This window comes from Burkholderia sp. Ax-1719, assembly GCF_011753055.1.
GTDB lineage: Bacteria > Pseudomonadota > Gammaproteobacteria > Burkholderiales > Burkholderiaceae > Paraburkholderia.
On the sequence record NZ_VWWJ01000004.1, the window covers coordinates 288,358 to 346,028 of the forward strand.

Annotated in this window: 49 protein-coding genes and 1 pseudogene (2 of these 50 only partly in view); 27 read left to right on the top strand and 23 right to left on the bottom strand. The window is 59.7% G+C overall.

Translation table 11 applies throughout. The features are described from left to right. The 6 genes from F3J17_RS10815 to F3J17_RS10840 form a co-directional block, all read right to left on the bottom strand. A protein-coding gene (locus F3J17_RS10815; RefSeq protein WP_167057302.1) for a zinc ribbon domain-containing protein crosses the window boundary here: on the bottom strand, positions 1-1,294 show its 5' portion. The gene continues 488 nt to the left of window position 1, outside the view; 1,294 of the gene's 1,782 nt are visible here — the first part of the coding sequence; the start codon lies at positions 1,292-1,294; its stop codon lies beyond the left edge, outside the window. 18 nt (positions 1,295-1,312) lie between these two features. After that, positions 1,313-2,944 carry a hypothetical protein gene (locus tag F3J17_RS10820; protein WP_205194724.1) on the bottom strand — a complete coding sequence of 544 codons (1,632 nt, stop codon included), beginning with the start codon at positions 2,942-2,944 and terminating at the stop codon, positions 1,313-1,315. Positions 2,945-3,048: 104 nt separating this feature from the next. Next, positions 3,049-4,215 (bottom strand): zinc ribbon domain-containing protein, encoded by a 1,167-nt coding sequence (locus tag F3J17_RS10825; RefSeq protein ID WP_167057308.1) that lies wholly within the window; start codon positions 4,213-4,215, stop codon positions 3,049-3,051. After that, positions 4,215-5,354, bottom strand: a complete 1,140-nt coding sequence (locus tag F3J17_RS10830) for a zinc ribbon domain-containing protein (protein WP_167057310.1) — start codon at positions 5,352-5,354, stop codon at positions 4,215-4,217. Before F3J17_RS10830 ends, F3J17_RS10825 begins: the two co-directional genes overlap by 1 nt. Before the next feature lie 467 nt (positions 5,355-5,821). Next, complete coding sequence (locus F3J17_RS10835) at positions 5,822-6,475, bottom strand: hypothetical protein (RefSeq protein ID WP_167057313.1); 654 nt, start codon at positions 6,473-6,475, stop codon at positions 5,822-5,824. Further along, complete coding sequence (locus F3J17_RS10840; protein WP_167057316.1) at positions 6,475-6,903, bottom strand: hypothetical protein; 429 nt, start codon at positions 6,901-6,903, stop codon at positions 6,475-6,477. The genes F3J17_RS10835 and F3J17_RS10840 overlap by 1 nt, the downstream gene beginning before the upstream one ends. Positions 6,904-7,366: 463 nt before the next feature. Between F3J17_RS10840 and F3J17_RS10845 the strand changes: the two genes are divergently transcribed. The 3 genes from F3J17_RS10845 to F3J17_RS10855 all read left to right on the top strand — a co-directional run bounded on the left by F3J17_RS10845 (position 7,367) and on the right by F3J17_RS10855 (position 10,974). Further along, a complete protein-coding gene (locus F3J17_RS10845) occupies positions 7,367-8,569 on the top strand; it encodes a caspase family protein (protein ID WP_167057318.1) in 1,203 nt (400 codons plus the stop codon). A 144-nt stretch (positions 8,570-8,713) separates the two neighbouring features. Then, entirely contained in the window at positions 8,714-9,532 is an 819-nt protein-coding gene (locus F3J17_RS10850; RefSeq protein ID WP_167057321.1) for a hypothetical protein, read from the top strand. A gap of 158 nt (positions 9,533-9,690) precedes the next feature. After that, positions 9,691-10,974 carry a hypothetical protein gene (locus tag F3J17_RS10855; RefSeq protein ID WP_167057323.1) on the top strand — a complete coding sequence of 428 codons (1,284 nt, stop codon included), beginning with the start codon at positions 9,691-9,693 and terminating at the stop codon, positions 10,972-10,974. 765 nt (positions 10,975-11,739) lie between these two features. Here the strand turns inward: F3J17_RS10855 and F3J17_RS10865 are convergent. Then, positions 11,740-12,474, bottom strand: a complete 735-nt coding sequence (locus tag F3J17_RS10865; RefSeq protein ID WP_167057326.1) for a hypothetical protein — start codon at positions 12,472-12,474, stop codon at positions 11,740-11,742. A gap of 772 nt (positions 12,475-13,246) precedes the next feature. On the opposite strand from F3J17_RS10865, the gene F3J17_RS10870 reads away from it, so the two are divergent. From F3J17_RS10870 to F3J17_RS10905, 8 genes are all read left to right on the top strand, one after another. Further along, positions 13,247-13,954 carry a putative type VI secretion system effector gene (locus tag F3J17_RS10870; protein ID WP_167057329.1) on the top strand — a complete coding sequence of 236 codons (708 nt, stop codon included), beginning with the start codon at positions 13,247-13,249 and terminating at the stop codon, positions 13,952-13,954. Positions 13,955-14,028: 74 nt separating this feature from the next. After that, positions 14,029-14,742 carry an Imm52 family immunity protein gene (locus F3J17_RS10875; protein ID WP_167057332.1) on the top strand — a complete coding sequence of 238 codons (714 nt, stop codon included), beginning with the start codon at positions 14,029-14,031 and terminating at the stop codon, positions 14,740-14,742. A 156-nt stretch (positions 14,743-14,898) separates the two neighbouring features. Next, entirely contained in the window at positions 14,899-15,612 is a 714-nt protein-coding gene (locus F3J17_RS10880; RefSeq protein WP_167057335.1) for a hypothetical protein, read from the top strand. Positions 15,613-16,699: 1,087 nt separating this feature from the next. Further along, on the top strand, positions 16,700-17,155 hold the full coding sequence (locus tag F3J17_RS10885) for a CsgE family curli-type amyloid fiber assembly protein (protein ID WP_167057338.1): 456 nt from the start codon (positions 16,700-16,702) through the stop codon (positions 17,153-17,155). Between the two features lie 29 nt (positions 17,156-17,184). Continuing rightward, positions 17,185-17,619, top strand: coding sequence for a curli assembly protein CsgF (locus tag F3J17_RS10890; protein ID WP_167057341.1), 435 nt, complete (start codon positions 17,185-17,187; stop codon positions 17,617-17,619). A 20-nt stretch (positions 17,620-17,639) separates the two neighbouring features. After that, positions 17,640-18,581, top strand: coding sequence for a CsgG/HfaB family protein (locus F3J17_RS10895; RefSeq protein ID WP_345891166.1), 942 nt, complete (start codon positions 17,640-17,642; stop codon positions 18,579-18,581). A 26-nt stretch (positions 18,582-18,607) separates the two neighbouring features. Next, on the top strand, positions 18,608-19,078 hold the full coding sequence (locus tag F3J17_RS10900) for a hypothetical protein (RefSeq protein ID WP_167057344.1): 471 nt from the start codon (positions 18,608-18,610) through the stop codon (positions 19,076-19,078). Between the two features lie 102 nt (positions 19,079-19,180). Further along, positions 19,181-20,557 carry a hypothetical protein gene (locus F3J17_RS10905; protein WP_167057820.1) on the top strand — a complete coding sequence of 459 codons (1,377 nt, stop codon included), beginning with the start codon at positions 19,181-19,183 and terminating at the stop codon, positions 20,555-20,557. A 222-nt stretch (positions 20,558-20,779) separates the two neighbouring features. Here F3J17_RS10905 and F3J17_RS10910 read toward each other — a convergent pair whose 3' ends face one another. The 4 genes from F3J17_RS10910 to F3J17_RS10925 form a co-directional block, all read right to left on the bottom strand. After that, positions 20,780-21,475, bottom strand: a complete 696-nt coding sequence (locus F3J17_RS10910) for a hypothetical protein (RefSeq protein ID WP_167057347.1) — start codon at positions 21,473-21,475, stop codon at positions 20,780-20,782. Then, positions 21,463-22,155, bottom strand: coding sequence for a hypothetical protein (locus F3J17_RS10915; protein WP_167057350.1), 693 nt, complete (start codon positions 22,153-22,155; stop codon positions 21,463-21,465). Before F3J17_RS10915 ends, F3J17_RS10910 begins: the two co-directional genes overlap by 13 nt. 121 nt (positions 22,156-22,276) lie before the next feature. Beyond that, positions 22,277-22,531, bottom strand: a complete 255-nt coding sequence (locus F3J17_RS10920) for a hypothetical protein (RefSeq protein ID WP_167057354.1) — start codon at positions 22,529-22,531, stop codon at positions 22,277-22,279. A 280-nt stretch (positions 22,532-22,811) separates the two neighbouring features. After that, a complete protein-coding gene (locus tag F3J17_RS10925; RefSeq protein WP_240160928.1) occupies positions 22,812-23,303 on the bottom strand; it encodes a chalcone isomerase family protein in 492 nt (163 codons plus the stop codon). A 351-nt stretch (positions 23,304-23,654) separates the two neighbouring features. Between F3J17_RS10925 and F3J17_RS10930 the strand changes: the two genes are divergently transcribed. The 8 genes and pseudogenes from F3J17_RS10930 to F3J17_RS36220 form a co-directional block, all read left to right on the top strand. Further along, on the top strand, positions 23,655-24,233 hold the full coding sequence (locus tag F3J17_RS10930) for a DUF2878 domain-containing protein (protein WP_167057357.1): 579 nt from the start codon (positions 23,655-23,657) through the stop codon (positions 24,231-24,233). A 1,589-nt stretch (positions 24,234-25,822) separates the two neighbouring features. Continuing rightward, positions 25,823-28,357 carry a type VI secretion system Vgr family protein gene (locus F3J17_RS10935; protein WP_167057360.1) on the top strand — a complete coding sequence of 845 codons (2,535 nt, stop codon included), beginning with the start codon at positions 25,823-25,825 and terminating at the stop codon, positions 28,355-28,357. A 38-nt stretch (positions 28,358-28,395) separates the two neighbouring features. Then, positions 28,396-29,346: a DUF4123 domain-containing protein gene (locus F3J17_RS10940; RefSeq protein WP_167057363.1), complete on the top strand. Its 951-nt coding sequence runs from the start codon at positions 28,396-28,398 to the stop codon at positions 29,344-29,346. Positions 29,347-29,391: 45 nt separating this feature from the next. Next, positions 29,392-32,316: a T6SS effector BTH_I2691 family protein gene (locus tag F3J17_RS10945; protein WP_240160905.1), complete on the top strand. Its 2,925-nt coding sequence runs from the start codon at positions 29,392-29,394 to the stop codon at positions 32,314-32,316. A gap of 12 nt (positions 32,317-32,328) precedes the next feature. After that, positions 32,329-33,048, top strand: coding sequence for a putative type VI secretion system effector (locus F3J17_RS10950; protein WP_167056683.1), 720 nt, complete (start codon positions 32,329-32,331; stop codon positions 33,046-33,048). Next, positions 33,045-33,296: a PAAR domain-containing protein gene (locus tag F3J17_RS10955; protein ID WP_167057366.1), complete on the top strand. Its 252-nt coding sequence runs from the start codon at positions 33,045-33,047 to the stop codon at positions 33,294-33,296. Before F3J17_RS10950 ends, F3J17_RS10955 begins: the two co-directional genes overlap by 4 nt. A 179-nt stretch (positions 33,297-33,475) precedes the next feature. After that, positions 33,476-34,195, top strand: a complete 720-nt coding sequence (locus tag F3J17_RS10960; RefSeq protein ID WP_167057369.1) for a putative type VI secretion system effector — start codon at positions 33,476-33,478, stop codon at positions 34,193-34,195. After that, positions 34,192-34,275 (top strand): annotated as a pseudogene (locus tag F3J17_RS36220) (PAAR domain-containing protein); the annotation flags it as partial. The gene F3J17_RS10960 and the pseudogene F3J17_RS36220, both read left to right, overlap by 4 nt. Positions 34,276-34,374: 99 nt before the next feature. Here the strand turns inward: F3J17_RS36220 and F3J17_RS10970 are convergent. From F3J17_RS10970 to F3J17_RS11005, 8 genes are all read right to left on the bottom strand, one after another. After that, positions 34,375-34,776, bottom strand: a complete 402-nt coding sequence (locus F3J17_RS10970; RefSeq protein WP_167057372.1) for a hypothetical protein — start codon at positions 34,774-34,776, stop codon at positions 34,375-34,377. A gap of 427 nt (positions 34,777-35,203) precedes the next feature. After that, positions 35,204-36,598 (bottom strand): MFS transporter, encoded by a 1,395-nt coding sequence (locus F3J17_RS10975; protein WP_167057375.1) that lies wholly within the window; start codon positions 36,596-36,598, stop codon positions 35,204-35,206. A 90-nt stretch (positions 36,599-36,688) separates the two neighbouring features. Further along, a complete protein-coding gene (locus F3J17_RS10980; RefSeq protein ID WP_167057378.1) occupies positions 36,689-37,855 on the bottom strand; it encodes a CaiB/BaiF CoA-transferase family protein in 1,167 nt (388 codons plus the stop codon). Between the two features lies 1 nt (position 37,856). Then, entirely contained in the window at positions 37,857-39,095 is a 1,239-nt protein-coding gene (locus F3J17_RS10985) for a CaiB/BaiF CoA-transferase family protein (RefSeq protein ID WP_167057381.1), read from the bottom strand. A gap of 118 nt (positions 39,096-39,213) precedes the next feature. Continuing rightward, positions 39,214-40,380: an acyl-CoA dehydrogenase family protein gene (locus F3J17_RS10990; RefSeq protein ID WP_167057384.1), complete on the bottom strand. Its 1,167-nt coding sequence runs from the start codon at positions 40,378-40,380 to the stop codon at positions 39,214-39,216. 23 nt (positions 40,381-40,403) lie between these two features. Continuing rightward, on the bottom strand, positions 40,404-40,865 hold the full coding sequence (locus F3J17_RS10995; protein ID WP_167057387.1) for a MaoC family dehydratase: 462 nt from the start codon (positions 40,863-40,865) through the stop codon (positions 40,404-40,406). Between the two features lie 31 nt (positions 40,866-40,896). After that, the gene (locus F3J17_RS11000; protein ID WP_167057390.1) at positions 40,897-41,784 is read right to left on the bottom strand and encodes a CoA ester lyase; all 888 of its coding nucleotides are present in this window, start codon (positions 41,782-41,784) and stop codon (positions 40,897-40,899) included. A gap of 392 nt (positions 41,785-42,176) precedes the next feature. Next, positions 42,177-43,061, bottom strand: coding sequence for a LysR family transcriptional regulator (locus F3J17_RS11005; RefSeq protein WP_345891167.1), 885 nt, complete (start codon positions 43,059-43,061; stop codon positions 42,177-42,179). A gap of 429 nt (positions 43,062-43,490) precedes the next feature. On the opposite strand from F3J17_RS11005, the gene F3J17_RS11010 reads away from it, so the two are divergent. From F3J17_RS11010 to F3J17_RS11025, 4 genes are read left to right on the top strand one after another with little or no spacing between them, the layout of a single operon-like run. Continuing rightward, positions 43,491-44,273 (top strand): SDR family oxidoreductase, encoded by a 783-nt coding sequence (locus tag F3J17_RS11010; protein WP_167057396.1) that lies wholly within the window; start codon positions 43,491-43,493, stop codon positions 44,271-44,273. Then, the gene (locus F3J17_RS11015; protein ID WP_167057825.1) at positions 44,270-46,240 is read left to right on the top strand and encodes an FAD-dependent oxidoreductase; all 1,971 of its coding nucleotides are present in this window, start codon (positions 44,270-44,272) and stop codon (positions 46,238-46,240) included. Before F3J17_RS11010 ends, F3J17_RS11015 begins: the two co-directional genes overlap by 4 nt. A gap of 36 nt (positions 46,241-46,276) precedes the next feature. Further along, positions 46,277-47,698: an MmgE/PrpD family protein gene (locus tag F3J17_RS11020; RefSeq protein ID WP_167057399.1), complete on the top strand. Its 1,422-nt coding sequence runs from the start codon at positions 46,277-46,279 to the stop codon at positions 47,696-47,698. Between the two features lie 21 nt (positions 47,699-47,719). Continuing rightward, positions 47,720-48,067 carry a DUF4286 family protein gene (locus F3J17_RS11025; protein WP_167057402.1) on the top strand — a complete coding sequence of 116 codons (348 nt, stop codon included), beginning with the start codon at positions 47,720-47,722 and terminating at the stop codon, positions 48,065-48,067. Between the two features lie 77 nt (positions 48,068-48,144). Here the strand turns inward: F3J17_RS11025 and F3J17_RS11030 are convergent, their stop codons facing one another. Then, entirely contained in the window at positions 48,145-49,104 is a 960-nt protein-coding gene (locus F3J17_RS11030) for an alpha/beta hydrolase (RefSeq protein WP_240160907.1), read from the bottom strand. A gap of 67 nt (positions 49,105-49,171) precedes the next feature. Here F3J17_RS11030 and F3J17_RS11035 point away from each other — a divergent pair, with 67 nt between their 5' ends. The 4 genes from F3J17_RS11035 to F3J17_RS11050 all read left to right on the top strand — a co-directional run bounded on the left by F3J17_RS11035 (position 49,172) and on the right by F3J17_RS11050 (position 53,261). Continuing rightward, positions 49,172-50,059 carry a LysR family transcriptional regulator gene (locus F3J17_RS11035; protein WP_167057405.1) on the top strand — a complete coding sequence of 296 codons (888 nt, stop codon included), beginning with the start codon at positions 49,172-49,174 and terminating at the stop codon, positions 50,057-50,059. Between the two features lie 271 nt (positions 50,060-50,330). Continuing rightward, entirely contained in the window at positions 50,331-51,302 is a 972-nt protein-coding gene (locus F3J17_RS11040) for an AraC family transcriptional regulator (protein ID WP_167057408.1), read from the top strand. A 314-nt stretch (positions 51,303-51,616) separates the two neighbouring features. Next, on the top strand, positions 51,617-51,982 hold the full coding sequence (locus F3J17_RS11045; RefSeq protein ID WP_205194725.1) for a hypothetical protein: 366 nt from the start codon (positions 51,617-51,619) through the stop codon (positions 51,980-51,982). Positions 51,983-52,016: 34 nt separating this feature from the next. Next, complete coding sequence (locus F3J17_RS11050; protein WP_167057414.1) at positions 52,017-53,261, top strand: aromatic ring-hydroxylating dioxygenase subunit alpha; 1,245 nt, start codon at positions 52,017-52,019, stop codon at positions 53,259-53,261. Positions 53,262-53,357: 96 nt separating this feature from the next. Here F3J17_RS11050 and F3J17_RS11055 read toward each other — a convergent pair whose 3' ends face one another. From F3J17_RS11055 to F3J17_RS11065, 3 genes are all read right to left on the bottom strand, one after another. Beyond that, positions 53,358-54,806 carry an MmgE/PrpD family protein gene (locus tag F3J17_RS11055; protein WP_167057417.1) on the bottom strand — a complete coding sequence of 483 codons (1,449 nt, stop codon included), beginning with the start codon at positions 54,804-54,806 and terminating at the stop codon, positions 53,358-53,360. A 17-nt stretch (positions 54,807-54,823) separates the two neighbouring features. Next, positions 54,824-56,326: an aldehyde dehydrogenase gene (locus F3J17_RS11060; RefSeq protein WP_167057420.1), complete on the bottom strand. Its 1,503-nt coding sequence runs from the start codon at positions 56,324-56,326 to the stop codon at positions 54,824-54,826. Between the two features lie 252 nt (positions 56,327-56,578). Further along, a protein-coding gene (locus tag F3J17_RS11065) for an FAD-dependent oxidoreductase (RefSeq protein ID WP_345891168.1) crosses the window boundary here: on the bottom strand, positions 56,579-57,671 show its 3' portion. The gene runs 578 nt beyond the window's last position; only the last 1,093 of its 1,671 coding nucleotides appear in the window; its start codon lies off the right edge, out of view; the stop codon is at positions 56,579-56,581.

Sequence of the window (57,671 nt, forward strand, 5' to 3'; positions counted from 1 at the left end):
GTTTCGAGAGAAAGTCGAAGCGGGCCCACAGCATGTGTCCCGCGCGCAGACAGAACGCGCCGACCGCGAGCATTGCGCTGCCGAAGGTCGCCCAGCCGAGTGCGGCCGACTGCACGTCAGCGGGCGAGGCCGCGAATGCCGTGGCGAACCACAGCAGGCAGATCACGGCGATGCCGATCAGCGCCACGCCAAACGTGTTCAGGCTGACCAGCCAGCGGTAGCGCGGCTCGGTAAAGGCGCGCTTGAGGTCCACACGGCGCATGTCTTCGCGCGGCAGCGGTTGGGTTTCCTCGAATAGCTGGCCGGTGAACTGGCCAGACTGTCCCGCCACCGACGGCGTGTGGCGCGCATAACGGCGGTTCGGAATCTGCTCGACCCAACGCCGTTGCAGATGGCGCTCCAGTTCATCGAGAAGCTGCTTGGGCTGGCCGTTCATCGACACCGTGGCGATCTCGCTGCCCATGCTTGTACGCGGCGTGACCACGGTCTGACGCACGAGCGCGATGAAGAACAGCACGACGGCCACGCCCGCGCAGATCAGCAGTGCGAACGTCTGCGTAGTCAGTGGCAGCCAGCTCAGATCGGGCAGATGTGTGGAGACGAGCGGCACCACGATCGGCGCGAACACCGCCACTAGCAGCAGGCCGATCAGTCCCGCCGGGCTGAGCGACGTGCTGGCCTGGTTGCCTTGCTCCATCGGCTTGAGCAGCAAAAAGAACGCGAAGCCGAAAAACAGCAGTGCGACCCAGGCGCGATCGGATGGATTGTCGAAGCCCACCGCCGCGATGATGAAACTCAGGAAGGTGGCCGCGAGCGCGAGGCCCGACTGGAACTGCAACTGCGCCAGGCGACGGATCGGAATCGGCGCATAGATGAGGGCCGGGATGAGCGAATACAGCAGGCCATTCAACGCGCCTTTGGGTTCCTCGAACCACAGCGCGCCCGAGCGCATGCGGCTTTGCAGCTCCGCTGCGCCTTTCGTGTTGCCGTCCTGGTTGCTCGCCTGGATCTCGTCGCTCAGGCCGAGTGGCTGGCCGCGCCCGAAGTAAAAGCGCAGCTGCATCATGCCGATGCGGGCGTAATTGATGCCGCTGCCGAGCAGGAAAATACCCATCGCGAGCGGCAGGAAAGCCCACAGACCGTGATGGGCCGCCAGGTTATGGCGGCTCAGCAGCAATGCCACGATGCCGCCGAGAAACAGCAGCGCGGCAGCGGCGAAGCGGAACCAGTTCTCGACACGGAACGGATTCGGCAGGTTGAGGCGGTCGCCTTCTGAACTGAATTCAAACGACATGGAGAGCTCCGCGGGCCGTCATTCGATCGACATGTTGTTGAGCGCGCTTTGCTGGGCCGCCTTGGCGCGCTTGCGCAGCGAAAGGGCCTGCGCGTTGTGCGGATCGAGGCGCAGCACGGCATCGGCATTCGAGATCGCACAGTCGAACTTCTTGCTGCTGAAGCAGCCGTTGCCGTCCGAGAGATTGCCTGCGATGGCCGCGCGAATGGTGGCGTTTTCGCCGCTATTGGCGTCGGCGGGCGGCGTGCTCTTTTTGGGCTTCTCACGCACGTGGGGCGTGGGCGCGACCGGTTCCGGCGCTGCATTTTGGGCCGCTGCTGGCGGTTGCTGCGTTTGTTGCTGCTGCGGTTGTGCTTGCGGTGCTGGTACCGGTGCTGGCGGCTCAGCCTGGGGTTGCGGCTGGGTTTGCGGCCGCGCGTCGATGATGGTCGCCCCCGAGGATGCGGCGCTCGTTTCGCTCGCCGTGATTGCCGGCGTGTCGGACGCCGTTGCGTCCAGCGCCGCACCCAGCGACGCAGCGGGCATCGATGCGGGCACTGCCGCTGGCGCGTCCGATGCCGCTTCAATAAACGGAGGCGCAGACGCGGCGGGCGGGGCGCTCGCCGCGATGTTTTCAGACGAGGCCGGCGCGTGATGCGAGCGCATCATGAAGCCCGCGCCCACTGCCACGCCCACGGCGACCACGGCTGCGCTGCCAATGATCCACAGCTTCTTGCCGCCGCCCGGTGTAGCGGGCAAGGGGGGCGTCGCAGCAGTAGCATGACCGCTTTTATCGGCGGTGTTCGCGCTTGTCGTGTCCGGGCTTTGCTTCGTCTCGGCATGCGTTGCAGGCTCTTGCTCGTGCGGGGCGTCGCGTTCAATCGTCGGCTGAGGGGCGGCCTGCGGGTCCGGTTGCGGCTCCGTCGTTACCGGCGAAACGGTTTCAGCGACGGCGCTTTCAGCGGTAGACACGGCTTCTGGGATCGCAACAAGGGCGGCTTCGGTGCGTGTCTCGTCGGTTGCGTCCGCAACGACTGGCGCTTGCGGTACTTCCGCGGACGTCTCGCTGGCATCCACGGGCACCCATCGGGGCGGCTCTGCGGGCGCTTCTTCGACTTGTGCCGCAGCATTGAAATCGAATCGGCAGCCGCGGCAAAAGCGCTTGCCCGGGGTGCGCGCGGTCGCGCATTGCGGACAGACTTCGGTGGCCTGCACATCGTCCGCGACAGGCGCATCGGGGACGTCCGCGACGAACGCCGCATGCGCCGAAGGCGTGGCGCTTTCGGCGAACGTAGCCGGTGCTTCGTCGATGGTCACCAGTTCGGGTTCAGTTGCAAGCGGGGCAGTCGGGCGGCTCTCTTCACGGGCCAGCTCGACGGGTTCGGGCGGCGTTTGCGGTGCCGGCGCTGCCGCAAGTGACGGCGCAGTCTGATCGAGCGCCGTGAAGTCGAAACGACACTGGCGGCAAAAGCGCTTGCCCGGCACGCGTGCGGTTGCGCATTGCGGGCACGCCTGCGCCGTGGCGGCAATGGCTGCGGCCGTCTGCAGCGGATTATTCAGACCGGCGTCAGCCGTCGGGGTAGTGGCGAACGCCGGTTGTTCCACGGGCGCGGCGGCCTCGCGATTCAGGTCCGGTGCGGTGGGCACCGCGGCGGCGCGCGGCATGCCCATGCCGCATTGCTTGCAAAACTTCGCGCTCGGGCTATTCGAAAAGCCGCATTTCTGACAACGCATGCTAGGTCTCTGTGGTCGTGGTGGCTGGAGGGGCGTGCTCGCTAGTCGACGCGATGCAGACGCTCGCTGCCGAAGCCCAGGGAAAATTCTAGGGTGTCGTGGTCGATCACTTTGACGAGGGCGAAGTTCGCGCCATCGTGCTTCAGATAAAACTGTTTGCTGTCCTGCTTGTCGGCGACGTATTCGACCGTCGTTGTATTGCCTTCGAAGGTGGCGCTGTCGCGCGTGAATTCGATCACGCTGCTGACGGTGTTCCCCTCGCGCCATTTACCGACATAGGGGGGCTGAGAACCGAACAGGCCGGACACCGCGGTGGCAATCTTGCTGAAGAGGCCCCCGTGCGAGTGGCTCTCGCTGCGCGCGCGGCCTTGCATCCCGCCTTGCAGGCTGTTGAGCAGCGCGAGTTCGTCGTTCGCGCTCGTGCCGTTGTCGATCTGCCAGCCGTGATCGCCCTTGACCAGCGAAACGTAGGTGGTCTTAGGCAGATTGGCGAAGCTATTGGGCTCGGCGCGCTGGGCTTCCGGCGTCTGGGTCCAGGCGTCTGCGTTGCGATAGGTGTAGCCGTAGCTGCCTTGCGTGTGCCAGCGTTCGCCAATCTTGACCGGTTTGGTGAATTCAACGGAGGTCACCGTGAGTCCATCGGCGAAACAGAGCTTGCCGTCGCGGATTTTCTTTTCGCCCAGCGCCGTGTGCGAAAACTGCTGGCCGCCGCCGAACATGAACGCGTTGGTAACCGGCTGCGGCGGCCCGTAGATGCCCGCTCTGGATAACACCTGCAGCCATTGCAGCGTGTTCGCATCGAAGCCGCCCACTACGACCGGGTTCTTGCCGTAGGGGAAATTGCTCAGACACGTTGCGCTCGCAACTTTTGTCTTGTCGGCGTTCAGCAGATCGGTGAGATCGGACGCGGAGGGCGTGGAAGGCGGCATCGCCAGAAATGCGGCCACGCCGCCGGCGACCAGCAGCACGGCCACGCCCACGCCGCTCCACAAGCCCACCTTGCGCCAGTTGATGTCGAGCGGGACAGCGGCGGGCGCGACTGCGGCGCCAGCGGACCCAGGCCGAGGGGTGCCGGAGGCGGCTGTCGTGGCGTGGGCGGCAGAGGCAACATTGGCGGCACGACGAGCCTGAACCGGCGCACCGCATTCATCGCAGAAGCGCGCATCCGGATCGAGCTTGCTGCCGCATTTGACGCAAAAGCGTGCCATTACGCGCCCCCGGGAAGGTCAGCGCCACATTCGCCGCAGAATGCATCTTCCGGCTCGGCGCCCGCGCCGCATGCCTTGCAGGCGCGCGACGCTGCATGGTGTTCATGCGCCAGCACCGCCGGTGCGGGCGGCGTGAACGACTGGGGCGCGAGCGGCGAGCGCGGCGCGGGAGAAGCAGGGGCATCGTCCGTAGCGGGCGGCACGGCGTGCGCACCGGCGAGGTTCAGGAAGATGTTGCAGATGCCGGCCAGATAGACGAGCAGCGGGAACGTGTAGGCCAGCGCGCCGAGGATGCCGACGCCGACGAAGGTCGCGAGCAGATAGCCGCTCATGCCGCCGCCCATTCCGCCCATGCCACCAAAGCCGCCAAAACCGAAGCCCGAATAGAGCGACAGGAGACTGCCGCCAAAGCCGATGATGCCGCTTGCGAGCGCCGCCACGAATGCGGAACCGCCGAACACGATGGTCGAGGCGATGAAGGCGACGATGCCCACCACGAAAAGCAGGACCATCTGCTGCACGATCGGCGGTAGCAGGCGGCCGATGTTGAATGCACCGCGGTTCATGCCGAGCGTGCCGAGCGCCGCGCGCACGCCGTAGCCTTCCCAGAAGGCCGGCGCGGCGAGCGGGTTCACGACGAACATGAAACTGAACCACAGGATGCCGCCGATCACCGAAGCGATCGGATAAACAACCGTATAAAGCAGCGGGCCGAGGAACGGAATCTTGCAGATGAACAGCACGATTGCGAGCACGATCATGAAGGCGAGGAACACGGCGATTTCGATCAGGAAGATCGCCGCAAGCCGGGGCAGCGTCAGCAGGCCCGCGATAAGCGCGTCGCGTGCGCCCAGCGTGGGGCGGCCCTGGATCTGGTCCATCAGCGTCTTGCCTGCCGCCGACACACCAGTCGCGACAAGAATCGTGGCCGCCAGCGAACCGATGAAGGAGAACAGGCCGCCGATGACGAATGCGCCGTTGCTGGCGAGCGTTCCGGCAATGCCAATAAAGATGCCTGCCACCACGAGCGCCGCGACGGCGCAGGCGATAAAGAGCAGAAAGGCGCGTGTATTGCGTGCAGCATCCACGGCTTCGAGAACGACGAGCGATCCGCGGATCGCGTCTTTGGAAGATGACATTGTTTCCCCGACAAGCAGATTCGAAAGCAGGCTTGATAACCCGTCAGATAAAGCGATAGCGCGCCTTGAGCGCGAACGCTAAAGCGTGTTTACGGTTGTTATTGCAAGAAACTTAATGCGCGTCTAAAGCGCCATCTCCGGATGGCAGCCAGATCGGTCCGAATAGACGCATAAAAAATGGCAATAGAATGACACCGCTGCATCGAATGGGCCGAGCAATGGCATTGAATACCCCGTTTCCACTTCTTTTGGTCCCCCTTGTTATGCGGCATGCATTGAACAATGGCCGCCCGGGTTTTGTCATTTTAAATCCTGATTGTGTATCCGATTCTATGTCGCTATCAAAATGTACGAAAGTGGCGTAACGAAAAAGTCCCGGGCGGGTGAGCTTCATGGTGATCCCAAAGGTTGTCTTCCATGAAGCTATTCGTAGCCACCCGCGAATTTGTTCGCTCGCCGTGCTGTGCTTATTGCGCGGTGCAGCCCGGCGGCATGTCCGCGTGCGTAGCGATTTGTTGCAGCAGTGCGTCGCTCAATGCGGCTTTCTGGCTCGCAGCATCGGCGAACGCGATATTCACGCGGCCCGACGCGTCCGGACCGCCCGCGAAGGTTGCGCCATAGAGCAACATCCAGCGGCGCAGATCGCTCATGCGCGCGGTGTCGCGCAGATCGACCCAGACCGTCAGGCAGGACGGGGCGGCGCCACGGTAGGCGCTGGCCGGGGGCGCGCCCGATTCCTGTGTCTTGTCGTGCGTCGAGAGCAGGCCGATCACGCCTGATTGCACCAGAACGATGGCAATCAGCGCCGGCTGCAGCACATTGGCGTGCTCGCGCAGCCAGCGCGCGGCGCGGGCGAGCCAGCCGTGCGGCGTGGAGGCGGACGCAGCCTCGGGCGCCGGGCCGAGCCGCTCCTGCAGGTTTGCGAATGCGCGCTCGGACGTTTCGTCGACATAGTGTTGTTGCTGCACGTCGGCAAGCGCCTGCAGCCAGTGCAGTTCGTCGCGCAGCGCCGCGTCGTGAGCCAGGCGCTCAGCGAAGGCGCGCCGCCCGGCAGGCGAGAGTTCGCCGCGCAGCCAGGCAAGCGCGAGTTCGGTTGGGGCCGCGTCGGAGGGCTCGCTCATCAGGTTTCCTGTGCGCCCTGGCGAGCGCAGTCGATCAGCATGGCCTTGGTCTCCGACACACGCCGGCGTACCGCCACCGCTGAGGACGAACCCACCCGCGCCTGTATCTCGACGTCGGTGTACCCACGCAAGGCGAGGGCGATCGTCTGGCGGGCCAGCACCGTCAGTTTCTCCATGCAGCGCGCCAGAATGCGCGCGCGGCGCATCTGTTCGTGATTGTCTTCCGGCGTCGGGAACGGATCGGCGTCAGGCCAGGCGGTGTCGTGCGCCGTATCGGACTTGCCGGAGAGGCCGTCCGCGTCGTCGTCAAACGGCACTTCGCGGTCTTCCTGTTTGCCGCGTTCGCGCAGGCGGTCAAGCAGCTTGAAGCGGGCCGAGCCGATCAGATAAGCGGCCAGCGCGGTTTCGAAGGCGAGCGGATCGTTCACGAGTTGCGGTGTGACGCTGAATTCGCCTTTATTCTGAATGAATAAGGCAACGAAGGCATCGTTAAGCGATTCGTCGATTTCCGAGTCGTATGCCCATGAATATCCACGCCGCGCCAGGCGATGAAAATCGCGGCGCAACTTGTCATAAAAGCGCCGGAATCGTGCCGGTTGGCGGCGCAGGCGCTCTATCCCTTCACGAACAGCACGGTCCATCGGATTGGCGAATAAGATTCCGTTGAATTTTTCAGCGCGGCGATTAAAAGACGCCTGAAAGACGCGAAGCGTAGCAGAATGTCAGAATATTTGAAACCTTCACGACCCAATACGCATTAATCGCCGCATGCAGACTCCAACTCTGAGACGCAAGGATAATAGGCTGCTGAAAGGCGCGCTCGCAAACGTTTTAATTGGCGCATTTCTCACGATAATGGCGGGGAATACGCAGGCAGCACTCGCGCCCAAAATGGCGCTCGTGATCGGTAATGGCGCCTATCGCAATGGCGACAGGCTGCAGACACCGGCCGCCGACGCGCAACTGATTGCAGGGAGCCTGCAACGACTAGGTTTTCTGGTGCGTGTGCTGACCGATCGCTCGCGCGCCCAGATGCTGCAGGATGTTGACGGCTTCAGCGCCGATGCAAGCGGCGCACGCGTGGCGCTCGTCTACTACGCGGGGCACGGATTTGAATCGGACCAGAAGAACTTCCTGATGCCGGTCGATCTGCCCGCGAAACTCACGACACTTTCGGAGGTGCAACTGCGTGGCGCAGCTATTCCGCTGGAATATGTGATGACCACGGTCGAGCGTGCGCATCCGCAGGCGATGGTGGTGATGGTCGACGCTTGCCGTGACGAGCCGGGCCGGGGCGTGACGGCGGCGCGCGGCCTTGCCGCCGTGAACGCGCCGCGCGGAACACTTGTTGCGTTCTCAACGAGTCCGGGCGGCAAGGCTCTGGATACGATGCCCAATGTCGGCAAGCCGATCAACCACAGCCCGTTTAGTTACTACCTCAGCGAAAACCTCGTAGCGCCCGGCGCCACGCTGATCGACGCGCTGCAAAAGACGCAGGTTGCCGTTGCGGCCGCAACGGGTGAGGGGCAACGTCCGTGGTTTGTCAGCGGCCTGGTTGGGCAACTGGTGCTCGCCGAAACACCGGCAGCGGCGCCGCAGCCCAATCCCCAACTGTTCGCGCAGGCGGCCACTACGCGCGGCGCGGCCACGGCGGGGGCGAACGCCTCACGATCGCTGTGGGACAGTGAAGAGCAGAGCGTGAGCAACGCGGCGGCTACGCTTGACGTGTCTTCCTTCGCTTCGCTGCAGCGGCGCGCGGCGGCCGGCGATGCGCAGGCGCTGACGACGCTCGGGCTGGCCTACGAAGAAGGCCATTACGTGCGGGCCAACCCCGCACGGGCGATGCAGTACTACCAGCGCGCCGCGAATCAAGGCTACCCGATCGCGGCTACCCTGCTGGGCGAGCAGTATCTGGGCGGCAATGCCGCCACGCCCGTGGATCGCGCGCGGGCCGAACGCTGGCTGCGCTCGGCCGCCGACGCCGGGCATCAGCGCGCGCAGCTAGACCTGTTCCAGTTGCAGGCGCAGCGCGGCGACCCCGATGCCGCACGTGATCTGGCGAAGTCGATGGCGAAGATGTTCATGCCGCACTGAGCGGCGCAGTCGGATCGATCCGGGCGAACAAATCGTCGCCTTCCTGCGAATGAGTCTTCAAGGACGTGTTGCAACGACACGTACGTAGCCGCGGCGCATGCGCGCCGTGGCTTTCCTTGAACTCATTCGATAAGGATAACGACCATGGTTCCGTTCCGTCTTCGCCTGCTGTGCAGCGCGTTTGCCCTCTCCATCGCGCTGACTGCGTGCTCGCGGTCCTCGCAGCCGGAAGCTGCGCACAGCGCGGACAATGCGCCGGCTTCTTCGCCCCAACCGGCCGCCACCGGCACGAACGCTGCAGCAGCGCAGGCATTCGCCAGTCAGCGCGCGGATACGCCGCAGCCTGACGCAAGCGTGCCGCTTGCCAATTACACGCTCATCGACCAGAAAGCGCAGGGAACGCTCTGGCTTACGTATCTCGCGGTGGCATACGGCGGCCAGACGCTGAGCGACGAGGACAAACTCAACCTGCTGTCGCCGCGCTATTACAGCGAACCCGACGCATTCCGCAAGCACCAGATGGCAAGCGCCGAGCTTGCCGAAATCAATGCCAACCTGGCGCGCTACAAGGCGCAGCGCTACTACGCGCTCAAGCTGAACGACTATCTGGCGCGTGGCGTCGACATCACGCAGATGCTCACGGACGGCTACGACTTCGACAGCAAATCGTTTGCCGTCATGCGGCACAACTGCTGGAGCATGTCATACAGCACCGTGCAAAGCGTCACGCTGCATTTCACCGATACGAAGGCTGGCACATGTGCGATTCACGTCGCCGATGAAAACGTCGCGCGCACGATCGAGCAGGCGCGCGCGGGTTCGCGTTTGAACGCGCTCGGCGGCGTGGCCTATTTCTTCATCTCCGGCGTCGAGAACGGCAACAACGTCACCGCCCAGGTCACGCATGTCCGCTACGACGTCACCACGATGCAGCAGCAGGCGCTGGGTTCGTTCGACGAATAAGCGCGCGACGGTTGTGCGCCAAAACACCTGACTAGAAAGCGAACAAAAACAGTCTGGCTTGCGAATACAGGATTGAGCGCTTCACAGGAAGCGTGAAGCGCGCGATATCGGTTCGCGATCTGACCGAAAAAGAGAATCCATTACGAGAATCAGAAACGATGAAAACGACGATGAACTATCGGGCAGGGTGGGCGGCGCTGGCATTGACCTCGATGTTGACGGCGTGTGGCGGCGGTTCGGGTGGCGCGGGCAATCAAGGTAACGAAGGTTCGAATGGCAACAGCCAGCCGACGGTGGCCGCGCTTGCACCGCTGCCTGCAGGCAACACGTATATCGGCACTGTTAGTTTTGGCGATACGGTCAAGATCGCGCTGGATAGCCCTGCGAAGGGACAGTTGACCCTGAGCTTCGTGACTTCGCAATTCGGTCTCGCGGGCGCCGTGGTCGGCGCCTACACGCAAAACAATGGTGTACTGAGCGTATCGGGGCTGACGCCCGCGCAAGGCGCGGCGCTGTCCCAGGCGCAGGCGCAAGCGCTGCGCGTTTCGCTCGTCTTGAGCACGGCCGCCAATGGACAGGGCATGCTCAGCGGTACGATTGCGCAGGTGCCGAATCTGCTGGGAAGCGGCACGCTCGCTGGTCAATTTGCGTTGACGAATAGCGGCGTGAACAGCATCGCAGACCTTGCCGGTCAGTACAGCCTGGTTGGGCTCTCGGGCGACTACAGCGTGGAGGGTGTGCCGACGGGGGTGCAGGAACCCACAGCGGGTCAGGTGAATATCGACGCGAGCGGCGGGGCGCGATTCTGCCTGGGCCAGGCTTACTCGGCAAACTGCACGGATGTGGACGACACTCCAGGCGCGACGGCCCGCCTGACGGACGTGGCGAGTTTTACGCCGGACCCGGACCAGGCAACCTATCCCGGCGCGTTCGACATGATCGTTGGCGCTCAAACCGTGGGACGCGCATTCGTCGCGGTGCAGGGGGCGAACAAGACGCTGTTCATCGACCGCTTCGGCAAGTCGCCGGAAGGCACGCCGCGCACCGGTTCGATGGCGTTGACGACGACGCAGACGCTGACCGCGGGCGCTATCGATGGAACGTGGAGCTGCGCGGAGCCCGATACCGACGACAAGAATCATCTGCTGGGCGACGTGGCCGTCACGACTGTGCAGTTCAACGGTGCAACGGGGGCGGCCAACGGTCAGAGCACCATGCTCTCGCTGACGTACAACGCGGCTTTTGACTACGCGGCGGCATCGAAGTCGAACGCTGATCCGTCGGTGGCAACGGGTATCGGTGGTCTGATCGCGGGGCAGGTCGCGATGCCAGCCGGCGTTGCGGCATTGTCATTCCTGCCTGTGAGCGCCACGAAGATGTATTTTGTCGATGAACCGAACGGCTCGGGCTTCTTCGTGCAAGGCTTGTGTACGCGGAATTAAATTGCGATGTCCGTGTGTGTGCTCGACGTGCGTTTGACGTACGTCGAGCCTTGGTTGCCGAGGTTGAATGGCTTCGTTGGACGTAGGGCAAATTGAAACCGTCACTGGCGGATCCCGATGCGTTGGAACGTTGCGCCGATGAGTGACAGTTTCGCGCTCACTCTTTGTGAAATGAAAGCGCCGATTTGCATATGTCCGTAATCAGTTTGTCACTTCGCCCCGTGCCCACCGGTTCGAGGTCTTCAGCCCGAAGCCAAGCCGACGCTTGGCGCTCTTCCTGCTCTCGCTCGTTGACGAACCTGCTCTGCCAGTTCGAAGGGTTAAAGCGGCCGATCATGCAGCCGCGCGAATGTGGATCGACAACTGGCAGCGCATGTTGCCCTATGTCGTGGCTATTCGAGCGCTACCCAACATTGGGAGGCTGGCTGCTCCTGCAAGTCTGGCGACGTCGCATATCGCTTGAAGAGATCGACACAGAGGGCCGTTTGCGCGCGCGATTTCGTGGACTGCAGTCGGTGCATGAAGAATCTCTCAGGCAGTGCGGTGCAGTGGGCTTGACGGGTGCCGACTATCCGTTCAACACAGCGGGCCGTGCATTGATTGTTCCGGGTGCATGTGGGTGCATCCCTGGATTGGGAGGCGCCACAGAGAACTGGACTGGATCCGCCGCCGGATTGAACTACCCGGCGGCGAAACGTTGAATCCGGGCGGCCGAGGCCCGGACAACGAGCAGGACGTCTTGCCCACCTTAGGCCCACATCTAAGTTAGATGTGGCAGCAGACGATTGCAGGATTCTGATCGGCCATGTCACCGCAGAGCACTTCCCACGCCGGCTTGTTGTCGGGGTGGTCGGGTTGATAGGTCAGTGTGAGGAGATGTTCGCCCCACAACGTCAGACCGACATACCCGGCGGCGAAATTCTGCTCGCGAGATCGCCACGCCTGCAAAGTTGCGACGTGGTTACAACATGGGCATTGCACGGTCGTCTGCCCCTTGGACGGCACTGACGCCTTGCACCAGGTCGTAAGCACGTCGTCCAGCCGCTCGGTTTCGTCACCACCGAGTTCGATGTTCGTGTCGCAATGAGGGCAATCCACACGAAAGCCTCCCTCAAAATTAAAGAAGAGCCCTTCAGCGCTGGGCGTATCGATGGCGTCGGGCTGCAAGGTAAGAGCGCCCGTGGCGTCGCTTTGCCAGTGAAATCCCACGACATGAATTTCGATCCCCTTTACGACGGGACGGATATTCGAATTCACTAACGCGTCACGAGGCACGGTCGCGGAGTCCTCAGGTGGGGCAGTCGGCAGATCGTTGAGTCGATCAAAGCCTCGGTAGTCTCTTCGTACCGCGAATGCGGCCTCGGACAGGCAAATGTCCGAGCGAAGTGTGGGCAAGATCACGCCATGATCGACGAGGCGTCGGTAGCACTTAAACGCCACTTCGGCGGCTGCATCCCATGACACTTTGGTGTCTACCAGGGAGGTATTGCGGTCACCCATCACATTTCCTTAAAAGAGTCGGCAGCCAGACTCGGTTAAGCGATTGTCGACAACCTTAATTTTCGTCCTTGAAACTATCCAGGCCGTTCGGCACTTGACGACGCAATGTCAGTCTGCGCTAGACAGGAAATCATCCATTTTGCACGTCCGCGTCACAGTCCTCTTTCGGCAACTCGAGGATCGTATCAGTCTCCTTCGTTTCCGTGGATTGCTGTGGACATCAGGCAGGTCTCTTGGTCACTAGTAGAAGCACACGGCTCGCCCGGAGATCGCCGCATGATGCGGGTCGAGCAATAGCGCTCTTCAAGAGCCTTAGTTGGAGTTGGAAACGAGTGCGCGCGTGAAGACGTAGCGACGGGTTACATTGGCTCGATACTGCTCCGGTAGCGATGAGAACGCGTGAAATATGCCCGTGCGCACGCCAAGTGATGCTGCCCAGTTGGTATAGCGCCGGATGTCCGTGGGGGTTTCATTGCCCCGTCGCTGTACGAACAGCGGCCCCAGTCTGGCATGCAGGTTAGCCGGTTGCGTAGAATGGGACTGCGGTAGCCCTGCAAAGGCGCGTCGGACTGTTACGACCGGAATCCGAAAGGCGCTGGCACCAGTGTCAAGCTGCCGTCGAAATCGTAACGAACGTGGAACATCGCAGCGCTACGCTGCATGTGCCCGTGGACGCGACTGCTCCGTGAATGTGCATATTTGAATGGCTGGACGTGCGCTCCCTGAACGGGGCAGCATACTGTTGATCATTCGACAGGAACAATCAGATCAGATGGATCGAACCAGACTTTTGCGCGGACGCTTGAGCAAGCTGCGGCGAACCAAGGTCACGCGCGATTTCATGTGCAGCGAGAATCAGCGTATTGCTACAAACATCGGTTCTGTGGCCCTCGGATTGTCGGGGATGACCGCGCTGTCCGTTGGTCTTGCGGTTTCGGCCGGTCACAGCGACGAAGAGGTCGACAAGGTCGAATTCGATATCGAGGACGTGCATGTGGAAGGATGGCTCTGGCGATGCCCTTTCCTTGAGAACGAAGAAGTGGAGGTCGTGGCCGAGCTGTCTGGGTCCGGCGCGACCTGTTTTGCTGTACGACGCGTGGAGGACGGGCTGATCGCAGTCTATCCGCATTGCACGAGCGGTCAGCGCGCTTATCTGAAGACTGTATTGAAGGTATGCCTGTCTTTCCTGCTGCCCTGGATCGCCGTCAGTGCGTACCTGTTCTTTGTGAAGGCTCCGTTGTTGACGCTGCCACAGCGGTTTTTCTATCTTGGCGTGGCAGCGCTGATTCCCGCGCTTTTTCTACTCTTTTTTGCCGTCTCTGGTTATCGGAAGGATCGCTCGTTCATCGCATTGTCGGAGCAGATTTTCACGACTTTCGGCTGGGAGGATGTATCGGGCATCAACTTGAAGAAGACATCAAGGGGTAAGCGGCGACCAAACGATGGTCCAGGTTACGGTCTGTGGATTTTTCGCCTTTGAAGCTGGGGAGCCAGCGTGACGTAGGGAGTATCGATTTCGACAGATCCGAAGCCTAAGATTCAGGATGAGAAGCTATGGAGCACGCAGAAAAAAGCAGTTGCGGTTTTGAATTTAGACTTGTCATCCGTCATGACCCACTCCGAATGCCGCCAGCCGCACAACGGTGCGAAGAATTGGGAAGATTCGCCAGGTTATTGGAGAATTTCGGTCTAGGCATGAGCCAGTGGTTCGTGAGCGGCGATTCGACTGTGCCTGCATTCGACTCGAAAGGTCCCACCGTCGCGTTTATTCAGTCTGCTGCCGACGATCCCGAATCGCCAATTCAGTTTGCCGACGTGTGGAACGGCCTGGAGGGAAAGGGCGCAGCCGGCCTGATGTTGAAGTATAGAAAACGTCGATGGTCTGGTTTTGACTTTCGCGCAGTGGAGATTTCCGGCCTGGATTTTTACGAAAATGTGGCGGACCTTGTTGAGGGCGCGCTTGGAATCTGGCCCGCTCTCCTCGTAGAAGTCGCGCCTTACGCATACTCCGCGAGTGAGAAGGTTTTCCCCGATCGCCCCGGCGTTGGCTGGATGATCTATCTGCCGAAGCGGATCGAGTCCTCGCGGGTACCTGAGGCAAGCATGATTCGCCATGCTAAGGACGTGAGTGGAAATTTGGGAACCATTATTGTCAGCGAAATCGACGGTTATTTCGACGTGAGCAATCGAGCACACGTTAAAGCGGCAAACGATATTGAAATCCGGCTTGCTGACCAGGATCTGTTGCCGCTATACGTCGAACTTTGAGGGCATCGGAAATCGATCCTCGCACCCCACTTCAATCGGGATTTCAATTCCGGCGTTAGGCACTCCTGCCGGGATTTCGATGTCGGGCGGATTTCAGCCGTGCCGACCGGGGTGAGTCGTTACAATGCTGCGGCGAGCTTCCATCGACAGCATCGAATGCAAAATACTCTGACCTCCTTTTTCTGGAGCGGCGACGCCATCCGCAGTCGCCGCGTAAGTGACATCGTTTTATCCGGAACGCTCGATCTGCCGGCGCCGTCTACGACCGTGCTTGCGGATTGGCAAAGAGAGACAGAAGTGCGGCTCGCGCTGGAACCTGGGGACGTCGAGGTGATGCCCTTGGCGCGCACGCAAATGCGCTGGCCGGACTACAGGCGCTGCGTGCAGGCGGTATCCGAGTGGATCGGCGCGCTGGGACTGCCCATAGTGATTGCAGATTGCGACATGGCGCTGATGGCCTGTCGTGGCGCAAGGTATCACCATGATGGCGAACAATACGGCGGTGCCGCTTTCTGCAATCTCTTCCTGAGTGAGGATAAGGGTCTGGACTTGCACTTTCCCTTTACGGGCCAACGCATTCCCCTCAAGCGGGGAACCGCCGTGATTTTCGACCCGGTTCAACCCCACGGCGTCATTCAGCGCAGTAGCGACAGTTTCTCTGCGGCCGAATTCGCCCCGGGTCAGGATTTCGACCAGATTTTCCTGACGTGGGAGCTTCCCATAGAAGACGCCAATATTGCCAGCGCGCTGAAGGTCGTTTTCGATATTGCTCCCGCGATATCGCTGCAACTCGATAAAGAGCAAGTCTGGTTCAATGGCTCACCAGCCGCCGTGTGCTCGCAATCGGGTCGCTTGCTTGGCGTTGGCTAGCATTGCAGTCACGGCCCAGTACCGTGCACAGAAACGCGAAGTACGCGACTTGTAGCTGATCCTGAAAGCTGCCGAATTTCAGCAATTGCCCAACTTGTGAGGGCGCGGTCTGGGTCGAACCGACGTTTGATGTCCGGGCGAGTATCAAGGCGCTTGACTCGCATTGGTCGTCGGCGCTCATCGTATTGCGGCAACGCCGATTGCACGTGATCGATCAGTTCAATTCAGAAACAGCGAAGCAGCACTCGTCATTTCTTTGGGAAGCCAGGCAGGGCAGACTGCTACTTTTGATCTCGTCTTCAAGTCGTTGCAAAACAAGCCCGGCCGGCCTTTTCCGATCATTAATTCAGCCCACTTCCGGCCCCTCTTGAGTAGTGCATATCCACGAAGTCTCTACCAGAGTGCGGCGGACGTCTCGTTACTCATCCTTCAAATGCACATCCCGATTCATGACGTGAACCCTCTGAAGTGAGATTCCCTTCATCGAGTTTCGAACAGTTTTCTAATAGGAGAAAACTGCCGGCAGCCGTAAATGCGTTTACCTCGTGCGCGAAACGTTTGCTAGATCGATATAGATGCTTGAAAGCCGAAAAATTTCTTTTTCGAAGATAAAGAAATGAAAATGAAATAATCCCAATTAATTGTAAGGAAAATGAATGTTGGAGCGTTGGCGTAACGTGTTCGAGTTACGTAGCACAAGGCTTCATGCCGATACTGTCGAATGCCGTTCCGAATGTAGGTAGCGTTGATATTCAGAAAAAATCTCTATAAATCAGTCGACTAGGCAAGCTGTGGCAATCAAGTAGACCATCAAATGGCTCGCTGGCACGACACATGCTTAATACCCTTGAAGCGAAATAATTACAGGCATGCCCGGTCGTAAGACGGCAAGCCAGATTGAGAATTCACTACGGGGAACGCAATGAGATTCTGCACGAGCCAGCGTCTGTGCTGGGCTGCACTGTTATACCTGTCGCTATCCACGGCTACTCAGGCATACGCCCAGGATACGGACCTTGCTCCCCCCGCCCCTCCCGCAGCAGCCAATCCGATAGCACCGCCGTCGACGCTGTTGAATTCGCAGAGCATGATCGAGGCGCCGCGCTCACCTGCAATTCCCGGTGGTACAGCATCGAAACCGTCCGTTGCTGTCATGACCGCGCCCGACAAGAAGCATGGCGCAACTGCGTCTGCCACGCACAAGGCCCTCCCTGACGACCAGTTTGGCGGCACGGTCACTACTGATGCAGTGACGCTTGCCGGCCGGGACTTCTTTACCTGGTTTGCGCGCGCCTGGGGAGATATTCCGTTAAGCGAGCGCTATGTCGTTGCCATTCACGAGCGGCCGTCAGGGCGATACGGCAGTCTGATCTGGGTCGAGTACCAGCAAAAGCGCGTGTTCCAGACATTCCTTCCCATCGCACGGGCCAATGTCAGGCCGGTTGCGGAGAGTGCGGCCAACCTTGCCTTTCAGACGGTGATTCAGGGCGATTTATCCAATCTGTTGTTTCAGGATAAGGATATGGCCAAGGACGAGATTTAAATATCCATCAACGAAAAAACGAGGGCGGAATGAACTGCACAATATCAAGATTTGTAGTGCTAATTACAACGATGGCGGCAATCCCCTTCGCGCAGGCGACTACGCTTGTCTATCAGCCGATCAATCCGAATTTTGGTGGTGATGCGGCCAACGGGGCTAATCTGCTCAACGAAGCCAATGCGCAGAACAAGTACACTGCTCCGTCGCAGTCCTCGAGTTCGTCGACGTCAGAATCGACGCTGGATCAATTCAACCAGGAACTGCAGCAGGCGATATTGTCCCGCGTCGCCAGTTCAGTGACGAATTCGATTGTTGGGTCGGACGGTACGCTCAAGCCAGGGACCATTAGCACCGGAAATTTTACGATTGTCGTCAGCGCGATCAATGGCGGTAACTTGCAGATCACGACAACAGACAATTCCACGGGGGCATCGTCTACGTTCGTCATCAGCAACGGACAATAAACCAAAAGAAAAAACAAATCGTGAAAAACACCACACATTACATAGCAATGCTAAATAAAAATGGAGTGCGTGCCGCGCTGGGTGCGATGCTGATGCTTTCACTGGTCGGCTGCGTGACGCGTCCGATGCCGGCGGCAAGCAACGCGACGCTGACGCCGCCTACGAGGATCACGCGGGACCTGACACACCTGCCGCCACCAAAAGGAAAGATCGTTGCCGCTGTCTATGGATTTCGCGATCTGACTGGCCAATACAAGGCGACGCCTGATAGTTCATTCTCGTCACAAGTCACGCAGGGTGGGGCGTCGCTGCTGCTCAAGGCAATGCGCGACTCTGGCTGGTTTACGCCGGTTGAGCGCGAAAACCTGCAGGACGTGCTGACTGAGCGAAAGATCATGCGCGCGACCGACCACGCGGATGAAAAGCGGGCGCAGGACGACGCGATGGCGGCGCTCATGCCGGCGAACATCCTGCTTGAAGGAGGCATCGTGGGTTACGACACGAACGTGCGCACGGGTGGTGCGGGCGTTGCCTACCTTGGGATCAGCGCATCGACCCAGTACCGCGTCGATCAGGTCACCGTCAATTTGCGTGCGATCGATATCCGGACGGGCCAGGTGCTCAACAGCATTTCAACGACCAAGACCATTTATTCCTACCAGGTCGATACGGGCGTCTACCGGTTTATCGGATATCAGGACTTGTTGCAGGCCGAGGTGGGGTTGACGCGTAACGAACCCGTTCAGATCTGCGTCAACGAAGCAATCGAGTCAGCGGTCGCGCATCTGATTGTTCAGGGGATCGCCAATCAGACGTGGGCGCTAAAGAACGACAAGGACTGGTATGACCCAACGGTCCAGCGCTATCTACAGGAGGACCGTCAGTACGCTCAGGACATGGAAGATGCCAATACCGCGTATGACCCCAACAAGGTGGATCGCTCGACGGCAACCAGCCAATGACGGGATTACACATCGGAGTGCGAATCATGAAGCGGCATCAACGATGGAGAAGGAGTCTGGCGCGAGCCGCGCTCGGGATTTTGTGCGCGGCCGGCGCGGCGCAGATGGCGATGGGGGCGAGCGTACCTGCGAGCGATCTGGGGCCGCCAGATGCAGCATTCGACAACGGCGGCAATGTCGTGACGCTGCGGCAGGCTGGCAACGGCAATACGGCGACACTCGATCAGTCCGGCGCGGCTAATTCAATCGCGGCAAAGCAGATCGGGCTGGCGAATACGTTGAAAGCGTCGCAGAGCGGTAGCCATAACTCGCTCGCCGTACGGCAGAACGGCAGCGGGGACACGGTTGAAGCGACCCAGAGCGGGACGTCGTTGTCCGCGCGTGTGACGCAGAACGGGAATAACGACTCAGTGAATCTCGCTCAGGGAGGGCAGAGGTCCACGATCCAGGTGATCCAGACCGGAAATGGGGCCCACGCCACCTTGGTGTCGCACTAAGAGAACACCTGGCCGTTTGTCGAGTAGCAAGAGGCATTTTAACCGGTGGGTCTCGATACGAACCCGCCACATTCAGGCGTTGCTTAACCTCAGGAGAGGATAATGAAGTTCACCCGATCAGCAGTTGCAGTCGCTGTACTCACGCTCGCGTCAGCGGCGGCTCATGCCGATTCGTCGGGTAACACCGACAACGTGAATCAGGACGGAAGCTACAACTCCGCCAGCATCAACCAGACGAATACGAACGGCGACGCCGTCGCCATCAGCCAGTCGTCCTGGTCGGATGGCTCGAAGTACAATTTCAAGGCTTCTGTAACGACCAAAAACGGCACGGACGACCAGACGAACATTACTCAGTCGTCGGGCTGGGCAGAGCCCTTTTCGAGCGCAACCGTCTCGCAGAACGGCACGTCGCACGAGACGAACACCATTACCCAGAGCGCTTCCCTGGGTGGTGACTGGTCAGCGAGCGTGACCCAGTCGGCAGATGCGAGCACCGGCAACGCACAATACGACACCAACGCCATCAACCAGTCCGGTTACATCAACAGCGCGTCGATTACGCAGCAAGGCGGCGGCTGGAACAACGTGACCATCAACCAGGGGGTCTCGGCGTTTGGTTCAAGCAATAGCGCGACGGTCGCACAGACGGACACCTACGCAAACACAGTAGGCATTGCGCAGACGGGTTCCGGCGGTACGGCCAGTGTGCAGACGACGGGCGGCGGGGGCAACGGGACGGGCATCGCCCAAACTGGCGGCGCGACCAACGCGAGCGTCGTGCAGACCGCGGAAGTGGGCGATACCGTCGGCATCACCCAGAGCGGCACGGCGACGGCCAAGGTCAACTCGTCCTACGGCGCGGCTAATGCCACGACGATCTCGCAGCAGGGCGGCGTGACCGGCAATACCGCTTCGGTGACCCAGCAACTGGCGCTTGCCAACACGGCGGGGATCACGCAGACGGCGGACGGCAACAGCGCAACGGTCAATCAAACGCTTGTCTATGGTGACCACGCGTCGATCAGCCAGACCGCTGCGTCGAACACCGCTTTGATCACGCAGCAATTTGGCTACGGCGATACGGCGAACATCAGCCAATCCGCAGCGTCCAACCATGCCTCGATCCTGCAGTCCGGAGCGTTTGATTCGACCGCCTCAATCGAGCAGGATTCGGTGGGCAACAGCGCGGGCGTCACGCAAAGCGCGTCTGCCTCGTCGGTTTCTGTCCTGCAGAATGGCGGGATCGGCAACTTTGTCTCTGCATCGCAGAATGGCACGAATGATGTGCTAAGCCTGGCGCAGACCGGTGACGAAAACAGCATCCTCGCGACGCAGGTCTATGGATCGGGCAACGACGGATACGTGACGCAGAACGGCATTGGCAACAGCGTTACCCTGGCGCAGCAAGGCAATTCGAACTATGCAAACATCCGCCAGACCGGCTCCAACAATACCGCGATTGTGAACCAGCATTAATTTCGCTGATATGGATGGCGGGCCGGAGTGATGTCGCTCTGGCCTGCTGCCCGGTCACTGGTTCAATATGCAATTGCTGATTGCTGCGCCGAAATGTATTCGACGCGGTGCCAATCGTTGATATCCGCTGCAATCCCCCAACGGGGTGCAAGCGACGGAGCGGACAAAGCGTCCGTCGCTTCCTCACGCATGGACCGGAACCGCTGAATTCAGGCAGTATTTTTATTCTGCCGTCCTGGCCGATATGTATTGCTCACGCACTGCCAGCCCACCGTAGGGCATATGGGAAGCAGTCACCGTCGCAACGTAGTCCGAATAGGCATAATTCACCCGCGCGACCGCAACGGGCTTTTCCATCAACGACGCCAGGGTTGTGTCGCCAGACGTCGATGTTGGAAATCCGAGTGCATTTCGCAGGTTTTGCACGGCGATCTTCCAGCTCTGCCGGGCCTCGGTTTCGGTCATGTCACGGCGATACAGATTGATGGCTATCAGCGTATGCGCCGGTCCAAAGCTAAACCAAATTTCGCTCACGGGCGGCCCATTGGTTCCCAGCAACTGCGCGGGCACACCCCGACATCGCAGGTAGCGCAGCCCGCGTGAAAGTTCATCGCAATGGACGTTTTCGTGGGCCATCTTTTCGGTTACCTGGGCCTCGGTACTACGGTCAAGCAGCCATTTAAATGCCGGTCTCCCGGGCGCCGCATTTGAACCTCGTTCACGAGAGATTGCATTCTGCTGTATCGCGAGCACAACCCGGGAATCGATGCTATCGACGGGACATCCGATACCCAGCTTCGCCAGAACTTCCCGACCCTGTGACGTGTGCATCCAGCCAATCGCAGCGACACTCATGCAAGTCGCTGCGGCGATCCCGGTAATGAGGCGCGTCGTGCGCGCGGCGCTTAGCTGGAACATGACGTTGCAACCGTCGGAGGCAGATAGAGCGGTCCACCTGGCGTCGCATTGATTATGGTGCTGCGCAGGTTAAACAAGATTGGCACCGCGCTGTATTGGAATTCGGTGCCCACCGCGATGCCTGCAGAATTCTTCTCGGTGAGCGCGTATGTTCCATTTGTCGTGGAGGTCAACGCGGCAAAGTCTGCCGCAGGCAGTTTGCTTTGCAGTGTTGCCACCAGATCCACCATGAACTGATCGAAAACGCAGCCCGGAACGCCCACATCGTTATGAGCGGTCGTCATGTCCTGACACATCTCAGGTTGGGCGTCGGTATCGCCGGCAACCTTGACCGGCCCGGGATAGGTGTAAGGGCCGCCAAGTAACGATTCGAACTGAAGCGTCAGACATGCTTCGAGTCTGGCGGGGGTGTCATGGGCAGCACTGCTGTGAGTCGTGTTGCCGGTGACTGCCGCGAAGTAGGGGGCCTCGACGGGATCGGCCAGAAGCCCGGTGGCCGCAGCGCTGACGATGCCAGACACCGCCGCGGGAGCCGCCGAATCTCCCCCAAGCGCAGACCATATCGCTTGATTTTCCGGGTGTTGGACCACTCGTGTCGCCGTCACGTCACCACCACCGCCACACGCACCGAGCGAGGCGAGTGCTGACACAGCAATCGCGATGCCAATAGAACGTTTCATGAACTGTCTCCTCACGAGGCCATCGCAACACTGTTCCCAGCGCGAGACGATCAACTCCTCAGCGGGATGGCGATCTCTTATACGTAGTCCGAATCAAAGTGGATGCAGACGTCACGTGCATTCATTGACCGTTTCCGGCAGGTGCCATTTGCATCGTCGGCTGATTGGCTGGCATGCCAGTCGTCTGATTTTTCACAGCTAGCTGTGCTTGCTGCGTCTGGGGTAGCGGGCTTGTGGGGCCGGATATCGGGTCTCCGTGCCAGGTCATGCCTGCCGTTGCTGCACTATGTGCATTGCCTGCGGCGTAGCCGGCATGAGGGAGTATGCTGCCCGTCATTGCCACGAGGGCTGCAACCATCGTCATCAGCATTTTCATCGACTGGCTCCTGGTTATGCTCCACCTGAATAGCGGCGCAACACCGGAGTTACGTTAGAGATCGTTTGCCGGATGCAGGGTTTTTTGAGTGCCGGTGCGAATCTGGTGTATTCGCAGGATCGACCGAGGTGTCCCGTAACCCGGCACCGGGAAAGAAAGGCGGCTCGTCGCCCTCGCTGAAACGCATCGGCTCACTAACGGCGCGCATTGTGACCGGGACCTGACGAAAGTTGTTGAAATGCCGTTATTGCATTGCACCGTAAGGACCTGGGCTCGCGCCCTATTGGCTCACGCCAAGAAGGTTTTTCCGCAAGCGCGCAGCGCGCGTATCGGGGTCGAGCCAGATGCGAAAGAACGCCAGCGCAAAGGACGGATCGTCCACTTCAGTGGTGAGCAGGCCATTGGCGTAGAAGCGCGCGCCGCGACCAGGCAGAAAGACTCCGCATAACTCGTCACCGGGACCGACATCCTTGAAGGCGCGCGCCATCTCTTTGCGCCACCCGATGAGCGTGGCCGGAGGCAAAGGCGGCTGCGAGAGACGCTCAATCTCGCCCATTCCCGCGTCGACCAGTCTTTGCGCTTTTATCGTCTTACGATAAGTCAAAAGCAGCGCGAAGGGCTCGTCGAATGCCTGCGGCGGGTGCTCGGCCCAGAGTTGCGCGTCATAGAGACAGAAGCCGAAGATGCAGAATGGACCTTGCCCAATCAGATGTGCCTGCGGTACATCTTCGCGACAGCCTGCGCTCGCTGGGCCGGTAACGCAGCCAATCATTGTGGCGACGGCCACGCGGGCGAATACCAGTCGCATGGTGCCTGCGCGCGCCTTGATGAGACGTTTGACGGCATTGGTACGAGCAGCAAATTTCGTGTTGTTCGTCGTGGTGATTCGTCCCACTGCGAATGCTGAACGGGTTCGGAGGGGCATGGCGGCTCATCTCCTCTGCGCCAGGCGGGCGGCTTGTCCGTCTAGTTACGGGCGACGTGTAAGGACGGATGCAAACTAATTCAGCCAGGTGCCACAGCTGTTTGAGTGCTGCCATTCTGCTGGACAAACGGCGGTAGCGCAGTTGCGTTCGTTAGTGCCGTACGCTATGCGTGTACGTTCCAGGAGGAGACTTTGCCGATGCCATCATTGCCGCCGCAAAACAGGCCACCAAATGGACTTGCCATCAAGTATTTCGTGGTGTGTCAGGGCGCATGGTTCGTGACCGTGTTTGGCGGGGCGCACGCCAATGCGGTACCGGGACTGATCTGCGCCGCAGCAATAGCGGGTTGGCACTTGCTGCGCGCGACGCGCCCCTGGAGCGAGGCCCGGGTCATCGTCGTAGTGACGTTGGCTGGATGGATGTGGGATAGCCTGCTGGTCGGTACGGGCTGGCTCGTGTATCCCGGCCGCCCGGCGATCCTTGTACACGCGCCTCTATGGATAGCCGCACTGTGGACGTTATTCGCGGTACAGCTCAACACCGTATTCATCTGGCTTCGCGATCGACGTTGGCTCGCCGCCGTGGCAGGAGCCGCAGGCGGCCCGCTGTCGTTTCGTGCGGGGGCTGCCCTCGGCGCTGTGCATTTCGCACACCCCTTGCCCGCGATATGTGCCCTGGCGGTAGCGTGGTCGGTAATATTGCCTGTCTCGCTTTGGCTGGCAGGGCGTTGGAATGGTATGTCGGTTTCGGCCAGCCAGTTGGATCGCCAGTATTAGAAGTCGGCGCGGGTTCACGCGCCGCGATAGGACATCGGTAAACCTGGACCTTCGACGGACGCATCAGGCGCATTGTGGTTGCCGCATTTGCTGGGCCGGCTGAGAGCAACCTCGTGAAGGAAGTGCGCGGTCTTTGTGCGGTGCATCCTGGATTTACCAAACGCAAGTGTCCGCCAGTGATATCGAAGCGGTCACACGAACGTGACTTATCGAGCGACTGGTTGTGGCCGGATGCTGGCGCTCCGACCCAGGATGGAACTAGTGCAGTCCCGTAGCAATCTTTGATGTTTACCATCGGTCGACCAGCAACGCATAGGATTCGGGTTCTAGGGCGTCTGCGGCAGCGGTGGTGCACTTACCGTGACGCTGCCTCGCAGTACACGTGCACGCTGGCTTGCGCGGCAAGCCGCTGCACATAGCGCGCCTGCTCAGGTTTTCCAGACTGCGCGTATCGGTGGCCGAGAGAAGCAGCATGGGGATCGCTGCGCCGTCGTCTGGATTGGCAGCGTGCAGCTACAGCTTGTCGTTGATCCGGTAGCCTCCGGCATTTCCCGCAGCGGTCTCGCGCCGCGGCTGAGGACGAACTGGCCGAAAGCGTCATAGAGATTGGCTTGCGGTGCCTTGCAGGTCCACGCCGGTTGATTGACGATTTCGTGCCTGCAAACATAGATGTGGACGCCCGATGCGTCGAGCGTAGCCACAACGCGGGCTACGCCAGCGAGTTGCAGCGCGCCAGGACGATGCTTGCGCCTGAGCCAACGAACGTTGCGTGCTGCCGGTCAGCGCCGTCGAGATTTGACCATCCTTCTTTGCGATCGTTGTGAGTGTCTGGTGCCGGCTTATGCTCACGACTCACCGTTTCGTCAGCAAGATACGCGAGTCTCGCCTCCTGGGTCTTCGCCCTCGTAGTGCCGTCTCCCACACGGATATCTGCTCAACTACCGGTGACCAGATGGACTCGAACACGCTGCAGTAACGAAGTCAGGTCTTTTATAGCCTGAACAATCTTTGTGTCGCCGAGTTTGCGCATTTTCTCTAACGGGGGGGGTGGGGGCAATGCGACGAGACTTCGGACAATTGATGGCAGTCGAGGAGCATAAAGCTACCTGTGCTGTGGTGCTGATCGCCCAGCCAGCGCCAAATGACGATTGACGTTGTTCGCTCGCACCCGATGTCTTGCCTTATTTACTGGGGGGAGCGCTGCTGAACGCAAGACCGGCGCTTTGGGCGTTCCAAAGTCCAGATTCACTGAGATGACTGACGGGATATTCGTCACGGCAACCATCGTAGTTTTGTGCCGCGCAATTCACGGGTGTGATTACGCGCGCATTGTTGAGATCACCTCGAAAGTGAAACTCTGTCATCCGCCAGAGGTGTGTTGCGGGTAACGATGGAGATGCACTTTGCATATCTAAAATGCGGAATTATTTTCTGATTATGTGAAAAATATATGTAATATTCGGTAAATAATCCTCGATCTAAATTATTTACTAGAATCTATCGATCTTTCATCAGCTTATTGATCGGAAAGACATCTATAATCGGCGGCTGGCAAAAACCCCACTGAATGCCAATTCAGGTAAAGCCGCATGGACTCCACGACGCTCTACAATGCGCTGAACCAGCGCGATACCCAGTATAACCGTCTCGTCAGGCTCGATTCGCCGTTCGGCGCTGACTGGTTATTGCCGCTTTATGTCAAGGGCACGTCCCGACTGGGGCGCGATTATGAATACGTGGTCGATGCCGTTTCAGCGCGCGGTGACCAGATCGAACTGGATGCACTGATCGGCAAAACAGTCACGCTGTGGATACAGCAACTGGACGGCTCATATATGCCGGTCCATGGCTATGTGCATCGGTTCAGCCGCCTTGGAGCCGACGGGCCTCTCACGTTTTACCAGATCCGCTTTTCCTCATGGTTATATTTCCTGCGTCTGCGTCGCGATATGCGCGACTGGCAGGAGCAGGGCGGTCAGCAGATTCTGGCGGATGTCTTCTACGAACATCCGCAGGCGAAGGGAGCACTCCGGTTCGATCTGAAAGGACAACTGCCTTCGTATTCGAATCGGGTTCAGTGGGAGTTTGACCTGAATTTCGTCCATCGCAGCATGGAAGAGGTCGGCATCTTTCCGTACTTCGAGCAGGCGGATGATGGTTGTTCGCACACCATGGTTGTGATGGACGACTCGTACTCCCTGCCGCAACTCAGGCAACCGGTTGTCCAGTTTGGTCGTATGGGTATTGGCGACGAGCTGGATGGGTTCACACAGTGGAAGGAGCAACTGCAGATCGAAAGTGCGCAGTTGACGTCGCGTTCCTTCGACTACAAAAGGCCCGATCTGCCGCGGCAAGTTCAGGGCGATACCGTGCCTCAAAACGCACTGCCAACCGACGGCGAGATCTACGACTATCCCGGCGCGTACATGTGGTCGAGCCAGAGCGATGGCGATCAGCGCGGCGATATCCGGCTCGAAGAGCGGATGTCACGGATGAAGCGTTTTCACGGTGCGGGGGCGCTGCGCTGTGCGATGCCCGGGCGGCGCTTTGAATTGCAGGGGCATCCGGTTCACGACAGTGGCAGCCAGGCGGACCGGGAGTTCGTGCTGATTGAAGTGAACTGGTTGATCCGCAACAATCTGCCGGGTATGGAGGGCGTGCAGGATTTCCCCGACGGGTTGTCGAAAGACGTTGAGGACGCAAAGGCGGCCGCAAAGGTACGCCATGCCGACGGCAGCGAAGGTCTGTACCTCGTGACTGTCGAGGCGTTGCCGCGCAACGTGCCTTTCCGTAGCCCTTTTGAGCACAAAAAGCCGGTAATGCAGTTGCAGAATGCCATCGTATCGGTGCCGGGCGGGCAGGAGGTCTACACCGATTCGTTGAACCGGGCGAAGGTATGGTTCCCGTGGAATCGCCGCAACGGGCAGGACGAGCGTGCCTCGTGCTGGGTACGTACGGCATTCCCCGATGCGGGATCCAACCGTGGAGGGGTGCAGCCGCTGCGCAAGGGGGATGAGGTTCTCGTCGGCTTTATGGAAGGGGACTGCGACCGACCGGTGATCATATCGAGGCTGTACGGCGGCGCTACGCAGCCGGTGTGGCATTCGAACGGGCTGCTGTCAGGCTATCGCTCGCGCGAGTATGGCGGCTCGGGTTACAACCAGCTCGTGATGGACGACTCGACGCAGCAGAACCGGGTCCAGTTGTACTCCAGCAGCTATGAATCCCACCTGCACCTGGGCTACCTGATCCAGCACACGGATAATACGCGCGGTGCTTTTCTGGGTAGCGGCTTTGACCTCAAGTCGGAGTCGTACGGCGCCATCCGGGCTGGGCAAGGCCTGTTTGTATCGACACACCCGGCGAGCGTCACCCAGCCACTGAATGCGACGGCTGCCAGCGCGCAACTGGCAAGTGCGGAGAGCGTCGTTGAGCTGGCGTCCGAATCCAGCTCGTCCAATCAGGCTGAGAGCCTGCAGGAAGGGCAGGATGCGCTCAAGAAATTCACCGACGCGACGCAATACAGCGTTGGGGGCACGGTCGGAGGAAGTGGCGGCAACACAGCCGGCGGCGGCACGGGCAACGCGAACGGCTTCTCGACGCCGATCATGCTGATCGCGAGTCCCGCAGGTGTTGGCGTATCGACACAGGATTCGGCGCAGCTCACGGCCAACCAGCAGGTCAATATCGTGAGCGGCAAGAGCACGCACATCGCCGCGGGTAAATCACTGATCGCGAGCGTCATGGAGAAGATCAGTCTGTTCGCGCAGAACGCGGGCATCAAGCTGTTCGCGGCGAAAGGCAAGGTGGAGATCCAGGCGCAGAGCGACGAGATGAAGCTCACCGCGCTAAACGACGTCACAATTACAAGTTCGAACGGGAAAGTCGTGATCTCGGCCGACAAGGAAATCTGGATCGGCGCGGGCGGCTCCTACATCAAGATCACCGCGGACCTGATTGAGAATGGGACAAACGGCCAGATTCTCGAAAAAGGTGCGTCGTGGGATAAACCTGGCGCGTCGTCAATGCGGCTACCTGCGCCGATCACAAGCGTTCCGAAGGGCTGTGCGTGGCAGACCGCCTCGGCTTCAGCCGACAGCGCTTCGAGTATCGCGTTGGGGTGAGTATGGAATATCGCGATTCAGAAAGCGTGAGGCAACGGATGAGCACAGATGTCCAGGAGGCGATGGCGGTCGACGCAATGGTCAACTCATTGCGCGAGTGGTTCGGCAAGCACCCGGACATGAGCTGCTTGCTCGCAGTCGACCCTGCACAGCGCGATTTTCCTGGCAAGGAGGCCGCAGACGCTTGGGGTGGCGCGACGCGTGCAGTGGTTGAAATCGACCATGATGATTTTCCCGTGGCGCAGCGGCCGTATCTGGTCGAACTCGATCTTGGTTCTGCGCAAGGTGTGTCAATTCTGGAAGAAAGCGTTCAGCTTGCGTACGAAGACAGACGCCCGGCATCGATGGCGGCAGGATTGGGCCAGCGGATCGGCGGTTGGCTTGCCAGTACCGTTCCCGTCGCCGAGGTGGCGGCAAGATGGTCGACGCATGCGTTGCAGTATGACTTCGAAGGGAATGCGTGCGTGCTGCGGTTCTACGACAGCCGTGCGCTAGGCCTCATCTGGCCGATATTGAAGGACCGGCAGCAACAGGCATTGCTGGGTCCAGTCAGTGCATGGCACGCGCTCGATCCGGTTGCGCAGCCTTGTATTTACGGTCGAACTGCCGGATTGAATCGGGAACTGGGATTGAGTGCGGATCAATGGCAGCAGATTCATCGCCATGGGCAGGTCAACCGCGCGCTCGCACACCATGCGCTCTCAACAGGGCGCCAGCCTGAGCCAGCGGACATCGCGACGGCTGTCGCTGCCGCCGAACGTGCCGAGCGGTATGGCCTCGCCGACCGGGATGACCGTATCGCTTTCATTGGCCATGCCTTGGCATGGCATCCGCACTTCGATCTGCATCCGAAGGTGCTGGACGCGCTTGGACATATGAAACCGGACGACTTCTATACGGCTGCGGTCAGTAATCTCACGGATGGCGATCTCGCTGAAATCCGCCGTGGCGAGTGGTACGACCGTCAGGCACCCTCCGCCGCTCGCTGATTCTCCGCAACGGGGATCGTCTGAATCTGATACGAAGGGAAGTGTATGGCCCAGAACAAGAAGTGCGACAACTGCGACAAGAAAGGTCTGCCGATTTTGCCTGTGCGCTACAGCGTTATGCCGAAATATGTGAAAGCTGGAATGCCGGCGCACATTACCGGCGATCGCATGACGAGTGTCACTCTAACTGAGCATCAGTACGGTTTGCGGACATTGCGCGAGGGCTGGGTTTATCTGTACTACGAGGTGGGTGCCCGCGGGCGTCAGTACTGGGAAGCTTATCGGGTCACGGCGGACGGTCGTCTCTGGAAGCAGCAGATTGCGTTGCCTCCCATGTCGCCTGTCCTGCCCGTCGCACCGACAACCGATCCGGCCTGTGCGCAGAACCAGATCGCTGTGCAGATGGACTTCATCGTGATCGAGCAGCCGGAGAAATGTACCGGCCGCGTCTATATCGCTTTTTCAGAGCTTGCCTGGGAAGTCGAGACGTTCGGCAAGTATCGCGACAACATGCTGCGCGGGATGCGTATGCAATGGATCGAACCCTCGAAGTGGATCAATAGTGCTAACGATCAGAGCGGGCATGTCACGACCGCGACCTCGGCGGCAATTGACAAGGTGATCGAGTACATGCCTGGCTTCGATCCGAAGTCGCTGAGCCCGCTCGACGACAAGCTGCGTTTCAGCAAGAGCGATGGCAGCTATGACGAGAAACTGCTCAAGCAGGAAATCACACGTTACCCGCTCGCAATCAGACAGGCGTCACCGGGCTCGACAAGCCAGGTACTCGAGAAGCTGATGGGGCAGGTTGCGGCCGCAGGGCAGAGTGGGGGAGCGAATCCCCCTGCGCCGATGATGCTGGCGCTATGGGATGCGGTTGGAGCAGTTCATGAACTGAATGGATTCCGTAACGATCCGGTGTCCTGGATGGACCGCTACGCTTCGCAGCCGGAACTCGGCATGCAGGTAATGGCGCTTCACGATATCGATGCTGCTAAGAAAATCGTCTATTCGCGTGAAGAGAATGATGTGAATAGCCAGGAGGCGATGGCGAAACAGGCGCACGATATGACGGCGCTGGGTTCTCCTGGCGCGCGGGCGTCCCTGGCCGCACAGCGAACGCGCGCACTTGCCAGCGCTGATCCCGCGAAAGCCGCTCAGGTCAACGCCTACTATGACGATATGGACTGGATGGCTGCGAATAATATTCCGGGTAGCTACCAGACACGTATCATCCAGCTCGGCCAGCTGAGTTCTGCGGGAAGTTCGACTTCCACAGTTCCTTACACCGGCAGCATGCGCGATGGCATCATGAATGATGCCCGCGCCTATGCGAAAGGGATGCCGGGTTATCACGACCGCGATGTCAAGGAGTCGCAGGAATACGGTTGGTCCTGGTATGAGAACCGCCTCAAACGTCCGGAGATCGAGGCATTTCGCAAGCAGTACGATGCACTCAAGCAGGCTGTCTATAACCTGCAGGAAACCCGGAGTGACGATGTCGGAGCATGGCTGAAGGCCGAGTTGTTGTTTGCCACGCTTGAGGATTATCACACTAGCGATCTGGCCGACATCCACGACAATGCGCTCGATTTTGAGTTTGTCGTGAATAATGCCATTGAAGGTCTCGGTTCGACTCCGAAGGGGCAGGCTATAGTCGATGATCTTGTCACGCGTTGGGATCCCACCAAGAGCGAAAGCATCGTCTGGCGTGCTGTCGCCATGAATCATCCCAAAGCGCGACAGGAACTCGGCACTGTGCTTGCCGATGCGAAGGCAAACAAGGCCAAGGCACTTGAGGCAGGCGGGGTCAATCTCGTCGTCACCATTGCATCGAAGGCGGAAGCCCTTTCGAACAAGTACAAGGCATATGCTTCGCTGGCTGCCGAAAAGGATCCGAAAAAAATATCCTGGTACGGTGCAAAACTGAAAGCCGCGGGCAAAGATGTGTTGATGACGAATATCGGTGATCGGGTCTTTGATAAGTTCCGAATCAACCAGGTAGGAGATTTTGTCGGCGAGAAAATCCTGCAAACCATCTTCCTGCAGCGCGCGGGGATTTCGAAGGAAGATGCGCTAACGATTGTGGAAAAGCAGGCCGTGCTTGAAAAGAGGAGCCGTCTGGAGATTCTGGAGCGTCTTGGCAAGGCGAAGACTTTCCTGTCGAAATCAGTACCTGGTAATACGGCTGCGACGGATGAACTATTCAAGACGTGGGAAAAACTGAAGGAAGCCAAGGACGAGTCGGCGCTTAACGAATTGAAGACGGCGAGAATCGGAGCGTTCATTACCATCTGTGAACTGGTGAATTTCTGGCATCTGCTCGCAGGAGCCGACAAGGACAGTACGGCTTACCTGCAGTTGACTCAGTCCGGATTGTCATTGGTTTCAGGAATCATATCTGTCACGATGGCACCTTACTACGCCGTTCTGAAGGATTCGACACGCCTCGTGGCGTGGAAAAGTGTCGGAGGATTTCTTTCAACCGTAGGTGCCGTAGTCTCGACATGGCTGGACGTGCAAAGCGAACAAAAAGCGCGCAAATATGGTCAGATAGACGTGGCGATTGTTTTGATCGCTAAATCCGGCGTCGATTTTCTTATTGGCATTGCAGTCGTAATCAATGCCATTAGTACCGCATCTCCATTGATAAAAGGAATTGCAAAGCAATCCGGCAACAAACTCCTCCTGATGGCAGCAGGTGCAGCTGAGTGGGCAGAGGTGGCTGCGGCGGGCAAGCTTATTACGGCGGCGCTAAGCTTCGAGGGAGTGATTGCAATATCTGTTCTGCAAATGCTAGCGGATCACCTGCTCCCCGATGATTTGCAGAACTGGTGCGCTCGATGTGTGTTCGGGAATGGAAAAGGAGCGCTCTCATATGTAAGCAAGGGTAAGGTCAAGCAATATAAGGACATGCCGGAGCAGGAAAAGGAATACGACAAGGCGCTGTTGAAGGTGCTTGGAGCATAACAGGAGTAGTCAATGGAGCTTATAAAGGGAACTATTTCCCACCTGAAAACGCAGCGTCGTCGCCAGGACTTCGTAATGAGCCCGGCTCAACACGGGTACATGGAAACCACCGCTGCGGGCGCGGCCCTGATGGGTATGGGATCGCAGGCCATGGGACTGGTGAACATCTCGGGTAATTCAGAAGAAGAGGCTGACTGGGTTGAGTTCGAACTCGACGGAAAGCCGATGAGAGGATGGGTCTGGAAGATGCCGATGTCTGATGGCGATCAGGTGGAGGTTGTTGCAGAGAGCGCGGGGCAGGGGCGTTACGTTGTCTATTCGATTCGACGCCCAGAGGACAGCGTGGTGGCAACATTCCCCCATGCAAATTGCGGCACAAAAGCTTTGTATCGAAGAGTCATGAAAATGATGATTTTTCTCTTTTTAGGAATATATCTCATATTGGGAGTAATATTTTTGCATGGTCTCAGTGGCGACGATTTTACAGAGCAGCTTCATATTCTTGCGATCGGCGGATCTCTCGCATTTCTGATATTTTTCGGTCTTTTCTATATTTCATATCGAAAGTTGCGTGGATTTTCCCTGCTGGCCGAAGAGATATTCAAGTGCTACGGTTGGTCGAACGTTGAGAAAATCAACCTGGGAAAATCTTCGCGGAAGCATAGGCCGGAAAACACGCTGGAGAGGTATGGCCTGTATTATTTTAGATACAACCCTGCAGAAGAACGATGATTAATCTGATCCGGGTAGGCGACGATACTGACCATGGTGGCAAGGTGCTCATGGGTTCGTCAACGATGCGTTTCGAAGGACGGTATGTTGCGCGTAAAGGCGATGAGGTCTCGTGCCCACAGCATCCCGACGTCAAGCCAAACTTGATCGAGGAGGGCGATGAAACGATGACTGATAACGGCATCCCTATTGCTCGTCACGGCCATCGTGCAACCTGCGGCTGCCATCTGATTTCAAGCTTGAATTGAGCAGCGCGCGAGCGCTTCGATGCTGCCGCAAGCGTGGAGCCACCTCGAGTCGGAGTCTGGACAAGATGACATTTAAGGTTCGTGTTTTGTCGAGTGATGCGCCGGGTGCGGATCCGATTATGGATAGTTCTTCGTGGCGGACTTCGGCGTTCGTTCGCTTCATTGGATCAGCACAATAAATGGAATTACTTAGAGGAACCATTACTGGCCTGAAAACGCAGAGACGCCGCCGTGATCTCGTGATGAGCCCGGCTCAACACGGGTATATGGAAGCCACCGCTGCGGGCGCGGCCCTGATGGGTATGGGGGCGCAAGCCATGGGACTGGTGAACATCTCGGGTAATTCAGAGGAAGAGGCCGACTGGGTTGAGTTCGAACTCGACGGCAAGCCGATGAGGGGCTGGGTCTGGAAAATGCCGATGTCTGATGGCGATCAGGTGGAGGTTGTTGCAGAGAGCGCGGGGCAGCGGCGTTACGTTGTCTATTCGATTCGACGCCCAGAGGACAGCGTGGTGGCAACATTCCCTCATGCAAACTACGGCACAAAGGCTTTGTATCGAAGTATCATGAAAGTGATGCTAGGGTTCTTCGTTATCCTATATTTTATTGCTGCTGTACTACTTTTGCACGGTCTTGAAGGCGAAGAACTGCGAAGCATGATCTACGTCGTCAAAGTGGCTGGTTTCTTCTCGTTTTTTTTGTTTTGGGGGCTTTTTTATATTTCATATCGAAAGCTGCGTGGATTTTCTTTGCTGGCCGAGGAAATCTTCAAGTGCTACGGTTGGTCGAACGTTGAAAAAATAAATCTGGGAAAATCTTCGCGGAAGCATAGGCCGGAGAACACGCTGGAGAGGTATGGCCTGTATTATTTTAGATACAACCCTGCAGAAGAACGATGATTAATCTGATCCGGGTAGGCGACGATACTGACCATGGTGGCAAGGTGCTCACGGGTTCGTCAACGATTCGTTCCGAAGGATGATATTGATCTGACACGTCAGTTTCCCATGCAATTGCCGGGTTCGACTCAATCATGCCGGAGATGTAGCAATTTGCAGGGCTCGGTGTAATGCAATGATCAAAATCGGAACTCAACTTCAGTTCGAAAGGACGTGTGAGCAGAACTTGGTTCCTGCGTAGCGGGCCCACAGATTCCGATGTTAAGAGCAAACTCGCTTGCCAGTGCCCCTTCGAAGTCAACAAGACCTGCAAACGCCCCGCGCTCGTTGACGATTATGTTTTCGGGCGATACATCCCCCATGCAAGTCCTGACTTTTTGCACGGTGGTATGCTCGACGAACTCTAACTTCTCGATGTCCGCGTTAGGGAAAATTGAATCCCTATGAATCGCCTCCAGTCCTTCGCGGACTGTTGACTCGATGAATATCTTCCAGGTCTTTCTGGTTGCCGTGTTCGCAGAGTTAGGCTCACTAAATCCTTTGACGGTAAGCTTCGCCGTCGCCGATAGTTGATCGAACACAGACCCTTCTATTGTCGATAGAAGGGTTGCGTCAACATGCCAATCTTTCTCAAACGCGATACACCAGGAATCATCTTGTATATGATGTACTTGTGTGGAGAATGATCGTCGATGCGGGAGTCGGCGATGACCTCTAGAACGTGAAGTCCGCTAGCGCGGCACCTTTCGATTGCATCTGGTTTTATTTTGACGATATGAGATCGGGAGGCTGGATGCAGATCACCGTGTAAGTAACCCTATCATCGATTTCCGCAATGTTTCGTTGGCAGTGAAGTTAAATTGGTTTAGCGCGTCGATAATATCCTGAAAGCGCCAAAGTCCATTATTGAACGTCGTCATCGCCATAACGTCAGCATAAACCCGATCATCGCTTCTTCCTCGAAGACGTCGACTGCAAGCCGTGATATTCGCCCATTTCAGGCGCGCTTTAAAGAGTCTTGCTCCCAAGCTCTTCCTCCAGCAGCCTCCGGTAGGGCGCGAGTGCCGAGAACAGCAGCCAGGCGGCCAGCGCAGCCGCAATCGTGCAGACGATGCCGATCGAATTGCCGGCCATCTTCGGATTGCCGAACACGCGATCCGTGACAAGCGCAATCAACGTTGGCCCGAGCCCGAAGCCGATCAACTGTGCGAAGAACGAGTACAGCGCGCCGACCGTACCGCGCATCCGGCTCGGTGCGACGTTCTGCAGCGCTGCGGCCATGCAGCCGGTCGGGAGGCTGAAGAAGAACACCGTGCCTGCCGCTGCAGCGAGCGCACCGGTCGCACCCGGCGCGAACGGAATGCTCGCACAGCACAGCATCATCGGGATCATCGCGATCGCGGCGGTGCGTAGCGGTGCATCAGCATAACCGCGTCGTTCGAGCAGCCGGGAAATCCACGGTCCGGCCAGCGCGCCAGCGATGCCGAAGCTGACAACCAGCATGCCGAAGCGAAAGCCGACCAGCGCGGCCGGCATGCCCTGGGTACGGATCAGGTACGACGGCATCCAGGCGGGCATGCCGAGCACGACGATCGCGAGCATGCCGACGCCCAGCAGGATGCGCGCATAGAACGCGCGCCGCGCCCACAGAAACGCGGCCGAATCGCGGATCGAGTATTGACGCTCGTCCACGCTACCACCCATGACCTTGCTGCGCACCGGCTCGCGCACCGTGAGCAGCACCAGCAGAGCGAACAGAAGGCCCGGAAGTCCAATCAGCACGAACGCGAGCTGCCACGCTTCGAATCCAGCGAGCATCGGGAATTGCAGATGAACGCCGCGCGCAAACGAGATCACCAGCCCACCGGCAACGAGCGACAGCCCGCCGCCGAGCATCGGGCCGAGGACGAAGATGCTCATCGCACGCGGCATTTGTCTCGCCGAAAAGCAGTCGGCGATCATCGAGAGGGCCACCGGGAACACACAGGCTTCGCTGGCGCCCACGCCCAGGCGCGCGAGGAACAATCCCTGGAATGTCGTGGCCTTGCCGCATAGCGCGGTGAACACACACCATAGACAGATGCCAGCCAGCAGAATGTTGCGCCGGTTGGCGACGTCGACGAGCCGGCCGAACAGCGGCGACGCGATCAGATAAGCGGCAATGAACGCGATGCCTTGCACGAGACTGAGCTGGGTATCGGAGATCGCAAGCGAATGCCGTATCGGGTCGACCAGCAGGTTGAGGATCTGGCGATCAATGTAGGCAAGCGAATATGCGAACATCAGAATGATCAGGATGTACCGCGATCTCAGGCTGTCGTGGGCGATCTGGTTTGATCCTCGCGTCGCAGATGCGTCGTTCAGGCTGTCGGCAAGTGGGGCTTTTTCGATGACGTTTTTCATCTCTCCTCCGTTGGAATCATTCAGTTGTTTTAAGTATTTTTTTGAAAGCCGGACAACGCAGCGGGAAAGCCGATGCGTTTTTATCCGGTGTCAGATAAACGTGCCCTGCGCGCGCCATGCGTCGATGCGCGCGTCGGGCAGCCAGTCCTTGAGTGCAGCAATCGCGTTGTCGGTGGTCGGCGCTGCGGGCGGTTCGGGGCGTGCGGCGGGCGTACGGGAGAAACGCGGCCCGGGTGCCGGTTGCGTCACGCCATTCAGGTCGATGAGCGTGCCGCGCGCCTTCACATGCGGGTGCTCGGGCGCTTCGTCGAAGTCGAGCACGGGCGCCACGCACACATCTAGATGACCAAGCTGTTGCACCCACTGATCGCGCGTGCGTTCCCGGAATTTATCCGCGAATATCTGCCGGGCTGCCGGCCATTGCGCGCGGTCCATCTGCGCTTGCAGTTGCGGATGGTCCTGCAATTCGAGGTGTTCGAGCAGCAGCCGGTAGAACTTGCCTTCGATCGGTCCCACGCTGATGTACTTGCCGTCGGCGCATGCGTAGACCTCGTAGAACGGCGCGCCGGTATCGATCAGATTGGTGCCGCGCGTCTTGCTGAGCATGCCAGCAGCGTGCATGCCCATCGTCACCGTCATGAGCGAAGCCACGCCGTCCACCATTGCGGCATCGATCACCTGACCCTTGCCGGAATTGCGCGCTTCGAGCATGCCCGCGAGGAGGCCGAAAGCCAGGTAGAGGGAGCCGCCTGCGTAGTCGCCCATGACGTTGAGTGGCGGCGTCGGCGGCTGTCCCGCGCGGCCCATCGCGTGCAGCGCGCCCGTAATCGCGATGTAGTTCAGATCGTGGCCCGCCACATGCGAGAGCGGTCCTTCCTGCCCCCACCCGGTCACGCGACCGTAGACGAGCCGCGGGTTACGCGCCAGGCAGATATCGGGACCGAGGCCCAGGCGCTCCATCACGCCCGGACGGAAGCCCTCGATCAGGCCGTCGGCGTCGGCGATCAGTTCGAGCACCATCTCCACAGCGGCCGGATCTTTCAGGTCGACGCGAATCGATTTCCGGTTGCGCAGCCCCAGATCGAACTCCAACGGACGCGGAGCGCCGAGCCTCGATGGCTCCTTGCGATCGACGCGGATCACCGTGGCGCCCAGGTCAGCGAGAAACATGGCGGCCAGCGGCCCGGGACCGATGCCGGCAATTTCCACCACCTTGACGCCCACGAGCGGCCCGCTACGGGATCGAGTGTTCGTCATGTCAGATCACTCCAGCGGCGCGCAACTGCGACAGCTCGGTTTCGGAAAGCTTCAACAGCGTGCGATAGATCTCGTCATTGGCCGCGCCGAGCGCCTGCGCGGGCTGGTCGAACTGAACTGGCGTGTCGGACAGTTTGATCGGCAGACCCATGCCCATCGCCTCGATGCCGTCGAGACCCTCGTGTTCCAGTCTGACCACCGCGCCGCGTTCGCGCAGCGCCGCATCATCCAGCACTTCCCTGGGCGAGCGCACTTTTGCAGCGGGCACGCCGCGCTTTTCCTGCAACTCGTAAATGACTTCGGCGCTGGTGTGCTGCAGCGTCCATGCTTCGATGAGCGCATTCATCTGCGTTGCGTGCTTCATGCGCGGGCCGCGAGTGGCATAGCGCGGATCGTTCACGAGTTCGGGTTGCCCGATCGCTTCCGCGAGATTCTGGAACCAGTCCGGCTGAAACGCGACGAGGGCGACGTGGCCGTCCTGGGTCCGGTAGACGCCGAACGGCACCAGCCGATCCTGCGAATTGCCCGAGCGTCGGGGATAGCCGTGTGCATGGAAGACGTCGAAATGTTCTTCGGCGACGAGCGATGCGAGGCAATCGAGCATCGACACCTGCACGCGCTGGCCGACGCCGGTGCGGCCGCGATGAATCAGCGCGGCCAGCACGCCGTTCACCGCGAACAACGGCGCGATCATATCGGCGATTGGCAGGCCGATGCGCGTGGGTGGACCGTCGGCAAAGCCAGTCACGTCCATGATCCCGGACAGCGCCTGCACGATGATGTCCATACCCTTGAGTTTCGGGTACGGGCTGGGCTCGCCGAACGCCTTGACCGACGCATAGATGATCTTCGGGTTCACCTCGCGAACGCTTTCATAGTCGACGCCCAGGCGCGCGGTCACACCTTCGCTGGCGTTTTCGATGACGACGTCGGATTCCTTGACCAGCTTCATGAACAGCGCGCGGCCCTGGTCGGATTTCAGGTCGAGCGTGATGCTCTTTTTGTTGCGCGCGCGGTTGAGGGTGGTAAGCGAAACATCGTGTTCACCCTTCACGCCGAAATGGATGCCGTCTTCGCCGACGTAAGGCGGATTGTTGCGGGCAATATCGCCGCCGCCGGGGGACTCGATGCGAATGACCTCGGCGCCGAGGCCGCCGAGCAACAGCGAGCCGTAGGGACCCGCGAGCGCGACGGTCAGGTCGAGTACGCGGATGCCATCGAGGGGTTTGGTAGCTGACATACGTTGTCTCCGGGAAACCCGTACGTGACCGTCGGCGGGCGCTCAGGTCATCGTCGGGTTTTTTATTTGGGAATGCGAACGAATGAAGATCCAGCGATCGACGTCCGTTTGCGGCCCGTCAGTACGATTTAGGCAACCCGAGCTTGCGTTCGGCAATATTCGACAGGATCAGTTGCGGCGTGACAGGGGCGATATAGCCGATCCACGCTTCCCGCATGAAACGCTCCACGTGATATTCCTTCGCGTAGCCAAAGCCGCCGTGCGTGAGAATCGCGGTCTGGCACGCCTGCATGCATGCCTCGGAGGCCAGCAGCTTTGCAGCGTTAGCCTCCGAGCCGCAGGAGAGGCCCTTGTCATAGAGTTCGGCGGCGGCGAGCATCATGTGGTTGGCCGCTTCCAGTTCCGCCCAGTTGCGCGCCAGCGGATGCTGGACGCCCTGGTTTTGACCGATCTGGCGGCCGAACACGACGCGATCCTTCGCATACTGGGTGGCGAGCTTGAGTACGGCGCGGCCCATACCAACCTGTTCGGCGGCAACGAAGACGCGCTCGGCGTTCATGCCGTGGAAGATGTAGCTCAGACCCTTGCCTTCCTCGCCGATCAGCTCGTCTTTCGACACCGGCAGGTCGTCGATGAAGAGTTCGTTGGTGTCGACCGCAGCGCGCCCGAGCTTGTCGATCTCGCGAATGTCCACATACTTGCGGTCGAGCTTCGTGTAGAACAGGCTCAATCCTTCGCTGTGCTTCTTCACCTGATCGATCGGCGTGGTGCGCGCGAGGATCAGCATGTGGTCCGCCACCTGCGCGGTCGAGATGAAAACCTTCTTGCCCGAGATCCGGTAGTTGCCGTCGGGCTGCTTCTTCGCGACGACCTTCAGCTTCGTGGTGTCGATGCCGGTGTCCGGTTCGGTGACGGCGAAACACGCCTTGTGTTCGCCGCGGGCGAAAGGCGGCAGCCAGGCTTTTTTCTGGGCATCGGTGCCGAAATGTACAACCGGCTGCAGGCCGAAGATGTTCATGTGGATCGTCGATGCAGCGGCTTGTCCACCACACTCGGCTGCCGTGCGCAGGAAGAGGGCGGCTTCAGAGACGCCCAGATTTGCGCCGCCGAATTCTTCCGGCATGCAGATGCCGAGCCAGCCGCCACTCGCGACCGCGTCGAAGAACTCATGCGGAAACGTGTGGTTCTTATCCTTGTTGCGCCAGTATTCGAGCGGAAAATTCGCGCAGATTTTCTGCGCTGCATCCACAATCGCCTGTTGGTCAGGGTTGAGTTGATAGCTCACGGTATTCTCCAGTCGAAGCGAACTCAGGCGTTACCAGCGGGACGCACCATCATCAGGCCGGTGCGCACCGCGGTGCAGACGATCTCGTCGCGTTGATTTTTCGCCACGTGCTTGAAAGTGACGATGCCGGAGTCGTTGCGGCTCTTCGACAGACGCGTTTCGAGAATCTCGGTTTCGACGCGGATCGTGTCGCCGTGAAAAGTGGGCTTCGGGAACAGAATCTCGCCGAAGCCGAGATTGCCGAGCGTCGTGCCGAGTGTGGTTTCGTACACGGTGACGCCGGCCACCAGCGCGAGCAGGAACATGCTGTTGACGAGGCGCTGGCCGTAGAGCGAGTTCTTGCTGTATTCGGCGTCGATATGCAGCGGCGCGCAGTTATAGGTCATCGCTGAAAACAGTACGTTGTCGGTTTCGGTGACGGTCCGGCGAATCGCGTGCTCGATCACCATGCCCGGCTTGAAGTCTTCGAAGTAGAGGCCAGCCATTTTTTATCTCCTTGAATATATTTAGGGTCGCTTAATGATTAAGCGACAGGGAAAGTTCGATGATTTCGCGAGCCGTCTTCACATGCGCAATGTCGATGTGCTCGCCGTCGTAGACGCACGATGCACGCCCTTCGGCCTGGGCTTTGTCCAGAGCGTCGACCATGCCTTGATAGAACGCCACTTCCTCTTCGGTCGGGCTGTAGGTGCGGTTGACGATCTCGACGTTCGACGGGTGCAGCACGAGCTCGCCGCTCATGCCGAGCTGGCGGTCGTTCGCGGAGGACACCTGCAGCCCGTCGAGGTCGCGGATCTGCTGCCAGACGCCGCCGATCGGCAACTTGCCGGCGGCACGCGCAGCCATGACGACACGCGATTTCAGATACTGGGTCTCGCGCCCTTCGAGCGACCACACGGTCTTGAGCGCCCGGGCCACGTCGGCGTTCTTCGCGGTGGCGCCAACGATCGCCGGCACGCGTTCGTGCTGTGCGATTTCGTAAGCCAGTTGTAGCGAGCGGGCCGTTTCGAGCAGTGGAATGATCTGGGTATGGCCAATCGGCACGCCCGCGCGAAACTCGGCTTCGGCCAGCATCGACGCAACGGTGTGAATGTCTTCCGGGCCGCAAGGCTTGGAAATCACGATGCCTTCAACTGCCGGGCTGACGATCGCCAGGATGTCGTCGAAGTCGTACAGATGGGCGCTGCGGTTGATGCGCACCCAGACGCGCTGCTTTTGCTCAGCCAGCCATTCGAGCTTCGTGCGGACAATTTCACGTGCTTCGATTTTTTGTGCCGGCGGTACGCTGTCTTCGAGATCGAGAATCAGCGCATCGGCTTTCGATTCGATGGCCTTCTCGATCCAGGTCGGCTTGTTGCCCGGTACGAAGAGGAAGGAACGGATGAGTTTCGGTTGCGTCAACATGGTTGCATATACCCAATCGATCGTTGTTCATCGGATGAGGACCGGACCATTCGTCTGTCAAACAGCGCGAATCTGGCGGCAGATGGCAACGTTCATGGGTCGTCTCCTTAGGGTGGCCTTGTGCGCAGCCATTGCCTCGATCAATTTGGCTTGATCGTTGTGTCTCGGTCGTTGGGTCTATTACATTCGCAAGTCAGGCCGCAAGAAAGGCACTGAGGCTTATGAAAAAAATAAGCTTCGGTTATGGCGCGGAGCTTGCGTGACAGACGATGGGAGACGCCGGATGGCGCTCTGGAAGGAGGGAGGACGAACCAATGAACAACCGCGCGGCAGGCGTTAGCAGCGCGTTGGAGGATTCTTTATCGGAAAGGCAATTGGTTGAAACGATCTGCCTATGAGTTTGCCCAATTGCGATACGCGGTTTCTACCAGCTTGCGCAACCAGATGTGGCTGGCGTCACGCTGGAATCGCTCGTGCCAGATCATGCGTGACGTGAGCGTTCCGACTTCAAAAGGCACGGGTTGCAAGCGGACCGGAAACAAGGAGGCCAGCAGGCGGCCGGCCGGTTCGCCGACGGTGCAGATCGCATCGGTCTTGACCACGGTCTGCGCGGCGACGAAATCGCTGGAGACGCTGGCTACCGCGTTGCGGTGAATGCCCGTGGCCTGCAGGCGTTCCGAGACCGGGTCGACCGCATCGGCCAGGCGACGCACGCCGATGTGCCGCCCGTCAAGATAGTCCTGCAGCGTGAGCGGCGCGTCGGCCCATTTTCCATGCGCCGAAACCATGCAAACGATCCGGTGTTCGGCGAGCCGTTGCTGGCGCAGCGACGGCGCAGCGCCCGCCAGACTGCCGGCCGCCAGGTCCACCTCGCCTTGCTCCAGCATGGACAGCAACTGGGAGTGGTGCACCCGAATGCCGCGAATACGGCATTGCGGAGCATGCAACGCGAACTCGGCTGCGATGCTCGGCAGAACGGCAAACTCCGCGACGTCGGATAAGGAAACGATGAATTCCTGGCTGGCGGTCGCGGGATCAAAGCCGTCGGGTGGGCGCGAGAGCATGTCCAGGTCGCGCAGCAGGCGCGCGATGATGGGCTGCAGGGCAAGCATGCGTGGCGTAGGCGTCAACATATTGCCGCTGCGCACAAAAAGCTCGTCGCCAAAGTGTTCCCGAAGCCTGCGCAGATTCTGGCTGATGGCGGGTTGCGTCACGCCGAGCGCGACCGCGGCCTTGGACGCATTGCCCGTGTCCAGGATCGCCTGCAGCGTTGCCACAAGACTCAAGTCGATGCGGCCTGGACGCCCGGATTGCCGTGGCCTATAGAGAGGCATAAGTCTCGATTATATTTCTCATAAGTGGGAATGCCTTTCCTGTTGTGGAGCTTGCGAATGTAATAGCTCTAAATGACCAGGGCGATGGCTATGCGCTGCTGTAGCTATTCAAATCGCCATCCATGACGGAGACACGCATGACCACAATCGTCGGGCATCTGACGAACTTTAGCATTGTTGACGCGTCGGCGGCGCATTGGCGTCGTATTGGCTGCAGTGTTTCGCCGATGTAGACAATCGCTTCGGGTTCTGACAAAAAATGGGGTTTTATCTCGCGGCCACGCACGCGCGGCCAGATATTGCTCGCTCATAAAGAATCCAGAATAAAAATAGGAATGCAGATCAATCGCGGCATTCGATTCGAGAATCACTATGGATATGAAACTTTCAGGCCGACGCGTGTTGATTACCGGCGCGTCGCAAGGGATTGGCGCGGGCCTCGCAAAAGCGTTTGCCGCTGAAGGATGCCAGCTCGTATTGACGGCGCGTTCTGCGGACAAGCTGCAACAACTGGCTGCGGATCTGCGCGCCGCGCATGACGCGCATGTGGAAGTGCTGGCGCTGGACATGACAGCGTCGGGCGCTATTGCGGAGATCATCGCGTTTTCCGGCGACGTTGACGTACTGGTGAATAACGCGGGCGCCATTCCGGGCGGCACGCTGTGGGACGTCGATGAAAGCGCGTGGCGCAAAGGCTGGGAATTGAAGGTGTTTGGTTATATCGACTTGACGCGCGCGATGTATGCGCGAATGAAAGTGCGCGGCGGCGGCGTGATTCTCAACAACATCGGTAACGGTGGGCAGAACTTCGACTTCAACTACATCGCGGGTTCGACCGGCAATGCTGCGTTGATGGCTTTTACGTGTGCGTTGGGTGGCCGCAGCCTGGAGGATGGCATTCGTGTCGTGGGCGTCAATCCGGGGCCAGTGGCAACCCAGCGCATCGAGAAAGTGCTGCGAAACCACGCCGCGCGCCTGCTCGGCGACGAAACGCGTTCCGGCGAACTGATGGCGACTTATCCGCTCGGTCGCGCGGCGAGCGTCGAGGAGGTCGCGGATCTTTTCGTCTATCTGGCGTCGCCGCGTTCGGCTTACACCAGCGGCTCCATCGTCACGGTCGACGGTGGCATCAGTTCACGACGTTCGGTTGCCTGAATATGTACAAACATGTTTTTTCGCCACTGCGAATCGGTGGCGTCGAGATTCCCAACCGCATTGTGCGCACCGCGCATGCAACGCGTCTGGCCAACCGATACGTCAATGACGACCTGATCGCCTATCACCTGGCGAGAGCAAAGGGCGGCGCGGGCTTGTCGATCATCGAAAGCACATCGGTTCACCCGTCATCGACGTTTTCGCTCACCGCGAGCGACGACGGATCGATTGCGCCCATGCGAAAGCTGGTTGACGCGATTGCGCCAACGGGCATGAAACTGTTTACGCAGCTCTGGCATGGCGGATACACCGATCCCGCCGCAGACGGCGGATTGCCGTGGGCGGTGTCGCCGCTGGCGGGACGCTATTCGGTTGCGCCGCCCATCCCGATGACCACGGACCAGATCGAAGAACTGATTGACGCCTACGCTAGTGCGGCCGTACGTATGCAGGCCGCGGGGCTGGACGGCGTGGAAGTGCTGGCAGGAGCGGGCTACCTGTTCTCGCAATTCTTTTCGCCGGTGCTGAACCAGCGCACCGATGCGTACGGCGGCAGCTTCGACAATCGCATTCGGGCATTCATGGAAACACTGCGTGCGATCCGCGCAGCCACCTCGCCCGATTTCGTACTCGGCGTGCGCGTGGGTTCTAGCTCGGACCCGCGCATTCTCACGGACGAAGTCGTCAATGAGATCGTGCTTCGGGCGCAGGCCGAATCGCTGATCGACTTCGTCAACATCACGCACGGCGATTACTACTTTCACGTCGACCGCTATGCAGGCATGGACGCGCCGGTTGGCTACCAGTTGCCGCACGTCGAGCGGATTTCGCAGGGCGTCACCGTACCGCGTATCGTCGTGGGCCGTTACGGCACGCTGGATGATGCCGAGCAGGCGCTGAGAAGCAGACAAGCCGACATGATCAACATCGTGCGCGGGATGATTGCCGATCCGATGCTGGTCGTGAAGAGTCGCGAAGGGCGCGGAACGCAGGTGCGCCCCTGTATCGGCTGCAATCAGGGCTGCCTGGGCGGGGCGTTCGCCGGTCGGATGGGCTGTGCGGTGAACCCGGCCGTGGGCTATGAGCGGACCTTGTCGGACGAGACGATCGTGCGAGCCGCCACTGCGCGCAAGGTGCTGGTGGTGGGTGGCGGCGTTGCAGGCATGGAAGCGGCTCGTGCCGCGCTGCTCGCCGGACACCAGGTGACGCTCGTCGAGGCGATGTCCGACCTTGGCGGTTTGTTGAACTTCGCCAAACATTTACCGAAGCTCCATCCCATCGCCGATATCGCGATCTGGCTGCAGAGCGAGGTCTATCGCCTGGGCGCGGAAGTGCGCTTGTCGACATACATGGATGCGGACGACGTGCTGGCCGAGCAGGCGGATGCGGTAATCGTCGCAACGGGTTCGCAGCCTGTGGACGTGCGCGAATTCAGGCAGACCGCCGACCCGGCGACGCAGGTGCCGATTGCGCGCGAAGCGACGGTACTGACGCCGCAGGATCTTGCCGTGGCGCCGCCGCAGGATCTGGGACGCACCGCGCTGGTTTTTGACGACATTGGGCATTACGAGGCCATCGGCTGCTGCGAGGCGCTGATCAATCGCGGGCTTGAGGTGACCTATGTGACGCGCCATCTGATGTTCGCCCCGGCCGTCGAGACGACCGGGCGCACGCAAGCCGCATTACGCCGCTTGCACAGTGCGGGGCGACTGCGCATCGTCACGCAGTCTGCGCTGGTGTCGATCTGCAAGGGAAGTGCGGAGATCAGGCCGCTGTTTGGCAGCGAGACGGAAAGCGTTGCAGCCGATACGGTGGTGCTGGTGGGCTACCGGCAGTCGCAGAACGAAATCTGGGAGGCGTTGCGCGGGCAAGTGGGGCAGTTGCATCTGATTGGCGACGCGCGATCCGCACGCGACATTCAGCCCGCGATCAGGGAAGGCCACATCGCTGGTCGTTCGATTACATAGGATGCCGAGCGATTAGTCTGGGAAGGGAAATCCACAGTGAAAACCAATATCGAACAACTCGCTGATTTTGCGGCGGCGACACCATTTGCGGATCTACCCGAGGTAATAGTCGACGAATCCAAGCGTCTTCTACTCGATTCGCTCGGCTGCGCGCTCGCAGGCGTTGACAACCCGAAAGGTCGTATCGGTATTGACTATGGCCGGCTGATGGGGGGCAGCGGAAATGCGACGATTATCGGAACAACCGACAAGGTATCACCGTTTGGCGCCGCTTTTGCCAATGGAGAATTGATCAACACGCTCGATATGGATGCGGTGTTGCCACCCGGGCACGTTACGCCATACGTGTTGCCCGGCGCACTCGCGCTTGCAGAAACGGCAGGCTCATCCGGCAAGGAACTGATCCGTTCGATCGCCGTGTCTCACGAGATATCCTGGCGCATGGGCAAGGCCATGGACTACCTGCGGGACATGCAAGACGGAATGCTGTCGACGCCGCCGGTGTTTGGGTATAGCAGCACGATTTTCGGAGCGACGGCGGCAATCGGAATGCTGCAGCGGCAGTCTACAGAGACCCTGTCTCACTCGCTGGGCATTGCTGGTTCGATTCCTCCGGTTCAGTCGATGATGTCGCACTTTCATCACGCACCCAGCACGACGATCAAGTATCTGATGGCCGGTGTCCTTGTGCAGGCGGCCATGACCGCTGCCTATATGGGGCAAATGGGACACCGTGGGGACGTCAATATTCTTGACGATGCCGAATATGGTTTCAGCCGGTTCATCGGCACCCGTCGCTGGGAACCCGCCAACATCACGGCCGACCTCGGCAAACGATGGGGATTCAACACCGAGCAATCATATAAACCCTATCCGCATTGCCGTATTCTTCATGCGCCACTCGACTGTCTGGCGGAAATTATCGGCAAGCACGATATTCTTCCGGACGAAATAGATGGCGTGAACGTGTTGGTTGAAGGCTTCGTACAGAAGCCCACGTGGTTGAACAAGGACATTCGTCACGTGCACGATGCGCAATTCAGCATTGCCCATGGAATCGCGGTGGGCGCGCAGCGAATTCCACCCGGCCGGGACTGGCAGGATCCCGCTAACGTCTTCAGCCCGTCCGTCATGAATTTGATGAACAAGGTCACGCATCAAGTGCATCCCAACTACGAGAAAGAACTCGCCGCCCACGGTGCTGCGCGGCCGACAAAGGTGGAGGTTCACGCACGCGGAACCACGTTCACCGCTGAGCGGCAGTATCCGAGAGGCAGTCCTTCGCCTGATCCGACGACTCGTATGACGAACGAAGACCTGATTCTGAAATTCCGCCACAACGCCGATGGCGTGTTGACTTCGAGTGCGGTAGACGACGTGGTCGATGCGGTGACGAATCTGGAGCGTGTGCCGAACTTCTCGACCGTAATGAGGCTGGTAGCACGCAGTCGCTTCTGACTGTGACAAGCGAGACTTTCAATGCCGAAATTCACATACGTTGTACTGACGAATGCTGTTCCCGGGAAAGAGCAGGAATTCGACCAATGGTATTCGGGGCAGCATGTTCCCGACGTGCTGCGTGTACCGGGTGTGCTAAGTGCTCAACGCTTCAGGCGCACCGCGCAGCAACGAGGCACGGCGCCGCAGCCCTGGCAATACCTGGCGCTTTACGAGTGCGATGCGCGCGATCCGCAAGTCATCACCGACGGTATTCAGGCACGGATAGGCACGCCCGAGATGCCGATGAGCGATTCGTTAGCCGATGTGCGCTATGCCTGCTACTTTGAGCCGATCACGGACGTCATTCGTAGGCAGGACGCCCGATAGGCGTGGCGCGCTGCTGACGTGACTACGCTTTCCAGTTCGCGGTAAGCGTAGTCGTATAGCAGTGTGCGATTGCGTGATTAAAGGTGCTTTTTGTAGAACGGCACGAGCTTCGCAACAGCCTGAGCGACAGGTTCCGGCTGGTCGTAAAGGTCGTAGTGGGTAGCGCCTTCGACGACAAACAGATCCTTCTCGCCCTTTACCCGTTGGTAAAGTTCCTTTCCGTCAGCCAGCGAGCCGAACGCGCCGGGCACGCTGCCCACAACGATCTGGATCGGCTGCGTCAGCAGCTCTTCCACCAGATGGAAGGCATCGAACGCCATGACGCTGCCGATGCTGGTGAAGCGCAGTTTGTTGGGCGAGCAGGCATTCTGGCCGCGCGCCGTACGGTAGTAGTCCACTGCCTGCGACACGTCGACTTCGGTCACACCGGCGGCGTCACGTTCCGCGGTCGAGTTGGGGATCCAGTTGTTGATCATCGGTTCGCCGCCGCGCGCCTCGGCGCTACGTTGCTTACCGACGGCTTCCAGCGTGGCGATGGGGTTGCCCTGGCGATACAGCCGGCCGATATTCGCGCCGACCACCGTGCCGACAGCCTTGATACGCTTTTCGGTCATAGCGGAATTCACCGCATAGCCGCCGCCTGCGCACACACCCAGCACGCCGATCTTTTCCTCGTTCACATAGGGAAGCGTCACCAGATAATCGACTGCACAGCGGATATCTTCGACGCGGGTTGCGGGGTCTTCGATATATCGCGGTTCGCCGCCGCTTTCGCCCTGAAACGAGGCGTCAAACGCAATCGTCACGAATCCCTGCTCGGCCAGTTTCGCGGCGTACAGGCCAGCGGTCTGTCCCTTGCAGCTACTGCCCGGATGGACACAGACAAGCGCTGCATACTGTTTGTTCTCGTCGAAGTCAGCGGGGAAGTGCAGTTCGGCTGCCACGTCCCACGTTCTGTTCCTGAAAGTTACCGATTTCATTGCCGTAGATTCCGTTAGGTAAATGGGTAAGAGAGCACCGAAGCGGTACAAGCTCATTGTGGTAACGATTCGGTGTTTCAACTAGGGCATATAATCCGCATGGTGCCATTAGAGAAACTTATTAATGATTGGCGATAATCTGCGCGACCTGCAGGTCTTCCTGACGGTGGCGGAAGAGCACAACTTCACGCGCGCGGCGGTGAGGCTGGGCGTGTCCCAGTCGGCCTTGAGCCAGACGATCCGCGCGCTGGAGGAGCGCATGGACATGCCGCTGTTCGTGCGTACCACGCGCAAGGTCTCGCTTACTGAGGCCGGCGAGCGTCTGCTCGCGCTGGTGGGGCCGGCCATGGAGGAAATCCAGCAGGGGCTGACCCAGATGAGCGCGCTGCGCAACAGACCGGCTGGCACCGTTCGCATTTCCGCCGATGAATTCGCCGTTCAAACGGTGTTGTGGCCGGTCTTGCCCGGGTTCCTCGCTCGCTATCCCGAGATCAAGGTAGAGATCGCCACGGACTACGGGCTGGCCGACATCGTGGAGCAGCGTTACGACGCAGGCGTGCGACGCGGGGGCCTTGTTTCAAGAGATATGATCGCGGTGCGCATCAGCTCCGACGTGTCGATGGTGACGGTGGGCTCGCCAGTCTATTTCGAGGGCCATCCCAAACCCAGGCAACCTCGTGAACTGATTGAGCACAACTGTGTGAATCTGCGCCTGCCAACACAGGGCAATTTCGCATGGTCGTTCCGTAAAGGCACCAAGGAGCAACGGATCAAGGTCGAAGGACAACTGGTGGTCAACAGCCTGCCGCAAGTTGTCGAGGCCGCATTGGGTCATGTCGGTCTCGCGCATTTGCCCGAGCGTCTTGTCTGTGAGCATCTCGAAGCGGGTCGGTTGATCGAGGTGTTACGCGAATGGCGCATGACCTACGAGGGCTATCACCTCTACTATCCCAACCGCCGTAAATCGCCAGCGCTCAGTTTGCTGGTGGACGCGCTACGCTACTCGCCTTGATCGTTCTGCGATCCGTGACGGTCAAAGCAGCGCCCTCAGCGTAGCGCGGTGCCCGCAGCGAATTGCGATTTAAATCGTCGCGTTCCGTACATCGAAAACAAAACGCAACAAGCAAAAATCGACCTTAAAAAAGGCGGCTTCAGCCAGGGAAATCGTTAAGCAGGTCGCGCACTGTATCCGATTGACCCGGTGCTACTATCAACGCGATGCGACGCGCCTGCTTCGGTCATCATCGACGATGACGTACCCAACGACTGCCCACCCGCTATCCATGGATCCGCTTTCGGATGTCCTTTCGTCATTGACGCCGCACAACCGGCTCTATGCCTCGTTTGACACTGCGGGCGCGTGGTCGCTGTTCTTTCCGCCGTACCACGGCATCAAGTTCGCTGCGGTGCTGCAAGGCGAATGTTGGGGAAGGGTCGATGGCATGGCACAACCCGTTCACCTGGAAGAGGGCGACTGTTTTCTGCTGAATCGCGGCAGCGGCATTACGCTATCGACCGACCCGTCGTTGCCGCCGCAGGACTCATCGGCCGTGCTGGAAGCCATCGAACGTGAAGGCGTCGCGATCCACAACGGTGGCGGCGAGGTTTTGCTGATCGGCGTGTTTTTTTCGTTTCCCAACGATCATGCCGCGAGACTGCTCGACGGGTTGCCGCGCTTCGTCAGTTCGCCTCGCGCTAGTCCGCAGGCAGACATTCTGCGTTGGTCGCTGGAGCAACTGAAAGGGGAATTGCACGCGCCGCTGCCGGGCGGCATGCTGGTGTCGAATCACCTGCTGCATCTGATGCTGGTGCAGATGTTGCGACTTCATCTGACGAATTCGTCCTCTGATTTTCCCGCCGGATGGTTCGCCGCGCTATCGGATCGCCAGATTAGCGCTGCGATTGGCGCCATGCACAATGAACCTGGCCGACACTGGTCGCTTGATGACCTCGCGCGTATCGCGGGGCTCTCGCGCACGATTTTCGCGCAGCGCTTCAAGGAAATCGTCGGCGAAACGCCGATGAGCTATCTAATGCGATGGCGCATGCTGATGGCAATGAACCGGTTGCGCGGCAGCAGTGAAAGCGTCTCATCGATTGCGTACGCGCTCGGTTATGAATCTGAAAGCGCGTTCTGTACCGCGTTCAAACGAACGACATCCTGTTCCCCGATCCAGTACCGTCGCCAGCCGCCTGCCATCGAAGCCGATGAGCGTGACGCAGTTCGGCATCCTCACTCCGCGGCTCACGCGTAGCTTGACCCCTGACATTGCAGCGGCAATCGAAATCCGTACGCACTAGAAGAAAAAGCGGACTCATTCGATATACCCGTCAATCAATGGCGAAATAGCATCTAGCCGGGTGTTTCTGATTCCATTGATGGAGCAGGAACGCCGAGCGCCGCGGACAGGCGCGTGTTCATTTTTTGTGAATTCGTACTCCATAACATCGGTTAAGTCATGATGCGTTTACGTCCATCACCGATTGATCGCAATGCACAGGAGACGGCCTTGTCCGCACACGTAAAAAAACCTGCGTCATTGTCCGGCGCAGACACGTTTGGAGGAGCATGATGAATCACGCAGTATCCGATGATTCCGGCCGCCTGCCGGAAGGCTTCGAAGAGCTTGAGCCTTTCGTCGCCCGTTGGGGCGCGCCCACGTCCCACGCGCGCTGGATCGATCGCGCCGCCATGCCTTACGCGGAAATCGTGTGCTTTTACGAGGCGATCTTTGCGCGTGCAGAAGAAGCGACGGTCTATCTCGAACAGTTTCCGCTGAACGAGATGCCCGCCCCGGCAGAAAACCTGTTCCGCTTGTTACTCGCGATGTGTCATGCCGCCGTCGCGGTCGAGATGCATCAGGCGCCCTCCATTCGTCATGCGCCGCCGCAGCACGCGCTGAAGATCGTCACGGGTTTCCAGCCGCACGGCTGAGCCTCTTCGCATTCTCCTATTTGCAGGAGCTGGTATGAATCACCCGAACGACATTCAAACCCATCTCACCGAATCAGTCGGTCTGAAGACCGAAGCGATGCCCGTGGCGCTGTATACCGATCCGGCTCAATACGAAGTCGAACGCGAGCGGGTATTTCGTCGCTCGTGGCTCATGGTTGGACGCGTCGAGCGCATCCCAAAGCCCGATGATTTCTTCTTGAAGGAACTCGCGATCTTTAACGCATCGGTCATCGTAACGCGTTCAGACGACGGCACGGTACGCGCGTTTCATAACGTATGCGCCCACCGCTCGAATATCGTCGAGCATCGACCCAGCGGCAATGCGAAGCGCTTTGTGTGCCGCTATCACAGCTGGAGTTACAACAACGCCGGTGCGCTCGCAAACGTGCCCGACGAAGGCGGCTTCTTCAACCTCGACAAGAAGAAGTGCGGACTGACACCCGTGACGGTCGATGTGTGGGAAGGCTGGATCTTCGTCAATATGGCGCCGGCGCCCGAAGTCAGCCTGCAAGAATTTCTTGGGCCGATGGCGGACGCGCTTGCCGGTATCGTGTATCCGAATCCGGATAACTGCATCGTGCTGCGCGGCGAATTTAAGGCGAACTGGAAAGCGGTCGCCGAGAATTTCAGCGAGGCTTACCATATTGCTTCGATCCATCCGAAGACGCTGGGTCCGATTTACACGGGGCGTCCGAATCCGTTCAGTCGTCCTGTTAGTGCGAACCTTTACGGAGCGCACCGCTCGATGTCGCTGTGGCTGAATACGGGCAGTCAGCCGTCCGAGAAGGCGAAGGTGATGCGCTGGCTGTTCTCGGCGGGCCAGACGGTCACGGGTACGCGTAAAGGCAACGATGTGAATCCGATCACCGAGCACGAGTCCATCAACCCCACCCGGCATGCCGAATGGTCGAGCGACGTCAATTGGTTCTTCCCGAACTGGCATCTGCAGATCTCGGCCAACCAGTTCTGGACGCATGAATTCTGGCCGACCTCGGCGAATACGACGGTGTGGGAGGCGCGCTTCTACAACAAGACGCCGACATCGGTACGTGAACGGCTGCAACTCGAACATTTCACGTCGCACATCACCGACACGATGCTTGAGGATCTCGGCAATATCGAAAGCATGCAGACCGGTATGGAGTCGGGCGCGAAGTCGTTCGTCCACTTCAACGAAAGCGAAATATTGTGCCGCCACGGGCTCGAACAGGTCGTTAAATGGTCGTCTGCCACGACGGCGCGTGATGCGCTTGGCTAAATGAAGTCAAGATGTGAAATGCGTGGCGGCCACCAGCCGCCGCGCACCTCTTCGATTTGCACATCCTCCAGCATGCCGGACGTGCGAGCGCGGCGCTTACTGGCCTGAGATTCGCACGAACTGGCGGATAACGGTGCCAAAGTCCTCGACATGTTCCAGATTGAGCACGCTGTCGACAACCCGGTCGATGGTCTGGGCGGGCAGCAGGCCGTCGACAAAGGCGCGGAATTTGCCGACGAGTTCGTCCGTCGTCATATACGTCGACGGATCTGCCGACGGCGTGCCCTTGGGGAACATCTTCTCACCGACAAAAACCTGGCCGCGTGCGCGTACCTCGACGCGCGACGGCCGGCTGGAAATGTCCGCCGAGATCGACTGAAAATAGCTCGGGTGCGTTTCCAGCGAGACGCGCTTCATCAGCGCCATCACGGATGGGTCGAACACGACCGCCGGATCCTGCCAGCGCGGGCCGGGTGGAATGCGATGCGCCGCAACGGCGAGGCCGTGCGAGAAGCAGAACTGCGCATCGTGCACCTGCAGGATTTCGCGGTTGGTGAAACAGGGCAGCACATAGGCCCAGCCTTCGCCAAACGATGTGATGCTGTCGATCTCGTCGGGCTTCAGATCGTTGCGGGTCACGATGTCGATCAGCAGATCCAGCGGGGCGTGCATGACGCGGCAGTGCGGGTAGGGCTTGAACATCTGGAAGGCGGGGAAACGCCACTCCTCGCCCAGGCCGCCGGTGATGAGCCCGGGCATCCAGCGGTCAGTGCCGATGAAGCTCGCGTAGCCGTTGACCTCGTCGTCCAGGATACGCAGGTCGCCGCGATGCCCCAGCTCTCCCATGTCGGCGGCCGTGAGCGCGATGTTGGTGAGACCGCCGGCCAGCTGGTATTTGATGGTGGCGGTGGGCGCATGCGTGAACCAGGCGCGCTGGGCGTTCACGGGCGCCGATGCGGCTGCGAGACCCAACGCATTGGCCAACTGGTCTGCCGGGAGGCGCTTGAGTTTACCCGCCGAAGCCGTCGCGCCAAACACGGTGCTGCTGTATCCCACCACCGAGGCCGGATTGGCAGACTTGCCGTCGCGCGTATCGCGGTAGCCGCTCATCGACGCGCCGAAGCGGTAGGAGATCTCGTGCGACACCGCCACGGCGGCGATCAGGTCCTTGCCGGAGCGCCGCTGCGTTTCGGCTGTGGCAAACGCGCCGGGCAGCACGTACGGGCTCACGTGGCCCGGCAGCAGCACCGAGTCGGCATCGAGCGCATTGAGCAGTTCGCTGTTGGCAAACGCTGCGCCATAAACGGTAGTCCGTTCGCCTGTTCCGATGATGGTCGCGCCATTAGCACTTCCTGCGCTGCCGCCGATACGGCGGCCCATTTCGATACCGATGCGTCCTCTGGGATGATCGATTCCTGCCAATGCGACGCCCAGCGAATCGAGAATATCGCGCTTGCATTCCTGCACGACGATATCGGGCAATCGGTCGGTATCGACGCTGGCTGCAAACTCAGCAAGCTGCTCGATGATGGTGGACGGTTTCATCTTTATCGTTCCTTGCTTCATTCGTAGAGGTTCGGAAACTGGCCGGTGGTGCTGATGACGGTCGTGCGTGTTTCCAGATATGGATCGAGCGCATCGATGCCGTTTTCGCGGCCCCAGCCGCTGGCCTTGAAGCCGCCGTAAGGCGTCGACCAGCGCAGGAACGAGTAGGTGTTGACCCATACCATGCCCGCTTCGATACGGCTCGACACACGATGCGCGCGTCCGACATCGCGCGTCCACAGGCCCGCTGTCAAACCGTAGGGCGTATCGTTGGCGATCGCGATGGCTTCTTCCTCGCCGTCGAATGGAATCAGCGACGCTACCGGCCCGAAGATCTCATCGCGCGCGACGCGCATCTGGTTCGTGACGCCGGCGAACACGGTAGGCTCGACGAAAAAGCCCGCTGCGAGTTGGGGCGTCGTAATCCGATGGCCACCGGCGACGAGCTCCGCACCGTCCTGTTTGCCGATTTCGATGTAGGAGAGCGTCTTGTTCAACTGGGCTTCGTGCGACTGCGGTCCCATGTGATTCGAATCGATCGACGGCATGCCGACGCGCACTAACTTCGCTCGCGCGCGAAAGGCCTCGACGACGCGCTCGTAAATGGGCCGCTCGACGAGCACGCGCGAGCCGAGCGCGCAACTCTGTCCGGTCAGTCGCCACGCGGACGCCGTGGCAGCGTTGATCGCATTGTCGATATCGGCATCCGCAAACAGGATGTGGGGCGCCTTGCCACCGAGTTCGAACGTGAAGCGTTTCAGGTTGTCGGCACCATCGCGAACCATTTGCTTCGCAGTCTGACTGGCGCCCGTGAACGAGATTTTGTTGACGTCCGGATGCTGGACCAGATGTGCGCCAGCGGTGCGTCCATAACCGGGTACCACGTTGAAGACGCCTGGCGGAAAACCCGCTTCGTGAACGAGGCGGGCGAGTTCGAGCGCCGACACAGGCGTTTGCTCGGCGGGCTTGACGACCACTGTGCAACCGGCCGCGAGCGCCGCGCCGACCTTCAGACAGGTAGCGAGCAGCGGTGCATTCCACGGGATGATCGCGCCTACGACGCCAACCGGCACGCGCGTTGTAAACGCATGCACGCTGTCGTCGATCGGGATGGTCGTGCCTTGCGCCTTGTCCGCCAACGACGCGAACCACTGATACCACTGCACCTGGGCGGTCAGGCTCGCGCGGTGCTCGCGCACGAGATTGCCGTTGTCGCGCGATTCGATGATGGCCAGTTCGGGGATCGCCGCGCTGAAGACCTCCGCCAGTCGGCGCAGCAGCGCAGCGCGTTCGTGGCCGGGCATGCGTCGCCACGGGCCGTTGAATGCGGCGCGCGCCGCCGCGACGGCACGATCGATGTCCTGCGGGCCGCCCATCGGCGCAATCGCCCACGGCTTGCCGGTGGCGGGGTCGATGCTTTCAACCAGTTCGCCGTTGATCGGCTTCACCCATGCGCCGTCGATATACAGGTGTTCGTAGCGGCGCAAGGTGTCCTCGCGGCCACTCAGGGCGGTCTGCATGATGTCTCCTTAAGTTGTCGATTTTTTTTTGTCGCGTCGGCGGACGTCGTCAAACATAAATCTTAAGCAGCCGATGCCGCGCCCGCCGTGCTGCAGCGTTCGCATTTCTTGCGCGATCGTACGGATACAGGTGGTGCGCGACGCGATTCGGGCGGAGGCATCCGCAATGGCGCATCGCGAATCGGGGGAAGCTGCGAAGTACGGAACGCCGGCTCGCGTTGAGTTGACATCGCGGAAAATGCGCGACTTACCTCAACTGCTACGGGCGTCTTCGATCAACAGATCGGCTGCCTTTTCGCCAATCATGATGGCCGGTGCGTTGGTGTTGCCCGACAGCGGAATCGGGATGATCGAGCAATCTGCCACGCGCAGATTGCTTGCCCCGCGCACTCGCAAACGGCAATCGACTACCGACATCGGATCTTTGGCGGGTCCCATACGGGCCGTGCCCATGTGGTGGAACGCCGTGCCGCCGGACCGACGCACGAAGTCGAGGATCTCGGTATCAGAGTCGCCTGTCGACGTGCCGGGAAAGGTCTCGTCGACGAAATGCGGGGTGAACGCCGTCGAGCGCATCAGTCGCCGCGCCATCCGCACAACTTCTACGATGGCCGCACGGTCGGATTCCGCGTCCAGGTAGTTTGGCTGGATTTCGGGGGCGTCTTGCACCTGCGTTGAAACCGCACGAACATACCCACGACTCGCCGGACGCTGTTGATAGCCGCCGATCGTCATGCCGGGATATTTATCCAGCTTGCCCGTTTCTCCCGCTTTAAAGCTGGCGGGTGTGAAGGACATTTGCAGATCGGGCACGGCCATGGCGGGATCGGTGCGGCAGAATAAACGCAGCGGCACCGGACCGAGTGACAGCACGCTGGGCCGCCCACGCAACCAGTTGAAGATTTCGGCGATCAGCGGCAAGCCAGAGGCGCGTTCGTTCAGCGTGCTTACGCCTTGCAGCCGTGCAGACAGGCGCACCTGATAGTGGTCGGAAAGATTGGCGCCGACACCCGGCGAATGAATCCGCACTTCGCGACCGATGGCCTGCAGATGCGCGCTATCGCCAATGCCTGAAATCTGCAGCAGACGCGGTGTGTTGATCGCCCCCGCCGAGAGGATCACCTCAAGCCTTGCCTTGACCGATTGACGTTGGCCGTCGCGATGGAGATAGCGCACGCCCGTCGCCCTTTGCCCTTCGAACAGGACTTCTTCGGCGACGCAATCGGTGCGCACCGTCACACGGCGTGTGCGCATCGCTGGCTTGAGAAACGCCACTGCGGTGCTGGCGCGGCGCCCGGGGCCGCGCGTCGTATCGATCGTGAACTGGAAGTCGCCGACGCCATCC

Coding starts and splice junctions, on each gene's coding strand:
- F3J17_RS10820 (WP_205194724.1), bottom strand. CDS start 2,944: ATGGGCATGCCGCGCGCCGCCGCGGTGCCCACCGCACCGGACCTGAAT.
- F3J17_RS10825 (WP_167057308.1), bottom strand. CDS start 4,215: ATGGCACGCTTTTGCGTCAAATGCGGCAGCAAGCTCGATCCGGATGCG.
- F3J17_RS10830 (WP_167057310.1), bottom strand. CDS start 5,354: ATGTCATCTTCCAAAGACGCGATCCGCGGATCGCTCGTCGTTCTCGAA.
- F3J17_RS10835 (WP_167057313.1), bottom strand. CDS start 6,475: ATGAGCGAGCCCTCCGACGCGGCCCCAACCGAACTCGCGCTTGCCTGG.
- F3J17_RS10845 (WP_167057318.1), top strand. CDS start 7,367: ATGGCGCTCGTGATCGGTAATGGCGCCTATCGCAATGGCGACAGGCTG.
- F3J17_RS10850 (WP_167057321.1), top strand. CDS start 8,714: ATGGTTCCGTTCCGTCTTCGCCTGCTGTGCAGCGCGTTTGCCCTCTCC.
- F3J17_RS10855 (WP_167057323.1), top strand. CDS start 9,691: ATGAAAACGACGATGAACTATCGGGCAGGGTGGGCGGCGCTGGCATTG.
- F3J17_RS10865 (WP_167057326.1), bottom strand. CDS start 12,474: ATGGGTGACCGCAATACCTCCCTGGTAGACACCAAAGTGTCATGGGAT.
- F3J17_RS10870 (WP_167057329.1), top strand. CDS start 13,247: ATGGATCGAACCAGACTTTTGCGCGGACGCTTGAGCAAGCTGCGGCGA.
- F3J17_RS10875 (WP_167057332.1), top strand. CDS start 14,029: ATGGAGCACGCAGAAAAAAGCAGTTGCGGTTTTGAATTTAGACTTGTC.
- F3J17_RS10880 (WP_167057335.1), top strand. CDS start 14,899: ATGCAAAATACTCTGACCTCCTTTTTCTGGAGCGGCGACGCCATCCGC.
- F3J17_RS10885 (WP_167057338.1), top strand. CDS start 16,700: ATGATCGAGGCGCCGCGCTCACCTGCAATTCCCGGTGGTACAGCATCG.
- F3J17_RS10890 (WP_167057341.1), top strand. CDS start 17,185: ATGAACTGCACAATATCAAGATTTGTAGTGCTAATTACAACGATGGCG.
- F3J17_RS10900 (WP_167057344.1), top strand. CDS start 18,608: ATGAAGCGGCATCAACGATGGAGAAGGAGTCTGGCGCGAGCCGCGCTC.
- F3J17_RS10905 (WP_167057820.1), top strand. CDS start 19,181: ATGAAGTTCACCCGATCAGCAGTTGCAGTCGCTGTACTCACGCTCGCG.
- F3J17_RS10910 (WP_167057347.1), bottom strand. CDS start 21,475: ATGTTCCAGCTAAGCGCCGCGCGCACGACGCGCCTCATTACCGGGATC.
- F3J17_RS10915 (WP_167057350.1), bottom strand. CDS start 22,155: ATGAAACGTTCTATTGGCATCGCGATTGCTGTGTCAGCACTCGCCTCG.
- F3J17_RS10920 (WP_167057354.1), bottom strand. CDS start 22,531: ATGAAAATGCTGATGACGATGGTTGCAGCCCTCGTGGCAATGACGGGC.
- F3J17_RS10925 (WP_240160928.1), bottom strand. CDS start 23,303: ATGATTGGCTGCGTTACCGGCCCAGCGAGCGCAGGCTGTCGCGAAGAT.
- F3J17_RS10930 (WP_167057357.1), top strand. CDS start 23,655: ATGCCATCATTGCCGCCGCAAAACAGGCCACCAAATGGACTTGCCATC.
- F3J17_RS10935 (WP_167057360.1), top strand. CDS start 25,823: ATGGACTCCACGACGCTCTACAATGCGCTGAACCAGCGCGATACCCAG.
- F3J17_RS10940 (WP_167057363.1), top strand. CDS start 28,396: ATGAGCACAGATGTCCAGGAGGCGATGGCGGTCGACGCAATGGTCAAC.
- F3J17_RS10945 (WP_240160905.1), top strand. CDS start 29,392: ATGGCCCAGAACAAGAAGTGCGACAACTGCGACAAGAAAGGTCTGCCG.
- F3J17_RS10950 (WP_167056683.1), top strand. CDS start 32,329: ATGGAGCTTATAAAGGGAACTATTTCCCACCTGAAAACGCAGCGTCGT.
- F3J17_RS10955 (WP_167057366.1), top strand. CDS start 33,045: ATGATTAATCTGATCCGGGTAGGCGACGATACTGACCATGGTGGCAAG.
- F3J17_RS10960 (WP_167057369.1), top strand. CDS start 33,476: ATGGAATTACTTAGAGGAACCATTACTGGCCTGAAAACGCAGAGACGC.
- F3J17_RS10975 (WP_167057375.1), bottom strand. CDS start 36,598: ATGAAAAACGTCATCGAAAAAGCCCCACTTGCCGACAGCCTGAACGAC.
- F3J17_RS10980 (WP_167057378.1), bottom strand. CDS start 37,855: ATGACGAACACTCGATCCCGTAGCGGGCCGCTCGTGGGCGTCAAGGTG.
- F3J17_RS10985 (WP_167057381.1), bottom strand. CDS start 39,095: ATGTCAGCTACCAAACCCCTCGATGGCATCCGCGTACTCGACCTGACC.
- F3J17_RS10995 (WP_167057387.1), bottom strand. CDS start 40,865: ATGGCTGGCCTCTACTTCGAAGACTTCAAGCCGGGCATGGTGATCGAG.
- F3J17_RS11000 (WP_167057390.1), bottom strand. CDS start 41,784: ATGTTGACGCAACCGAAACTCATCCGTTCCTTCCTCTTCGTACCGGGC.
- F3J17_RS11010 (WP_167057396.1), top strand. CDS start 43,491: ATGGATATGAAACTTTCAGGCCGACGCGTGTTGATTACCGGCGCGTCG.
- F3J17_RS11025 (WP_167057402.1), top strand. CDS start 47,720: ATGCCGAAATTCACATACGTTGTACTGACGAATGCTGTTCCCGGGAAA.
- F3J17_RS11030 (WP_240160907.1), bottom strand. CDS start 49,104: ATGAGCTTGTACCGCTTCGGTGCTCTCTTACCCATTTACCTAACGGAA.
- F3J17_RS11035 (WP_167057405.1), top strand. CDS start 49,172: ATGATTGGCGATAATCTGCGCGACCTGCAGGTCTTCCTGACGGTGGCG.
- F3J17_RS11040 (WP_167057408.1), top strand. CDS start 50,331: ATGGATCCGCTTTCGGATGTCCTTTCGTCATTGACGCCGCACAACCGG.
- F3J17_RS11045 (WP_205194725.1), top strand. CDS start 51,617: ATGATGAATCACGCAGTATCCGATGATTCCGGCCGCCTGCCGGAAGGC.
- F3J17_RS11050 (WP_167057414.1), top strand. CDS start 52,017: ATGAATCACCCGAACGACATTCAAACCCATCTCACCGAATCAGTCGGT.
- F3J17_RS11055 (WP_167057417.1), bottom strand. CDS start 54,806: ATGAAACCGTCCACCATCATCGAGCAGCTTGCTGAGTTTGCAGCCAGC.
- F3J17_RS11060 (WP_167057420.1), bottom strand. CDS start 56,326: ATGCAGACCGCCCTGAGTGGCCGCGAGGACACCTTGCGCCGCTACGAA.